Annotated in this window: 44 protein-coding genes and 1 pseudogene (1 of these 45 running past the window's edge); 21 read left to right on the top strand and 24 right to left on the bottom strand. The window is 61.1% G+C overall.

All coding sequences use genetic code 11. The features are described 5' to 3' along the window. Window positions 1–98, top strand: partial view of a FecR family protein gene (locus LQ215_RS08045; protein ID WP_230148657.1) — the final stretch only. Its footprint begins 901 nt before the window's first position; only the last 98 of its 999 coding nucleotides appear in the window; the start codon falls outside the window, past its left edge; it ends in the stop codon at window positions 96–98. Between the two features lie 75 nt (window positions 99–173). On the opposite strand, the pseudogene pvdQ reads toward LQ215_RS08045, so the two are convergent. Continuing rightward, window positions 174–2,522: pseudogene (gene pvdQ, locus LQ215_RS08040) on the bottom strand (bifunctional acylase PvdQ). 297 nt (window positions 2,523–2,819) lie between these two features. Here pvdQ and LQ215_RS08035 point away from each other — a divergent pair. Then, on the top strand, window positions 2,820–3,200 hold the full coding sequence (locus LQ215_RS08035; RefSeq protein WP_230148655.1) for a fe2+ zn2+ uptake regulation protein: 381 nt from the start codon (window positions 2,820–2,822) through the stop codon (window positions 3,198–3,200). A 9-nt stretch (window positions 3,201–3,209) separates the two neighbouring features. Here the strand turns inward: LQ215_RS08035 and LQ215_RS08030 are convergent, their stop codons facing one another. Further along, window positions 3,210–3,398: a hypothetical protein gene (locus LQ215_RS08030; protein ID WP_230148653.1), complete on the bottom strand. Its 189-nt coding sequence runs from the start codon at window positions 3,396–3,398 to the stop codon at window positions 3,210–3,212. Window positions 3,399–3,730: 332 nt separating this feature from the next. On the opposite strand from LQ215_RS08030, the gene LQ215_RS08025 reads away from it, so the two are divergent. The 6 genes from LQ215_RS08025 to LQ215_RS08000 all read left to right on the top strand — a co-directional run bounded on the left by LQ215_RS08025 (window position 3,731) and on the right by LQ215_RS08000 (window position 12,892). After that, on the top strand, window positions 3,731–4,966 hold the full coding sequence (locus LQ215_RS08025; RefSeq protein ID WP_230148652.1) for an MFS transporter: 1,236 nt from the start codon (window positions 3,731–3,733) through the stop codon (window positions 4,964–4,966). Between the two features lie 33 nt (window positions 4,967–4,999). Next, a complete protein-coding gene (locus LQ215_RS08020) occupies window positions 5,000–6,127 on the top strand; it encodes an acyl-protein synthase (protein WP_230148650.1) in 1,128 nt (375 codons plus the stop codon). Between the two features lies 1 nt (window position 6,128). Beyond that, entirely contained in the window at window positions 6,129–8,564 is a 2,436-nt protein-coding gene (locus tag LQ215_RS08015) for an acyl-CoA reductase (protein WP_230148648.1), read from the top strand. Between the two features lie 17 nt (window positions 8,565–8,581). Then, window positions 8,582–9,856, top strand: coding sequence for a phenylacetate--CoA ligase family protein (locus LQ215_RS08010; protein ID WP_230148646.1), 1,275 nt, complete (start codon window positions 8,582–8,584; stop codon window positions 9,854–9,856). After that, window positions 9,853–10,797, top strand: a complete 945-nt coding sequence (locus LQ215_RS08005; RefSeq protein ID WP_230148644.1) for a GNAT family N-acetyltransferase — start codon at window positions 9,853–9,855, stop codon at window positions 10,795–10,797. The genes LQ215_RS08010 and LQ215_RS08005 overlap by 4 nt, the downstream gene beginning before the upstream one ends. A gap of 100 nt (window positions 10,798–10,897) precedes the next feature. Then, a complete protein-coding gene (locus LQ215_RS08000; RefSeq protein WP_230148642.1) occupies window positions 10,898–12,892 on the top strand; it encodes a methyl-accepting chemotaxis protein in 1,995 nt (664 codons plus the stop codon). Between the two features lie 1,042 nt (window positions 12,893–13,934). Here LQ215_RS08000 and LQ215_RS07995 read toward each other — a convergent pair. Together LQ215_RS07995 and purL are read right to left on the bottom strand one after the other, a co-directional pair. Beyond that, the gene (locus LQ215_RS07995; RefSeq protein WP_230148641.1) at window positions 13,935–14,246 is read right to left on the bottom strand and encodes a Nif3-like dinuclear metal center hexameric protein; all 312 of its coding nucleotides are present in this window, start codon (window positions 14,244–14,246) and stop codon (window positions 13,935–13,937) included. 4 nt (window positions 14,247–14,250) lie between these two features. After that, window positions 14,251–18,147, bottom strand: coding sequence for a phosphoribosylformylglycinamidine synthase (gene purL / locus LQ215_RS07990; protein ID WP_230148639.1), 3,897 nt, complete (start codon window positions 18,145–18,147; stop codon window positions 14,251–14,253). A gap of 287 nt (window positions 18,148–18,434) precedes the next feature. Between purL and mltF the strand changes: the two genes are divergently transcribed. Continuing rightward, entirely contained in the window at window positions 18,435–19,895 is a 1,461-nt protein-coding gene (gene mltF, locus LQ215_RS07985; RefSeq protein WP_230148637.1) for a membrane-bound lytic murein transglycosylase MltF, read from the top strand. Window positions 19,896–20,061: 166 nt separating this feature from the next. Here mltF and pdxJ read toward each other — a convergent pair whose 3' ends face one another. From pdxJ to lptF, 10 genes are all read right to left on the bottom strand, one after another. Beyond that, complete coding sequence (gene pdxJ / locus LQ215_RS07980) at window positions 20,062–20,805, bottom strand: pyridoxine 5'-phosphate synthase (protein ID WP_230148635.1); 744 nt, start codon at window positions 20,803–20,805, stop codon at window positions 20,062–20,064. Window positions 20,806–20,956: 151 nt separating this feature from the next. After that, window positions 20,957–21,415: a hypothetical protein gene (locus LQ215_RS07975; protein ID WP_230148633.1), complete on the bottom strand. Its 459-nt coding sequence runs from the start codon at window positions 21,413–21,415 to the stop codon at window positions 20,957–20,959. Beyond that, complete coding sequence (locus LQ215_RS07970) at window positions 21,412–27,492, bottom strand: hypothetical protein (protein ID WP_230148631.1); 6,081 nt, start codon at window positions 27,490–27,492, stop codon at window positions 21,412–21,414. Before LQ215_RS07970 ends, LQ215_RS07975 begins: the two co-directional genes overlap by 4 nt. A gap of 178 nt (window positions 27,493–27,670) precedes the next feature. Beyond that, complete coding sequence (gene recO / locus LQ215_RS07965; RefSeq protein ID WP_230148629.1) at window positions 27,671–28,375, bottom strand: DNA repair protein RecO; 705 nt, start codon at window positions 28,373–28,375, stop codon at window positions 27,671–27,673. A gap of 171 nt (window positions 28,376–28,546) precedes the next feature. Further along, window positions 28,547–29,449: a GTPase Era gene (gene era / locus LQ215_RS07960; protein ID WP_003205264.1), complete on the bottom strand. Its 903-nt coding sequence runs from the start codon at window positions 29,447–29,449 to the stop codon at window positions 28,547–28,549. After that, window positions 29,442–30,131 carry a ribonuclease III gene (gene rnc / locus LQ215_RS07955; RefSeq protein WP_057448995.1) on the bottom strand — a complete coding sequence of 230 codons (690 nt, stop codon included), beginning with the start codon at window positions 30,129–30,131 and terminating at the stop codon, window positions 29,442–29,444. Before rnc ends, era begins: the two co-directional genes overlap by 8 nt. Before the next feature lie 183 nt (window positions 30,132–30,314). Next, complete coding sequence (gene lepB / locus LQ215_RS07950) at window positions 30,315–31,169, bottom strand: signal peptidase I (protein ID WP_230148627.1); 855 nt, start codon at window positions 31,167–31,169, stop codon at window positions 30,315–30,317. A 5-nt stretch (window positions 31,170–31,174) separates the two neighbouring features. After that, window positions 31,175–32,974, bottom strand: a complete 1,800-nt coding sequence (lepA, locus tag LQ215_RS07945; protein ID WP_003205274.1) for a translation elongation factor 4 — start codon at window positions 32,972–32,974, stop codon at window positions 31,175–31,177. Window positions 32,975–33,212: 238 nt separating this feature from the next. Next, window positions 33,213–34,274 carry an LPS export ABC transporter permease LptG gene (gene lptG / locus LQ215_RS07940; RefSeq protein WP_230148625.1) on the bottom strand — a complete coding sequence of 354 codons (1,062 nt, stop codon included), beginning with the start codon at window positions 34,272–34,274 and terminating at the stop codon, window positions 33,213–33,215. Continuing rightward, window positions 34,267–35,388, bottom strand: a complete 1,122-nt coding sequence (gene lptF / locus LQ215_RS07935) for an LPS export ABC transporter permease LptF (protein ID WP_230148623.1) — start codon at window positions 35,386–35,388, stop codon at window positions 34,267–34,269. Before lptF ends, lptG begins: the two co-directional genes overlap by 8 nt. A gap of 315 nt (window positions 35,389–35,703) precedes the next feature. On the opposite strand from lptF, the gene LQ215_RS07930 reads away from it, so the two are divergent. The 5 genes from LQ215_RS07930 to rlmF all read left to right on the top strand — a co-directional run bounded on the left by LQ215_RS07930 (window position 35,704) and on the right by rlmF (window position 42,410). Next, window positions 35,704–37,194, top strand: a complete 1,491-nt coding sequence (locus tag LQ215_RS07930; protein ID WP_230148621.1) for a leucyl aminopeptidase — start codon at window positions 35,704–35,706, stop codon at window positions 37,192–37,194. A gap of 60 nt (window positions 37,195–37,254) precedes the next feature. Continuing rightward, window positions 37,255–37,683 carry a DNA polymerase III subunit chi gene (locus LQ215_RS07925; RefSeq protein ID WP_003205282.1) on the top strand — a complete coding sequence of 143 codons (429 nt, stop codon included), beginning with the start codon at window positions 37,255–37,257 and terminating at the stop codon, window positions 37,681–37,683. An 8-nt stretch (window positions 37,684–37,691) separates the two neighbouring features. Next, window positions 37,692–38,057, top strand: coding sequence for a DNA polymerase III subunit chi (locus tag LQ215_RS07920; RefSeq protein WP_230148619.1), 366 nt, complete (start codon window positions 37,692–37,694; stop codon window positions 38,055–38,057). 223 nt (window positions 38,058–38,280) lie between these two features. Further along, complete coding sequence (locus LQ215_RS07915) at window positions 38,281–41,127, top strand: valine--tRNA ligase (protein WP_230148617.1); 2,847 nt, start codon at window positions 38,281–38,283, stop codon at window positions 41,125–41,127. A 257-nt stretch (window positions 41,128–41,384) separates the two neighbouring features. Beyond that, window positions 41,385–42,410 (top strand): 23S rRNA (adenine(1618)-N(6))-methyltransferase RlmF, encoded by a 1,026-nt coding sequence (rlmF, locus tag LQ215_RS07910; protein ID WP_230148615.1) that lies wholly within the window; start codon window positions 41,385–41,387, stop codon window positions 42,408–42,410. Between the two features lie 88 nt (window positions 42,411–42,498). Here the strand turns inward: rlmF and LQ215_RS07905 are convergent, their stop codons facing one another. Continuing rightward, window positions 42,499–42,780, bottom strand: coding sequence for an HU family DNA-binding protein (locus LQ215_RS07905; protein WP_058544106.1), 282 nt, complete (start codon window positions 42,778–42,780; stop codon window positions 42,499–42,501). 396 nt (window positions 42,781–43,176) lie between these two features. Between LQ215_RS07905 and yejK the strand changes: the two genes are divergently transcribed. Both yejK and LQ215_RS07895 read left to right on the top strand, forming a co-directional pair. Further along, window positions 43,177–44,181, top strand: a complete 1,005-nt coding sequence (gene yejK / locus LQ215_RS07900) for a nucleoid-associated protein YejK (protein WP_030139623.1) — start codon at window positions 43,177–43,179, stop codon at window positions 44,179–44,181. Further along, entirely contained in the window at window positions 44,181–44,537 is a 357-nt protein-coding gene (locus LQ215_RS07895; protein WP_230148613.1) for a glutaredoxin family protein, read from the top strand. Before yejK ends, LQ215_RS07895 begins: the two co-directional genes overlap by 1 nt. Before the next feature lie 159 nt (window positions 44,538–44,696). Here LQ215_RS07895 and LQ215_RS07890 read toward each other — a convergent pair whose 3' ends face one another. From LQ215_RS07890 to LQ215_RS07870, 5 genes are all read right to left on the bottom strand, one after another. Beyond that, window positions 44,697–45,632, bottom strand: a complete 936-nt coding sequence (locus LQ215_RS07890; protein WP_230148610.1) for a glutathione S-transferase family protein — start codon at window positions 45,630–45,632, stop codon at window positions 44,697–44,699. Between the two features lie 79 nt (window positions 45,633–45,711). Then, the gene (locus LQ215_RS07885) at window positions 45,712–46,035 is read right to left on the bottom strand and encodes a GIY-YIG nuclease family protein (RefSeq protein ID WP_436839561.1); all 324 of its coding nucleotides are present in this window, start codon (window positions 46,033–46,035) and stop codon (window positions 45,712–45,714) included. A gap of 39 nt (window positions 46,036–46,074) precedes the next feature. After that, window positions 46,075–46,545, bottom strand: a complete 471-nt coding sequence (locus LQ215_RS07880) for a nuclear transport factor 2 family protein (protein WP_230148608.1) — start codon at window positions 46,543–46,545, stop codon at window positions 46,075–46,077. An 87-nt stretch (window positions 46,546–46,632) separates the two neighbouring features. Then, the gene (locus LQ215_RS07875; RefSeq protein ID WP_436839560.1) at window positions 46,633–47,961 is read right to left on the bottom strand and encodes a CynX/NimT family MFS transporter; all 1,329 of its coding nucleotides are present in this window, start codon (window positions 47,959–47,961) and stop codon (window positions 46,633–46,635) included. Then, window positions 47,951–48,610, bottom strand: coding sequence for a FadR/GntR family transcriptional regulator (locus LQ215_RS07870; protein WP_230148604.1), 660 nt, complete (start codon window positions 48,608–48,610; stop codon window positions 47,951–47,953). Before LQ215_RS07870 ends, LQ215_RS07875 begins: the two co-directional genes overlap by 11 nt. 166 nt (window positions 48,611–48,776) lie before the next feature. On the opposite strand from LQ215_RS07870, the gene LQ215_RS07865 reads away from it, so the two are divergent. Beyond that, window positions 48,777–49,088 carry a type II toxin-antitoxin system MqsR family toxin gene (locus LQ215_RS07865; RefSeq protein WP_003205297.1) on the top strand — a complete coding sequence of 104 codons (312 nt, stop codon included), beginning with the start codon at window positions 48,777–48,779 and terminating at the stop codon, window positions 49,086–49,088. Beyond that, the gene (locus LQ215_RS07860; RefSeq protein WP_230148602.1) at window positions 49,085–49,573 is read left to right on the top strand and encodes a type II toxin-antitoxin system MqsA family antitoxin; all 489 of its coding nucleotides are present in this window, start codon (window positions 49,085–49,087) and stop codon (window positions 49,571–49,573) included. Before LQ215_RS07865 ends, LQ215_RS07860 begins: the two co-directional genes overlap by 4 nt. A gap of 67 nt (window positions 49,574–49,640) precedes the next feature. Here the strand turns inward: LQ215_RS07860 and LQ215_RS07855 are convergent, their stop codons facing one another. The 4 genes from LQ215_RS07855 to LQ215_RS07840 all read right to left on the bottom strand — a co-directional run bounded on the left by LQ215_RS07855 (window position 49,641) and on the right by LQ215_RS07840 (window position 53,802). After that, entirely contained in the window at window positions 49,641–50,405 is a 765-nt protein-coding gene (locus LQ215_RS07855) for an amino acid ABC transporter ATP-binding protein (RefSeq protein WP_003205299.1), read from the bottom strand. A 10-nt stretch (window positions 50,406–50,415) separates the two neighbouring features. Next, window positions 50,416–51,513 carry an amino acid ABC transporter permease gene (locus LQ215_RS07850; protein WP_230148600.1) on the bottom strand — a complete coding sequence of 366 codons (1,098 nt, stop codon included), beginning with the start codon at window positions 51,511–51,513 and terminating at the stop codon, window positions 50,416–50,418. Window positions 51,514–51,523: 10 nt separating this feature from the next. Beyond that, window positions 51,524–52,705, bottom strand: coding sequence for an amino acid ABC transporter permease (locus LQ215_RS07845; protein ID WP_230148599.1), 1,182 nt, complete (start codon window positions 52,703–52,705; stop codon window positions 51,524–51,526). Window positions 52,706–52,770: 65 nt separating this feature from the next. Further along, window positions 52,771–53,802: an amino acid ABC transporter substrate-binding protein gene (locus LQ215_RS07840; protein ID WP_003205302.1), complete on the bottom strand. Its 1,032-nt coding sequence runs from the start codon at window positions 53,800–53,802 to the stop codon at window positions 52,771–52,773. Window positions 53,803–54,275: 473 nt separating this feature from the next. Between LQ215_RS07840 and LQ215_RS07835 the strand changes: the two genes are divergently transcribed. The 3 genes from LQ215_RS07835 (at window position 54,276) to LQ215_RS07825 (ending at window position 57,606) form a co-directional block, all read left to right on the top strand. Continuing rightward, a complete protein-coding gene (locus tag LQ215_RS07835) occupies window positions 54,276–54,932 on the top strand; it encodes an alpha/beta hydrolase (protein ID WP_230148597.1) in 657 nt (218 codons plus the stop codon). 98 nt (window positions 54,933–55,030) lie between these two features. Further along, window positions 55,031–56,494 carry an ATP-dependent RNA helicase RhlB gene (gene rhlB, locus LQ215_RS07830; RefSeq protein ID WP_230148595.1) on the top strand — a complete coding sequence of 488 codons (1,464 nt, stop codon included), beginning with the start codon at window positions 55,031–55,033 and terminating at the stop codon, window positions 56,492–56,494. 164 nt (window positions 56,495–56,658) lie between these two features. After that, a complete protein-coding gene (locus tag LQ215_RS07825) occupies window positions 56,659–57,606 on the top strand; it encodes an ornithine cyclodeaminase family protein (RefSeq protein WP_230148593.1) in 948 nt (315 codons plus the stop codon). The last annotated feature ends 65 nt before the right edge of the window (window positions 57,607–57,671 follow it).

Here is a 57,671-nt window from a genome sequence, read left to right as displayed (position 1 = left end):
TGGTGCTTTCGCTGCCCAAAGTCCTGCCGGTCTACCTGACACAGAACAAGGACGGCAACCCGGTCCTCAATTCCATCGGGCAGCGGCCGGTCCAATAACTGAAGGCTTCCCCTGTGGGAGCGAGCTTGCTCGCGATAGCGGTGGGCCAGCCTGCCTCCTTCTGAATGTGATGGTTATTGCGTCGCCACCCTGCCCGTTTCATCACGCTCGCGGATAATCAACGCCTGATAGTGCGGATCGGCCTTGATCTGCTGTTCAGTGAATGGCAGCACACTCCACTGCTTTTGCGAAAAGGCCTGGGTCTGGTCCGTCGAATAAGGCGATGCCGGGTCGCTGGAGAGGGAGAATGCCAACAATCCCTGGGCCTGCGGACCGTTGCCGTCAAACGTCACCACTTGCAGATAACTGGTCCCACTGACCACCTCCCGCTTGCCGTTCGCCCCCGGCACGCTCTGGATCGCGTTGTAGATGCACAGCTCCCCGGGACCGCCGTGAATCGGTGTCCGGCGGCTGCCGCTGCTGGCCACCTGGACGTCTTGCCATTGGCTGTCTTTCGACAACCCGGCGACCTTCACCGCCTCCACCGAAGCCAGCATGGCATCGCGCACGGCCTTGAGCACGGCCGGACGCTCGATCGCCAGGCCGCGCGGGGTGTGTTGCGGATCTTTGGGGTCGAAGGCGACGCGCCATGAATCAGGCACCGCCTGCAACCGGTCCATGATGTGCTGGAAATGCACGAACCCCAGGCCGCTATTCAGGCCGGCCTTGCGATCCCAGGCCTTGAGGCTGGCACAAGCCTGGCCCAATGCCGACGCATCGGCGCCCAGGTCACCGGCGCACACGCCGAGCAGGTCCGGCATCACCTGGTCAGCCAGGTAAACCTGGTCGTCCATGACCATGCGCTGCAAATCCTCGACCTTCACCGGCCCGTTCTTGGCCAACTGGCCCATTCGCTCCAGCGCAAAACGCGCCCGCAGTCCCAGGGGCTGGCCTTGCTGGCTGATCACCGGGGAGTAACCGGACAGCGGCTGTGCAGGGTTGACCATCCAGGCCGAATCGTTGGAGTTCTGCACGTAATCGCGGCGCAACAACTGCGGAAGCCTGTCGGCGGCATAGATGCCTTTTTGCATGGCTTTGGAATCGATGCCCCAGGCACACTCGCTGCGCGAGCCATCCAGCACGATCAGTCGTAACCCAACCCTGGGGTCGCTGCATCGGGCCAGTTTGTCGGCGTCGACGTTCGGCACCACCGACACGTTCATGTAGAGGCTTTGCCCATGGTCATCCACCGCCAGGGTATTGACCCAGGGAATACCCTGGATCTTATGGACGGCGTCCTGCAGATCCTTGAGCGTGACCGCCCTGTTCATGGCGTACCACTGGGCCAACACGCGATCGTTTTCCAGGTTCGCGTCCCGCAGGCTGTAGGCGAACCGGTTATCCCAGTCCAACCGGCCAGGCCATTGCACGATCGGGCCGAACCGCGAGCCATAGACCACTCGGGAAATCGTCTACACCTGGCCGTCAGGTTGCTTGACGTCCACCGCGACCGTCTGCTGGCTCATCGGCACAGACGTGCCGTCGAGCAGATAGCGGGTCGGGTCCTTCGGGTCGAGTTGCAGGCGGTACAGGGTGAAATGTTTTGAGCTGTCGACGGTGTGGGTCCAGGCCAGGTGCTGGCTGAAACCGATGTTGATCATCGGCAGGCCGGGCAGCGCCGCGCCCATGACGTCCAGCTTGCCGGGGATGGTCAGGTGCATCTGGTAGAAACGCATGCCGCCCAGCCACGGAAAATGCGGGTTCGCCAGCAACATCCCGCGGCCGTTGAACGAGCGCTCGCTGCCGATGGCCAGCGCATTGCTGCCGCGCTCCAGGGCAAAACGCTGCTGCCGGGTTGCGGCAGCCGCGAAACCGGCGGCCGGCGCACCCGCGAACGCGCTCGCCTTGGGCGGTTGCGCGCCGGCCAGGGCCTCGGCGAACTGGCCGACGCCGCCTTCCACCAACAGCCGGCGGGTCAACTTGACCAGGTCCAGCGCGGTGATCGGCCGCACCCACTCGCTGGCACATTGTTCGGGCAGGCCTTGGGCCTTGCGTTCGAACAGCGCACGGTTGTAACCCGCCACGTAGCCTTCGACCAGTTGCTGCACTTGGGGCGTCTGGGCCTGCCAGAAACCGGAAACCGCTTGCGGGGTGTTGAGCCAGTTGAAGAACAGATCGCTGACGCGGTTCTCCCGCCGTTCGACCGTGACCTGCGCCGGCCCGAAATAGCGCGAGCGCTGGGCGTTGACCGTGACGATCTCATTGGCCAGCAGGCACAGGTTGTCCTGGGCGTAGGCGTAGCCGATGCCATAACCCAGCCCGCGTTCATCCTGCGCGCGGATATGCGGTATGCCAAAACGGGTGCGACGGATCTCGGCACTGGCCTGCTGCCCCTCGTCTTGCGCATCGACCACGGGGCTGAGCCCGAGGGCTATCCCCAGAAAAGCGCCTGCGAGGCCCATCCTCGATAACTGCCCGGACATTCTCACGTTCACTCCTGATGAAAACTGCAGAAACCAGGACGGCTACCGGGTGCCACAGAAGACAAACAACCGGCCCGCCTGGGAAATTACATGCCGCCTGCTGGACCGGAATGTGCCTACCTTGAAAACGAACCGGATGAAAAAAAATTAATGACTGGCAGCCTTTTGAACGCGGGGGTTTGACGCAGCAAGGGCAATTTTTTCACATCATGGCCCTCATGATTGTGCGTCCTCGTTCGTCCTATTACAGGAGAGTATCCGTGACCTTTTCTGATCAGGCTGGTAAGGAGTTTTTGCATGCGTAACGCGCAACTGCCCATGGAGGGCAAGCCAAGGGCGACCGGCGTCTCGCTGAGCGCCCCCCACCGTGTATTCGACAGGCCGACAGAGCGCGGCGGCAATGAGCACATCAGGCGCTTGCTCAAGAGTTTCGGGCTCAGGACCAGCCTGATTCGCCTCAAAGTCATCGACGCGCTGCTCAAGGCCGCCCATGAAAACCGCAGCCTGGGCGTGCGCGGGGTGCACAGTCAGTTGTTGGGGCTGGACATTCCCTTGTCCTTTCTCAGCGTGCGCGAGGTGTTGAAGCGCCTGTGCAGCGAGGGGGTCGTGACCCTCAACCCGGATAAGAGCTACTGCCTGCACCCCCGTGCGATGGCCGTGCTCCAGGCCGAGGATTGAAGCCGGCGCTCAAGACTTGACCTTGCGCCGCATCACGCCATTGATCACCACTACGATGACCGCCACGGCGACGGCGATGTATTGAAACAGCTGCTCGCTGATCATGCCCTTGCCCTGCATCCACGACAGCCCCAGCATGATTGCCAGGACGACGAGGACGATCAGAATCGAGTATTTCAAACGTTGCGAATGAGTCATTTGCCAGCTTCCTGAAGTGATTCGTTCTGCATCCCGCGCGCTGCCTAGACATTGTTTCGCCGACGTCATTGCGCGATGCAAGCAAGGCCATATGTTACAGCCGTGGCATATTTCTGCGCGACTGTGCCTGTAGAGGATTGGTCATCTACGTCAACGGGCGTCAGATTATTTACCAACGAGCGATGGAATATTCTCTGAAGGATATTTCCCACGCGCACAGGTCCGCTTTCCACTACTCACTAAGGAAAAGGCGTCTTACGACCGTGGACGTCACCCACGTACTCTCGAAAAAGAAGTGATTTCTTCTTTTCGAAAGCCAACGTTGGGAACTCATGCAAAATCAGCCGCCCCTTTTTTCATCCATTCGCTTGGCAGGCTTCTGCCTGGCAATCGCCGCCTTTGAACTCCTTACCTACATGGCCAGCGACCTGGTCATGCCCGCCATGCTCATGGTGACGCGGGACCTGGACGCGTCCGCCGATCAAATTCCCTATGCATTCAACTTGTACCTGTTGGGCGGCATCCTGTTGCCATGGCTGATCGGTCCGCTGTCGGATCGCCATGGACGGCGCCCGTTCATGCTGGCTGGGTGTGCCGGATTCGTGCTGGCTTGCGCAGCGATCACCCAAGTCACCAGCATGCAAGGTTTCAATGGGCTGCGCTTGATCCAGGGGATGGGGTTGGGCTTCGTGATAGCCGTCAGCTATCCGGCCATTCAAGAGGTCTTTTGCGAGTCCACGGCGGTGAAAGTCATGGCGTTGTTGGGCAATCTCGCCCTTCTCTCGCCGCTATTGGGGCCCTTGGCGGGCGGGCTGTTGCTGCAATGGCTGTCCTGGCGCGAGCTGTTCATGTTGCTGGCCGGCCTCGGGATGTTGGGCTGGCTGGCCTTGTGGTGGTTCATGCCGGGAAATAGCGCCGCGGCTCGACTCGCCGATAACACTCCTCCCGCTCAACCACTGGACATGCGTTCGCTGGTCCGGCGCTACGGCGCGCTGCTGGGCCATGTGGGGTTCATGTCGGCCAGCGTCGCGCTGGGGTTGATGAGCCTGCCCCTGATCGCCTGGATCGGCCTGTCTCCACTGTTGTTGATCCAGGGCCAGGGCCTTTCTCCACTGCTCTACGGCATCTGGCAGATTCCGGTTTTCTCGGCGGTCATCCTCGGCAATCTGCTGCTCAACGCCCTGGTGGAACGTGTCGGCGTGCGTCGAGTGGTTGGCTACAGCCTGTTGCCGTTCTGTACGGGCCTGATCGCCTTGGTGGTCGCCAGTCAATTCGCCCTCTCTCTTCCCGTACTGGTCAGCGCCCTGTCGCTGTACGCGGTCGGGCTCGGCATGGGCAATGCCGCGTTGTACCGACTGGCCCTATTCGCCAGCGACGACAGCAAAGGATTGGTCTCGGCCATGGTCGGGATGATTTCCATTGCGGTGATGAGCGCGGTGGGCTCACTGCTGGCGCTGCTGGGTGCCGGGGCGAGCCTGGAATCCTTCGCGTTGATGGTCGGCATCGCCGGGCTGAGCTGCCTCGTTGCATTGCGCCTGTTTTCATCACAACCCGCCGCTCACGTCTGAATTTACCTTCCCTCCTTCCCTGAGGATTACCTGATGAGTCACTTTCCCCATGCCGATGCGCTATGCGCGTTGCCCCAGCCGTATGGCTGCGATTCGGTGCCGCCGGGGCTGTTCGATAAAGCCATGGCCGAAATCAGCCTGTTCCACTGTCAGCACACACCCGGCTATGAACATTGGCTCAACGCCAACGGGCTCTGTGTCAATGACCTGGAGCATTTGACTGACTGGTCGCGCCTGCCGCCCATTTACGCCAGCTATTTCAAGCAGCGATTAGTGCTTAGCTCCACCGCCGAAGACGCACTGGAGCTCACGTCCTCCGGCACCAGCGGCCAGAAAAGCCGCATGCGTTATGACGAGCGCAGCATCACCGCGGCCCAAGGCATGGTGGCGAGAATCTTCGAGCATTACGGCTGGTCTACGCCTGATACGCCGTGTAACTACCTGCTCTTGAGCCATGAACCCGAAGCAGCCAATCGGCTCGGCACGGCGTATACCGATCAGTTCCTGTGTCGCTTCGCACCGGCCAATCGCGTCGCCTATGCCTTGCGACGCACCGGTAAAGGCCATGAGTTCGATGTCTTCGGCGTGATCAGCGCCCTGCAATCCTTTGCCGAAGAGGGCCTGCCGGTGCGGATCTTCGGTTTCCCTGCCCTGTTGTGGCATGTCCTCGAACGCATGCGTGAAACCGCTGTACCGGACTTGGTGCTTGCCCCCGAATCGCTGGTCTTCCTGGGTGGGGGGTGGAAGAAACAGGCAGCCCAGGAAATCCCCCGCCATCAGGTCTATCAACGCATCACCCGGCAATTGGGCATCGACGCCGATCGGTGCCGCGACGGCTACGGCGCGGTCGAGCACGCTGTGCCTTACATCGAGTGCGATCATCATCGATTCCACGTACCGGTCTATTCGAAAATTTTCGTACGTCACCCCTCGGACTTCAGTGTCCAGCCGCTGGGCGAACCCGGTTTGCTGTCGTTCGTCGCCCCCTACATCTCGTCCAGTCCGGCACACGCCGTGGTGATGAGCGACCTGGCAACCCTGCATCCGGCCAACTGCGAATGCGGCCTGTCCACTCAATGGTTCGAACTGCACGGCCGGGCCGGCACCAGTGCCAGCCGAAGCTGCGCCATGGCCGCCGCTGAACTGATCAAGGAAAACTGATATGTACCTCATCAATGGTCAACTGAACGCCGAACTGGCGCTCGATGCAGCACTTGAACATCTGCAAGCACAGCTGCCCGCCCTCCTGGACCAGCCGCCCCGCAGCGAAGAGGTGTTCGATTGCGCAGAAGCGTTCGTGCAGAGGCTGCGCACGTCCGACCCGGTCCCGATGCTCGACGAGGAACAGCGCCAGGCCCTGATCGCCTTCTGTGACCGCACGCACCTGAGCCTCAAGCTGGAGCGCGAACTGGGCCTGACCCCGCGCTCGTTACGGCGGATCGATTACTGTGACGGGCCCTTCGAAAGCTGGCAGCCCCTGGGCCTGGTGGTGCATGTGACGCCGGGCAATTCACCCTTGCTGGGATTTTGCGCGGCAGTGGAAGGCCTGTTGGCGGGCAATGTGAACTGGCTACGACCCAGTACCCGTGACGGTGACTTCACGGCGCGGCTGCTCGCGGCATTCCTGGCGTGCGACCCGAGTGGCCGCCTGCGTGATTACCTGGCGGTATTGCCCGTGCCCGCCCAGGAAACCGGCCGCCTCTTCGCACTGGCACAAGGCGTCAGCGCTTGGGGCGGCGAGACGGCCCTGACAGCATTGCGCGAGCAGCTTCCCAGCGGCTGCCGCTGGATCGATTGGGGCCATCGGATCAGCTTCGCCTATATTTGCTCTCTCGCTGCCAGCGCGCAGGCGCTCGATAGCCTGGTGGATGAGATCTGCCGCCTCGATCAGCAAGCGTGCTCCAGCCCACAATGGCTGCTGGTCGACAGCGACGAGCCTGCCCGGATGCAAGCATTGGGCGACGCCCTGGCTGCCGCTTTCGAACGCCGGGCCGAGCACTGGCCCGCGCTGGAAACCACCGCCGCCGAAGCGTGTGAAATCACCACCCGAACGGCGCTGGCCCGCCTGGATTACAGCTTCGCGGGAAAAACCGGCCAGGTCTGGTCGGGTAACGGCTGGCGCATCCTCTGGGAGCATCACCACGCGCTGCAACCCTCGCCGCTGTTTCGAACGTTGCTCTTGCGACCAGTGCCTGAAGGAATGCTCGCTGAAACCTTACTGCCATGGCGCAATGTGCTGCAGAGCTGCGCCCTCATCTGCGAACCGGAACGAGCACCCGCTCTGGCACGCCGCCTGATAACCGCCGGCGTCACTCGCGTGACCTCCACCGCGCAGATCCAGCAAGGCTATGATGGTGAGCCCCACGATGGTGTTTATGCGTTGCAGCGATTGAGTCGCCGCGTATCGGTCGGCCTCGAAGCGCAAGTCGCCCATCATCGCGTCACACTGGATGCGTCCCCGGCCGCGTTATCGCTGTGCCCCTCGACACCGATCCTGGACAAGACCGCCTTCATGGCGCTGCCTCCAGCCCCTCAAGCACAGTTGTTCTTCCGCTCCGGCGGCAGCAGCGGCGCACCGGTGCTATCGCCCTACAGTCACCGGGATTTCTACCGCCACATGCGCGCTGCCGCCGACGGACTGCGCGCGGCGGGCCTGGACCCTGCGCAGGACCGGGTCATCAATCTTTTCTACGGCGGCAGCCTGTACGGCGGATTCCTCAGTTTCACGAAAATCCTCGAACAGATGAATGTCGTGCATTTCCCCATGAGCGCACCACCAGACGACAACTTCGACGAAATCGCCAAGCTGATTGTCGACCACCGGATCAACACGGTGGTCGGCATGCCGAGTACCTTGCATCGCCTGTTCTCCAGCCAGCAGCCGACGCTGCAGGGCTACGGTGGCGTGCGCAAAGTCATGTTGGGCGGCGAACACCTGGGGCAAGAAAGCCGACAGCTATTGCAGCAATGTGGCGTCACCTACATTTGCTCGGCTATCTACGGCACCGTCGACGCAGGGCCCCTCGGTCACGCCTGCATCGCCGGCGGCAACGGTGTGTTCCATCTCATGGACGATATCCAATCCTTGGAAATCGTCCGCCTGGAAGATGACGCGCCGGTCGGCCTCGGGGAAACCGGACGCCTGCTGTTCACTTCCCGCGAGCGCCAGGCGCGCGCCCTCCAGCGCTATGAAGTCGGCGACCTCGGACGTTGGCTATCGGGTTCATGCACGTGTGGCCTGGAGTCGCCGAGATTCGAACTGCGCGAGCGCCATGGCCGCCTGGTACGCATCGCCACGGAGTTCATCAACACCAAGGACCTGGTCGAGCGGGCGCAAGCGGCAATGCAGATCGTGCTCGACCATCAGAACGGCGGTTGTGAACGCTTGCTGATTCGCGTCGATAGCGAGACCGAAACGGTTCGTCGCCAGGTGCTGGATATCGCGCCGCTGCGCACGTCCGTCGCCGCTGGGTTGCTGGTCCTGGAAGTCCAGCGTTGTCCGGTAGAACGCTTCGAGCGCAATAAACACAGCGGCAAAGTCCCGCTGGTGATTGACCGCCGATTAGCTGGCGAGTTGATCTCGCCCGTTGTTTCTTGAACCTTGAGAGAATCCTGATGAGCGCTTCATTATCTTACGAACAATGGCTCAATCACATCCGCACGCATTCAGCGTTCTATAAGACGCAGCTAAGCCATTTGCCCGCCCAGGGATGCAAGTTCGAACGATTACCGGTTGTCGATGTAAATGAATACTGGAAAGACAGCCATGACCTGGATAATTGGCAGGTACTGACCGACAACGTCAGGGATGCACTGGTTTTCAAAACCGGCGGCACGACCAGCCAGGGCAAATTGTCTGTGTACACCCACGCCGAATGGCAACTGATGCTTGACTGCTTCGGCCGCAGCCTGTCAGCCCAACTGGTCGCGGGGGATCGTATCGCCAATCTGTTTTTTTCCGGAGACCTGTACGCAAGCTTCCTGTTTATTCACGGTGCTCTTTGCAGCGTGGATGTACCCATCACCGAGTTCCCCTTCACCGGCTCGGTGGAGCTCGACGTGTTGGCCGAGGCCATCGCCGCCCACCGCATCAACGTGCTGGTGGGCGTGCCTGCGCACCTGTTGGCCTTTGCCAGCCATGTCAATGGGCAGGAACGAGCGCTGCCACAGATCACCACCGTCCTGTTTGGCGGCGAGAACCTGTTCGAAAGCCAGATGCCGACCTTGAAGCGTGCGTTCCCCCACGCGCGCTTTGCATCGATCGGATACGCCAGCGTGGATGCCGGCCTGGTCGGCGCCAGCACACCCGATTGCGGCTTGGGCGAGCATCGTGTTTTTGACGAACAGACACGGGTCGAGATCATCGACGACCTGAGCGGTGAGGTCATCGATGCCTGCGGTCAGACCGGAAACCTGGTGGTGACCAACCTCACCCGGACCCTGATGCCGATCCTGAGATACCCAGTGGGAGATCGGGCCAGCTGGTGCGAACCTGCCGGCACGCCACAGCGCAAGTTCGTCCTGCAAGGGCGCAGCGCGCAGAGCCGTCGCGTTCGGGTTGGCGTGCTGTCGCTATTTCCGGAAGAAATCAACCACGTCGTCCGGCGCATGGGCGGCGATCTTCAATGGCAGCTGATTATCGAGCACGTCCAGGACAATGATCGCGTGTTGCTCAAGTGGCTACCCGATGCACCGGCGAACGCTGGTCAAACGCGCTCGCAAGCGTTGAAAGACGCCTTGATCGAGCAATATCCAGGCCTCGATCAAATCCGCGTGGACGTCCAGACCTGCAACGCACAGGATCTGGAACGCCATCCCCGTTCCGGCAAGCACCTGTCGATCATCGATCGTCGGGTCTACGGTATGCCGCCAGCAAGGAGCCTCCCATGAGCCACGTGGTCATCAGGCCGTTCAGCCCCACGGACAGCGCCGGCACCTGCGAGCTGTTCCGCCGAGTGTATGGCGATCATTACGTCTCGCCAGATGTCTACATGCCGCAGATGATCTGCCAGCACCATCTTCAGGGCCGCTGGCATTCGTTAGTCGCCGTGATCGGCGAGCGCGTGGTCGGTCATGCCGCACTGTGTCGCCTGCAGCCCACGACCCAGGACGCCGAGCTCGCGCTGATGGCGGTGGACCCCGATTTGCAGGGCGGGCAGATTGCCACGCGGCTGGGGCGGCAACTCCTGGACCGTTGCCAGGCGCTCGGGCTCGCCAGGTTATCGATCAAACAGGTCACCAGTCATCGTTACAGCCAGCGGCTGGCACAACGGCTCGGTTTTCATGACACCGGCTTGCTGCCCGATTTCGTGCCCTCTCCGTTCGCCACCGACCAGGCCGAAACCATCGTGATTGGCTGTCAGGTCAGCGGCGACAACGATCGACCGTTGCCGCATCTCCAATGGCCTGCGCAATACCAATGGCTGATGGGTCCCTTGGCATCGCAATTCGGCACCACCCTGGACGAGACTCCAACGGGGATACAGCCGTTGCGAGTCAGCCATTTGCCGGGACGAATCGACATCGTCGCCGAGCGCATGGATGCCTGTCTCGTCGGGCAGTTGCGACACCTGCCAGCCCATTGGCCGCTTTCGGTGCGACTCGGCCTCGGCCGGCACTTTTGCACTGACTACCGCCTGCTGATGGCCGCCGGCTTCTTCTTCACCGGAATAATCCCCAACGACGGCACGCACGGCTGGCAGGCGCTGTTTCACCGTATCGCACAGGTGCGCAGGCTCACGCTGCAGTCAGCGCCGATGCAACGGCTTCACGATGAATTGCAGGCGCACGCTCAAGCCTGGAAAAACACTCAGGCGAGCTCGGCCGCCTGACATCACGACCTGCACTCAAGCTCTTGGCAAGGACGCCGATACAATTTGGTACGCCCATCCCAACTTGTTTCTGCAAGACGCCTTCGTGCAAGGACTCCACATGCCTTCATTGCGCACCATCCAGGCCCGCTACACGCTCTTTTTGATTGTGTTCATGCTGGTATTGTCCATCCTGACCGTGCTGGGCATCAGCTACCTGGTCGCGCCCAAACTGCGCCACACCGAAGAGCAAGTGGCGTTGAACCGCATTGCCGAGGTCGCCGAACAGATCCAGGGCGAACTGAACAAGGTTCAAGCCCAGCAGCGCAGCATCACCCAGACCATCCCGCTGCTCGACAGCGATGCCATCGACAAGGTACTGCCCGGCCTGGTAGACCAGTACGGCGAACTGAAAGTCTTCGGCGGCGGAATCTGGCCGTTGCCCAATCAGCGGGCCGAGGGGCGCAACAAATTCAGCACGTTCTGGCACCGCGACGCGTCCGGCAAGCTGGCGGTCAATACCTTCTGGAACAGTGACGCCGCGCCCAACTATTACGAACAACCCTGGCACAAAGGCGGCATGGCCACCCCACCTGGCAAATGCGCCTGGGCCGCGGCCTATAAAGATGACGCCAGCGCCGAACCGCGCACCAACTGCGCCATGGCGATCCAGAAGAATGGCGTGCCTTATGGCGTCTCCACCATTGACGTGACCCTGGGCTTCTTCAACGACCTGATTGCACGCAAGGAAGCCGAACTGAGCGCCGAGATGCTGATCGTCGAAGGTGATGGCAAGATCATCAGCAACAGCTCGCGGATCAGCGGGCCGATCGTGCTGAAAAACATCAGCGAACTGGAGTCCACCTCGCCATTCGCCGCCCAGGTCAAGGCGGGCCTGGCCAAGCGCGACCAGCCCCTGCAACGGGTCGAGTTCGACAACAAGGGCGAGGCCAGCACGTTTTTCATGCGCCCTATCGAAGGCTCGCCATGGTTCCTGGCGACCGCATTGCCAACCCGCCTGATCACCGCCCAGCGCGACGATGTATTGAACACGCTGAGCCTGCTGCAGATCCCGATGGTGATCCTGCTGGTGTTGATGCAGCTTTACGCGATCCGTCAGTTGACCCATCGCATGAAGGTCCTCAAAGGCAACATCGACGCCTTGTCCACGGGCGATGCCGACCTGACCCGACGCATCACCATCCGGGCCGAGGACGAACTGGGGGCGATCGGTCATTCGGTCAACCGCTTCATCGCTTACCTGCAAAGCATGATCGGCGAAGTCACCCAGGCCACGGGCGCCATGGCGTCGAGCCTGGGCGATCTGCAGCGCACCTCGGCCCACACCAGCGAAATCCTGATGCGCCACGCCTCGGAAACCGACCAGACCGTGACCGCCATCACCCAGATGAGCTCCACGGCAGAAAGCGTCGCGCAAAACGCGGCCGAGACCGCGGCGTTCACCCAACGCGCCAACGAGCATGCCGACCGCTCCCGCGTGGTGGTCGGTGAAGCGTCCAACAGTGTGGTGGCGCTGATCGATGAAGTGGCCAGTGCCACCCGCAAGGTCGAGAGCATGCAACAGGATGCTCAGCGCATCACCGAGATCCTCGGCGTCATCGGCGCCATCGCCGGGCAGACCAACCTGCTGGCCCTCAACGCCGCCATTGAAGCCGCCCGGGCCGGTGAGCAAGGCCGTGGTTTTGCCGTGGTCGCCGACGAAGTACGCGCCCTCGCTGCCCGCACCCAGGCCAGCACGTCGGAAATCAACGAAATGCTGACCCGTCTGACCCAAGGCGTGAGCTCGTCGGTCGCGGCCATGGAAAACACCCAGGCCAGTTGCCAGTCAGCCGCCGATGCCACCTCTCGAGTCAACTCGGGCCTGGACGAAATGGCCGGCTCCGTCAGCCAGATCAACAGCCTGAGCACCCAGATCGCCACCGCCGCCGAGCAACAGAGTGCAGTGACCGAGGAAATCAATCGCAGCATGGTGCAAATCCGGCACATGGTGGAGGAACTGGTGGAAGGCGGTCTGGCCAGCGAGGCCAATACTCGGCAGCTGCTGGAAGCCAACACGCGGGTAAATGCGATCATGGGGCGGTTCAAGGTGCGCTGAGGCGTCCCCTGTTTTCCTGTGGGAGCTTGCTCGCGATGGCGGGTTGGTTGACCGGGTACATATCCATTGCTGCGGTAACGGCGGCTTAGGGTTCCGCCCTGACGGCGGGTCACTTTTGAAAATCCGGAAGCCGGCCCAGGCGAAAGTAACCAAAACGCTTCTGCCCCACCACTCGGCACCTCGCTTAGGCTCGGTGTGCCCTCACTCCGGCATTGCTCCGTGGGCCGCCGCGAAGGGCCATCCATGGCCCAGCGCGGCTAACCCGGCATCCATGCCGGGTTGCCCACTGCGCAATGCCTGCGTTCGGCCAGCGTGGTTAACGGGGCGCCGAGATCAACATCCACCGCGAGGCGGCCTGGTAGCCGACCTGGCTCTTGGTGGGACCGCGTTTCTCCTGTGGGAGCGAGCCTGCTCGCGATGAGGCCAACTGGCCCAACATCCATGTGACTGAACCACTGCCATCGCGAGCAAGCTCGCTCCCACATTTAATCTCCAGTGAACACAAAATTCATGTCCAACACAGAACCACTGTGGGAGCGGGCTTGCTCGCGAAAGCGGTGGGTCAGCTTGCATCAGTATTGGATGTGCCGCCGTCTTCGCGAGCAAGCTTTGCTCCCACAGATCTGACAGGTGTACGACCGGGAGAGCCAGGTCGGCTCTAAGGCCGCCTCGCGGTGGACGTTGATCTCGGACGCCCCGTTAACCACGCTGGCCGAACGCAGGCATTGCGCAGTGGGCAACCCGGCATGGATGCCGGGTTAGCCGCGCTGGGCCATGGATGGCCCTTCGCGGCGGCCCACGGAGCAATGCCGGAGTGAGGGCATGCCGAGCCTAAGCGAGGCACCAAGTGGTGGGGCAAAGCGCTTTTGGTTACTTTTGGCTGGTCCGGCTCCCGGCTCTTCCAAAAGTAACCCGCTGTAAGAGCGGAACCGTCAGCAGCCGTGACCGCAGCAACGGATATACACACAAAACCCACACCCAATAAAAAACCCGCTGATCCACTCAGCGGGTTTTTCATTTAAGCGATTCAAGCGCAGGAAGATCAAAAATCCTCCAACCGCCACACCTCATAAGCCGGCGTCTCATACGGATGGCTGCGTTTCAAAGCCACCACCACCGCACGAATCAACTCATCAGCAACAACAAGCTCCACCTTCCATTCCTCGACCTGCTCAACCTGCCCCGCTTCGCCAATGAACGGCTGGCTGCCGTCCAAAGGGCGAAACTGACCCAGGCCCAACACCTGCCAGGCGCAATGGTCATAGTCGCCGATTCGCCCGCCACCGGCAGCGAATACGGCGCTTTTGACCACGTCCAAATGGCTGGCCGGAACGAAGAAGCAGAGCTTGTACACCGCCTTAGTTCACCCAGACCCGCGCGTTGCGGAACATGCGCATCCAAGGCGCGTCTTCGTTCCAGTCGTCCGAACGCCACGAGTTCTGCACCGCGCGGAATACACGCTCCGGGTGCGGCATCATGATCGTGACGCGGCCGTCGCGGCTGGTCAGGCCGGTGATCCCGCGCGGCGAGCCGTTCGGGTTGGCCGGGTAGGTTTCGGTGACCTTGCCGTGGTTATCGACGAAACGCAGCGACACGCAACCGGACAAGTCGGCTTCGAGCAGCGCTTCTTCGCTTTCGAACTCCGCGTGGCCTTCGCCGTGGGCGATGGCGATCGGCATGCGCGAACCGGCCATGCCCTGCAGGAAGATCGAGTTCGACTCCTGCACCTGGACCATCGCCACGCGGGCTTCGAACTGCTCGGAACGGTTACGCACGAAGTGCGGCCAGAACTCGCTGCCTGGGATCAGCTCGTGCAGGTTGGACATCATCTGGCAACCGTTGCACACGCCGAGGGTGAAGCTGTCGGTACGTTCGAAGAAACCCTGGAACGCATCGCGGGCACGGCTGTTGAACAGCGCCGACTTGGCCCAGCCTTCACCGGCACCCAACACGTCACCGTAGGAAAAACCGCCGCAAGCGACCATGCCCTTGAAGTCGTTCAGGTCGACACGGCCAGCCAGGATGTCGCTCATGTGCACGTCGATCGCGTTGAAACCGGCGCGGTCGAATGCCGCCGCCATTTCCACTTGGCCGTTGACGCCCTGCTCCCGCAGCACCGCCACTTGTGGGCGAATGCCTTTCTTGATGTAAGGCGCGGCCACGTCGTGGTTGACGTCGTAGCTGAGCTTGGCACTCAGGCCCGGGTTGTCTTCTTCCAGCAGCGCGTCGAACTCCTGCTCGGCGCAGTCGGCATTGTCGCGCAGGCGCTGGATCTGGTAGCTGGTTTCCGCCCACTGGCGCTGCAACAGGCTGCGCTGGCCTTCGAAGACGGTGTCGCCATTGAAGGTGATGTTGATGTGGGCGTTGTTGATCGGCTGGCCGATCACCGAGACGCAGTCGGCCAGGCCGGCCGCGCTGAACTGGGCGAGGATGTCCGGGGTGGCGTCCTGGCGAACCTGGATCACCGCGCCCAACTCTTCGTTGAACAGGATGGCCGGGATTTCGGCCTTGGACTCGGCAACGCTGTCGAGGGTCAGGCTCAGGCCGCAGTGGCCGGCGAAGGCCATTTCCACCACGGTGGTCAGCAAACCGCCGTCGGAACGGTCGTGGTAGGCCAGCAGGTGGCCGTCGGCGTTGAGGCCCTGGATGACGGCGAAGAACGCTTTCAGGTCTTCGGCATCGTCGACGTCCGGTGCCTGCGAGCCAAGCTTGCCGTGCACCTGGGCCAGGATCGAGGCGCCCATGCGGTTCTGGCCACGGCCCAGGTCGATCAGGATCAGGTCGGTGGTGCCCTTGTCCATGCGCAGTTGCGGGGTCAGGGTCTGGCGGATGTCGGTGACCGGGGCGAAGCCCGTCACGATCAGCGACAGCGGCGAGGTCACGCTCTTGTCCACGCCTTCGTCGTTCCAGCGCGTGGCCATGGACATGGAGTCCTTGCCCACCGGAATGGTAATGCCCAGCTCAGGGCACAGCTCCATGCCGACCGCCTTGACGGTGTCGTACAGGCGGGCGTCTTCGCCTGGGTGACCGGCGGCGGACATCCAGTTGGCCGACAGCTTGATGTCGGAAATCTTGCCAATGCGCGAAGCCGCGATGTTGGTCAGGGTCTCGCCGATCGCCATGCGGCCCGACGCCGGGGCGTCCAGCAGCGCCAGCGGCGTGCGCTCGCCCATCGCCATGGCTTCGCCGGTGTAGACGTCGAAGCTGGTGGCGGTCACGGCCACGTCGGCCACCGGCACCTGCCACGGCCCGACCATCTGGTCACGGGCCACGAGGCCGGTGATGGTGCGGTCGCCGATGGTGATCAAAAAGCTCTTGCTCGCCACGGCCGGGTGATGCAGCACGCGCTCGATGGATTCGGCGAGGTCGAGGGTCGACGGGTCGAAATCGTCGCCCAGCTCCGCTTCGCGAACGGCCGAACGGTGCATGCGCGGGGCCTTGCCCAGCAGCACTTCCAGCGGCATGTCCACCGGGCTGTTGCCGAAATGGCTGTCGGTGACGGTCAGTTGCGGCTCGGCCGTGGCTTCACCCACGACCGCGAACGGGCAGCGCTCGCGCTCGCAAATGGCCTTGAAGCGCTCGAAGTCCGCCGGGCCGACCGCCAGGACGTAACGTTCCTGGGATTCGTTGCTCCAGATTTCGTGCGGGGCCATGCCCGGCTCGTCGTTCGGAATGTTGCGCAGTTCGAAGCGGCCACCGCGGCCACCGTCGTTGACCAGTTCCGGGAAGGCGTTGGACAGGCCGCCCGCGCCGACGTCGTGGATGAAGCTGATGGGGTTGTGGTCACCCAACTGCCAGCAACGGTCGATGACTTCCTGGCAACGGCGTTCCATTTCCGGGTTTTCCCGCTGGACCGAAGCGAAGTCCAGGTCCGCCGAGCTGGTGCCGGTGGCCATGGAGGAAGCTGCGCCGCCGCCCAGGCCGATGAGCATGGCCGGGCCACCGAGGACGATCAGCTTGGAGCCGACCAGGATCTCGCCTTTCTGCACGTGTTCGGCGCGGATGTTACCCATGCCGCCCGCCAACATGATCGGCTTGTGGTAACCACGGACTTCCTCACCGCGCGGGGTGGTGATGGACTGTTCGAAGGTACGGAAGTAGCCGGTCAGGGCCGGACGGCCGAATTCGTTGTTGAACGCCGCGCCCCCCAGGGGGCCCTCGATCATGATGTCCAAGGCGTTGACGATGCGTTCAGGCTTGCCGTAAGGCTTTTCCCACGGCTGTTCAAAGCCCGGGATCTGCAGGTTCGACACGGTGAAGCCGGTCAGGCCGGCCTTGGGCTTGGCACCGCGCCCGGTGGCGCCTTCGTCGCGGATCTCGCCACCGGAACCGGTGGATGCGCCCGGGAACGGGGCAATCGCGGTCGGGTGGTTGTGGGTCTCGACCTTCATGAGGATGTGCACCGGCTCCTGGACCGCACCGTACTGGCGGGTCTCAGGGTTCGGGTAGAAGCGACCGGCCACGTTGCCGACGATCACCGCCGCGTTGTCCTTGTAGGCCGACAGCACACCTTCGTTGTGCATCTGGTAGGTGTTCTTGATCATGCCGAACAGGCTTTTTTCCTGGTCCTGGCCGTCAATGTCCCAACTGGCGTTGAAGATCTTGTGGCGGCAGTGCTCGGAGTTGGCCTGGGCGAACATCATCAATTCGATGTCGTGGGGGTTGCGCTTCAAGCCCTGGAAGGCGTTGACCAGGTAGTCGATCTCGTCTTCGGCCAGGGCCAGGCCCAGTTCGGTGTTGGCTTGTTCCAGCGCGGCACGGCCGCCGCCCAGTACGTCGATGGCGGTCAGTGGCTTGGGTTCGGCGTGGCTGAACAGGCCGGCGGCCTGCTCCAGGTTGCCCAGCACGACCTGGGTCATGCGGTCATGCAGGCCGTCGGCGATCAGTTGGGCCTCGGCCTCGCTGAACTCACCGGCGACATAAAAGGCAATACCGCGCTCCAGGCGCTGGATTTTCGCCAGGCCGCAGTTGCGGGCGATGTCGCTGGCCTTGCTCGACCATGGCGAAATGGTGCCGAAACGCGGCAGCACCAGGAACAGGCGACCGGCCGGCTCCTGGACAGGAACACTGGGACCGTACTTCAGAAGGCGCGCGAGCACCTGCTGTTCGTCGCCGGTCAAACCGCCGGTGACTTCGGCGAAGTGAGCGAATTCAGCATACAAGCCACTGACAGCCGGGACCTTCTGGCTCAGTTGCTCAAGGAGTTTGCTGTGGCGAAAGGCAGAAAGGGCAGGAGCGCCGCGCAGGATCAACATCTTCGGGACAGCCTCGGGAAGGGGTGTGCTTTGAGGCCGTGCATTCTAGCCTAAACCGCCGGCAACGGCACCCGAAACGGCACGCGCAGTGCTGGCCGAATGTCGGTCTTTGCGCCCACGGCGCTATTGGACACCCGTGCCAAGGCTCCCGAAGAGATATTTTTCAGCGACGCAAAGCCCTGCGCCCCCCGGCCCGCCTGCGTTGTGGACATGTTTTGCAATGGCTAGCAGACTGGCCTTTTGCTGTCGAGATATGGCGGTAGGGGCCGTTTGCGTATACTGCGCAGATGTTTTCCCCAACGGCTTTGCGTCCGCGATATGCCAGATGGCTGATCGCAACCGGACTCTTCCTGGTGCTCAGTGGTTGTGTTGAGAAACCCAACACACTGGAGCGCGTAAAGGAGGATGGCGTGCTGCGGGTGGTTACCCGAAACAGCCCCGCCACCTACTTCCAGGATCGCAATGGTGAAACCGGCTTCGAATACGAGCTGGTGAAGCGCTTCGCCGACGATTTGGGGGTCGAGCTGAAGATCGAGACCGCCGACAACCTCGACGACCTGTTCAACCAGATCGGCAAGCCCAACGGTCCGGTACTGGCGGCGGCGGGCCTGGTCAGCAGCGAACAACGCAAGAAGCAGGTGCGGTTTTCCCGCTCCTACTTGGAAGTCACCCCGCAAATCATCTACCGCAACGGCCAATCACGCCCCACTGACGCGGCGGCCCTGGCCGGCAAGAAGATCATGGTGCTCAAGGGCAGCACCCACGCCGAACAACTGGCGCAGTTGAAGCAGCAATATCCTGGCATCGAATACGAAGAGTCCGACGCGGTTGAAGTGGTCGACCTGCTGCGCATGGTGGATGAGGGCCAGATCGACCTGACGCTGGTGGACTCCAACGAAGTGGCGATGAACCAGGTGTACTTCCCCAACGTGCGCGTGGCGTTCGACCTGGGAGATGCCCGCAGCCAGAGTTGGGCGGTCGCCCCCGGTGAGGACAACAGCCTGCTCAACGAGATCAACAGCTACCTGGACAAGGTGCAGAAAAACGGCACCTTGCAGCGCCTCAAAGACCGTTATTACGGGCACGTTGACGTTCTTGGCTACATGGGCGCCACCACGTTCGCCCAACACTTGCAGCAGCGACTGCCCAAATACGAACAACATTTCAAGGCCTACGCCAAGAAAGAGAAAGTCGACTGGCGCCTGCTGGCCGCGATCGGCTATCAGGAATCGCTGTGGCAACCGGCGGTCACGTCCAAGACCGGCGTGCGCGGCCTGATGATGCTGACCCAGAACACCGCCCAGGCCATGGGTGTGTCCAACCGCCTGGATCCGAAGCAGAGCATCATGGGCGGCGCCAAGTACCTGGCCTACATGAAGGACCAACTGGACGAAAGCATCGAGGAGCCCGACCGCACCTGGTTCGCCCTCGCCGCCTATAACGTGGGCAGTGGTCACCTGGACGATGCCCGCAAACTCGCGGCCAAGGAAGGGCTGAACCCGAACAAGTGGCTGGATGTGAAGAAGATCCTGCCGCGCCTGTCCCAGAAACAGTGGTACAGCAAGACCCGCTATGGCTACGCCCGGGGCGGCGAGCCGGTGCATTTCGTGGCGAACATTCGTCGCTACTACGACATCCTGACCTGGGTGACGCAGCCGCAGCTTGAAGGCAACCAAGTGGCCGAGGGCAACCTGCACGTGCCGGGTGTCGACAAGAGCAAGCCTAGCCAGGAATCCCCGCAGCTATAAGCTGTACACAACTTCTGATGCTGTGATGAACCTGTGGCGAGGGAGCTTGCTCCCGCTCGGTTGCGTAGCGACCGCAAAATCTTGGGGCCGCTTCGCACCCCAGCGGGAGCAAGCTCCCTCGCCACAATGGATCAGGCAAGCCTTGAGTAAGCTTTATGGGATGGGGTCAGGGTTTGGCGGCAGCCAGGATCAGCGCTTTCATTTCCGCGACCGCCGACTTGAACCCGACGAACAACGCGTGGGCCACCAGCGCATGGCCGATGTTCAGCTCGTTGATGCCCTTGATCGCCGCGACGGCCTCGACGTTGTGGTAGTGCAAGCCATGGCCGGCGTTGACGATCAGGCCCTGGGCCAGGCCGAAGGCGACGCCATCGGCGACCCGTTGCAGCTCATCGGCCACATCCGTGGGGGTCTCGGCATCGGCGTAACGGCCGGTGTGCAGTTCGATGGCCGGCGCACCGACACGCTTGGACGCCTCGATCTGCCGTTCGTCGGCATCAATGAACAGCGACACCTCGGCGCCAATCTTCGACAGGCGCTCCACTGCCAAGCTGATCCGCGCCTCCTGCCCCGCCACGTCGAGGCCGCCTTCGGTGGTCAGCTCCTGACGCGTCTCCGGCACCAGGCAGATGTGCGCCGGGCGGATGAGCTCGGCGAACGCCATCATTTCTTCGGTCACGCCCATTTCGAAGTTCATGCGGGTTTGCAGCACATCCTTGAGCAGCAGCACGTCACGCTCCTGGATGTGACGACGGTCTTCACGCAGGTGCACAGTGATGCCATCGGCGCCCGCCTCTTCCGCGTCCAGCGCGGCCTTGACCGGATCCGGGTAACGCGTACCGCGGGCCTGGCGCAGGGTGGCGACATGGTCGATGTTCACGCCAAGAAAAATACGGGTACTGGTGGTCACGGGAAGGCTCCTGATGCGTTGAAAATTCGCCCCACAGCATACACGCTCGTACCGGATCATCATCAGCTATGAACGTAACGCCATGCCCTCCTTTCAAGCCCCCTCAAGCATTCTGCATGATGAACGCCTCAACGCCCCGGACAGGTCCGCTTCACTCAGGTCCCGGCGTGTATCCGTTTGAGCAGGTACCGCAGAGTTGGCGGAAGGCATCCAGATCGTCAGTCACCGCCTGTGCTTCGTACAGGGTGTCACAGAAGCTCGCCAAGTCTTGTGCATCGAACGAATACAGTAACGAGGACAGGGCTCTGGCCTGTTCGAACCCGCACAGGTCCCGATCCGAAACATCGCCCTGATCCGCAATGGACAGGTACTGTTCGTCCAGTGCATCCGCCTTGGCGCCAAGCATGGCCCGGTCTTCGGGTGTGGCGCTATAGGTGGGCTGCAGCATGCGTTGCATTGCAGCTTCACCCAGCACGTTCACGATATGGGTCTTATGGCAGGCCCATTGCGCAATCGCGCATGCGACCGTTTTTCTGCGCGTAGCCGCCAGGCTTTCAGCCCAGTCGACCAGTTCTGGCGCTACCGTAGCGAGTCGAGTGTTCATTTTCATACCCCCTTCAGCGGCGTCGCGGGAACGACGCCAACTGCTTCGATCAATTTGGCGCAGTCTGCGCAAATTGGCCTGCCCGCGCCAATGGCGGTTACCGTATGGCGATTCTGGGCGGCCCATTCAACGATGTCGGCTTCCGCGTGACCATTGCCACGGATGAAGCGTTCTCCCTGCTCCACCTTGACCCCCTTGGGTAGGTAACCTCTAGGATTGCTGGAGGCGATGACGGTTATCTGCCGCCCCTCGGGGTTGCTCAGCACCGCCGCGGCCATGGTGGTCTTGTCTCTTGTGTAAGGCGCCAATTGCGCTTGCAACTCGATGACTCGATTGGCCACCTGTGCCTTGGCCTGATCCAGCGACAGCGGTACTTGCGGGGCCAGCTTGGGGCGCTTGGCGGGCGTCCCTTCGGCCTGCAGCACCGGCGGTTGGTCGTCTGGCGAAGCATTGTTCGGATTGGCCACGTGTTCCCCAGCCTGAGCCAGCGACGGCGGATCTTCCGGGTCGGGCTTGGGACGTTTGGCGGGCGTCCCCTCGGCCTGCAAGACCGGCGGTTGGTCGCCTGGCGAAGTATTGTTCAAGGCCGGCAACTGTGCCGACGAGCCGCCGGACTGTATCCGGTTTGCAGCGTTGACCTTGAACTCACCGATCTCCGTCAGCCTGCCGTTGGCATAGCTGAATTGTTTGAAGGTTTTCAGATCGATCCTGCGCTGTAATGAAAACATGTGCCAAGGCGTGATCTTGCGCTCAGCCCTGGACAGGTCTCGCCATTCGATCAACTCTTCGGCGGTTATCTCGTGGAACGCTACGCCATTGGCCTTGTCGACTCGAAATTGCCCTAACGGCTTAAGCGTGCCCGTTTCCTCTGTTTCATTGGCGAACACGCTGGGGTTGAGCTGCCGACTCATGGCGAACTTTTGCCGGTTGGTGTGCTCGCGTGCCTCTATCGACATCCCCTGCCACTCCAACAAGTCCTGGGCAGTGAGCGGTTTGAACGCCTCATGGGCGGGCCTTATTCTGACTTGACCCGCCGCCGTCAGATCACCGTTCGCTTTTACTAGAATACGAAAACCGGGCAGGTCGATCTTGCGGTCCAGCGCGAACCTATCCCTGGCGGTTTTATCGGAAATACCCTGCCACTCGATTATTTCTTCCACGGTCGGCGCGTGGTATTGGACACCCGCGGCCTGGTTGATCTTGTACTCTCCGAGTGGCCTGAGTACACCCTCCCTGGTGATGTGACGGGCAAAGTCCGACGGGCTGATGTTGCGTCCCTCGGCGAATTTTTCCCGGCTGGTTTTCTGGCGATCAGGCAGCAGCATCGTTTGCCAGGCCTCGATATCTTGGGCGGTGATCTTACGCAGGTTTTGTCCTTCCTTTGGTTGAATTGCATACTCTCCCGCGTCACTCAGGGCACCGGTTTTTTTCACGCCGCGGTTTACCTGACGACAAAACGTTTTTGGGTTGATGCCGCGTTTACGGGCGAACTCATACCAGGGGAGAGAGCCAGGCTTTATTTTTTTCCATGCGTTCAGATCTTCAGGGGTGGGTGCACGGAATGTTCTGCCTTCATGCAGGTCGAGCGCATATTGCCCTTCCCACGTCAGTTCACCGTTTTTCTTGGCGTAACGAGCCAGGGTGCGCAACTGGATACCTTTATCCAACGCGAAGTCAACTTGGGAGGTGTCATTTCCAGCGAGTTTCATATTCCTCCACTCTATCAATTGCTGTGGAGTGGGCGGGGCGAAGGTCTTACCTTCGGATACGGCCTGCAATACCTTTCCTTCAGCCGCAAGTTCACCACTTGCTGAAACATACTCCCAAAGACTTCGCTCCCTCAGTCCACGGGAGACTGCAAACTCGGCTTGAGACTTCAACGTACCTTGGGTGCTATCGGCCTTAACTATTTCCTGCCATTCTCTGATGATCTCCAAGGTTATCTTGCGTCCAATACTGCGGGGGCTCCCCCCTTTGGCAGTGATTCGTTGCCAGACCCCAGCCCTGTTTTCCACTGTGAGCACATTTTTTCTGTTGGCGGGGTCGATAATTTCCACGTAGTTGCTTTTGAAGTTGAAGTTGCTTTTGATCTCGTAGATATTTTCGAAGCGCGTATCATCCGTGTAACGAATCAGCCATCGATCACCGTTTTGGCTGTCCCTGACATGGTAGACAGCCTTGCCGTCATTGAAGGTGTGGCGTCTGGCCTGGCTGATGAGTGCCTCGCCATTTTTCACGGCATATTCACTGATGTTGCCCTGTTGTGAAGGCCGGATACGATTTGCAATGACGTCCCTGGCCCCGCCCATCGTGTTAATGCCCTTCGCCGTCTTGTTTCCCACCTCCAAGCCGGGCAGTGATTGCCAGAGCTTATGGACGCGTTTACCGACCCATCGTGTATTGGGCAAGGGTATTGGCGAAATATTCAGCAGTGTTTCACCGGCTGCCTGGGTCAATTGCAAACCACCGGCGATCAAGCCTTGGCGAAACCGCAGAGACATCGCTTCAGTCACCACCCCGTGCAACCCGCCAATCACTGATTTGAGCGTCAGACCTTGACCAATGGTTCTTAAGGTCCCGGCACGCGCTGCGCTGAATGCTGCCTTGCCCAACAGGGACAGTGCCTTCGTGGCGTGACCGGCACCCGGGGCTAATGTCGCCCCCACGTCGAAAAGTGCGGCGCGATGATCCTCTTCACCACGCTCGGCAACAGGCTTGGTGAAATAATCGTAGAGTGGAATCAGCGACCACAGGCTGAACGTTGCGCCGTTCTGCCAAGGTGCCTGACCTTTTTCCTCAACCTCATGGGCGGCTTCCCAGACCATGGGGTCGATCCACCAGGGTTTGGCCAACTGGCACGCCAGGTTCCAACCGGAACTGCCCGGATCGAGTGGATGAATGCTGGTTCTGTCAACCTGGGGCGTGTCGTTTTGCCAGTCGCCAGGCTTCAGTCCTATACCTTCAACAGGCACATCCTGGGCCGATTGGCTGATGGACCTGATGATCTTGCCTCCCAGGCGCACCACCAGGCTGTATTTGAGCGCCGTGTTCATCGGGCCGCCTTCTTCCTTCTTTTCCATATCCTGGACAGCCTCTTTCTGCAGGATGAAGCCACCGGACATGTTTTTCCTGGCAACCAGGTAGAGGGTGGACTGATTCTGCGTGGGGGAAATTTCCACGACTGCAAAAATGCCTTCTCGATACACTTGTGCATTGCGTGAAGAGAGCTGATGCACTCGCCAGCGTCCACTGTCGAGCCGCTCGAGTGTTTCCAGTGCCAACTGCTGTAGGGCCTGCGCGATCTGTATCTTTACAAGAGACAGGCGGTCGTTGGCGTACTGGGCCATCCTCTCCAGGTATCGGTTGACGACCGCTGCGCGGTCCGCTTCGAAAACCGCCGACGCCTTCATCAGGAATCGCTGCACTGCCGATACGGTCCAGATCGGGTTGCTTCTCCTCACCACGGAGTTGGGCGCGGAAGAGAAGTTTAAATGGGTATCGGCGTGTTCCGTGACCTGGACTTGTTCATCCGGATCGGCATCCAGGTCGAGCAATTTCTGCTTGGCCATGGACATCAGGTCAGGTGCTCTTTCAGTGCCGAGGAGCTCGAGCAAGGACTGATAGTTCTGTTCGACAAGGTTCAAGGTGGCCAGCAATTGCACAGCACTCTTTGCTTTCCAGACTTCTCCCCAGGCATGGCAAGACTCCGCAATCAGCAGCCCACTCAGGGCGCTGAGCCCGTTTTCATCGGCGGTCCGGGTATCGCCGGTGTCTGGAGAAAGGGTGGGGACACCACCAAATTTCTCCAGCGCGCCTGCCAGGGTGATGACTTCGTCCAAGGTCTTGCCCAAGGTGCAGCGCGGCGCCACCGCTTCACAGAAACGCGCAACATAGCGCCAAGTGATGGAGGACACGTCTCTGGCATAGTCGTTCTTGATCGTCTCGGTGTCCTTGAGAAACCACTCGGGGCGTTCGCCTTGCAACAGCAGGCGGGCCAGAAATTTCACGTGCTGCGGATCATCGACGCTCCGCTGAGCCATCAGCTTCTGGCAGATCTCCTGGATGGCGCTTTCCCTTAATTGATGCCAGCCCTGGCCGACAGAGACATTCGGCGAGGCCAGCTCTTCACCGAATTGCCATAGACCTGCCACATCAGGCTCAACCACAGATAGCAACGTTTGTATCAGCAGATAAGCTTGTTGCTCTGACGAAACCGCCGCGTCCGCCACGCCGTCGCTCATCTTTGCGGCCAATGTCGAGAAGTGCGGTAAGGCGCGTAGAAATTGATAGTCTTCAATTGCATCCCATTGCGTTGGGATGTGCGTCGATAAGTCATAGCCCCCAAGGTACGCCAGGATGGCTGAGGCAACAGGCCGCTTGGGCGCGGCAGCCTTCAATGTCTCCTTGATCACCGTCAGGTTGGCGGTTCGCTGGGCACTGTCCGCCAGCAGTACAGGGCTTTCCAGGGGCGGGAAGGTATTGCGGGGGACGATGCCGGGGCGCCAGTTTTGCGGGTTGTCGTAGGATTGCGTCAGCATGACGCGGGTAAACAGGCCTTGCAGGAAGTCCATCCTTTGTTCCGCCAAGCCGGGTGCAACGAAGGCGGCGATTGACGCCTGGCCGTTATCAGTCGCCCAGTCGTCCTTGACACCCGTGGCGAGCACGAGCCTGGCCAGTACCGCCCAACCGGCTTCACCCGAGTTGATGGGCGTGCCCGCGATATCCGTCAGCAATTGCAAGAATGCCGGCCTGCGGCACAGCATTGAAAGCGTGGCGCGGGCCTCGTCGACCGTTCGCGTTTGGGGCAGGACGTCGCGTATATCCGCAGGGATCATCAGATTCAAGACGTGATGGGCGCCATTGATGCTGTAATCGTATTTTTTACTGGCCGCGGCCAATAGGGCGTCATTTGACAAGACGCTGTCGAGCTCACTGGTATTGGCTCTGCTTTCATTCGATGGGATGGCTGTCCGCAGGCTGCTGATGTTCGGTAATGAAAGACCAGGCAGTTGCAGCAGCAGGGTGTGCGCCTGCTGGCACCGTGTGACCAGAGCGGTGCTGATGTGTTGCCAGTAGGTACAGGGGCCGGCGTGTTTCTCATTGTGCAGAAAATCGTCTGGCAGCTGGTTTTCTTGACGGAAGGCGTTGCAGGCCTCCCGCAGGTGGATCGCGGCATCACGATAGATGACCAGGGCGATGCCGGCCTTGCCATCCTCGACAGCCTCTGCAAGAAGACTGTGCTCCGACGCCAATCCAAGGGCCTGGGCAAGCGTGGGTTCGTGGGTGGATGGGTTTTGAATGTGCGCAAAACGCTGGAAACGCCTGTCGCAGGTGGCAAGAATGACTTCTGCAATCGTTATGTCAGCGCCGACGACAGTCTTTCGCCGCGCCAGTTTGCTCATCATGCTTTTGATTTCATTGTCCGTACTGTCATTGACCCGTGCCAAGTCGTACCCCGTGCGCGGCAACTTCTGGAAACCGGCACGAAACGAGGGATCGAGCAGAATGCGCTGTGTCAGCTGACTGTAGGGGTATTCCCAGCGACTGATGGAATACTGCTTATTGTTGTCATTCAGGAAGAGCTCAAGCGGAATCAGTGTCCGTACCGTCGTGTCATGGGTCAGCTTTTTATTGGCGACGATACTGGCTGTCGGCCGGATTTTTCTGCGATGAGGTCGGTAGGGTTGGGACAGTTTTGCGACGTAGTCGATTGCTTCCTGCTGGTTGCGGGCCTTACGCAAACATTCATTGACGATGATGCGCGTACGAACATAAGGCTCCAGAGCGTACGCCAGTGCTTCGACTCCGTCCGTGACGATGTTCAGGTTTGCCTCGGTGAACAGTGCCAGGATGTCTTGCGGGACAGCTCCAGCACCGGTCAGGCGTTTGGACAGGCCGTCACGGATCTTGTCCACGAGTTCGGTTGTGGAAAGCGCGGTAGCGTTTTTCCCCGATAGGTCTGCGTCGGAAAACAAGTCTGCGTAGGAGGCGCCGATGCGTTGATGCCCAGCCATGTCGGGCGGTGAAGTCGATTCCACGAGCGGGGGTGACAGAGCAGGCGGGGTGACGGATTCGCGGGGCATAAACTGGGGTCCGATGCGTTATTCAAAGCGGACACAGTAGACGGCGAGATCTCTCCGGATGCGGTAAATATGTATACCGCGTTGACACATGCGCAGGACATCGGACCCATCGCCTGCCCCCGGCGACCCCAAGTACTCCAGTGGGTGTCAACCCAAGCCGCCGCCGAACGGGAGCCAATCAACGTTTCTCTGGAGAAGGTGTCCGAAACAGCTCGCGACTGACCAATGGCCGCCCGCCCAGATGCACGGCCAGGGCCTGGCGCATCAGCCGCTTGGCTGCCGACAAGGCGCCTGGCGCACTCCAGTCGGCCTCGGCCATGGCCAGCAGCTCGGCGCCGTTGAACAGCCCTGGTTGCAACAGGTAGACCCGCTCCAGGCCGGCATCCACCTGCAAGCGGTACAGGCCGTCGGCGGCGATGGACTCGCCATGCAGGTCAGTGTTCAGGGCGAAGCCATAGCCCAGGTCATCCAGCAGCCGCCACTCGAAGGAGCGCAGCAGCGGTTCCAGCGGCCGGCCTTCGGCCAGGGCCAGCAGTGTGGCGGCGTAGTGATCGAAGACAGCCGGATGAGGATCTTCGGCAGGCAGCAGGCGAATCAGCAGTTCATTGAGGTACAAGCCGCTGAACAGCGCCTCACCGCTGAGCCACGCCGCCACGCCATTGCTTTCCATGCGCCCGACATTTTTCAACTCGCCCCGGCCACGGAACTCGACTTCCAACGGCACGAATGGCCGCGCCAGCGTCCCGGCCTTGCCCCGCGCCCCACGCAACACCGCCCGCAGCCGGCCTTGCGGCGTGAGGAAGTCCACCAGGGCGCTGCTTTCGCGGTAGGCGCGGCTGTGGAGGACGTAGGCGGATTGGCCGGTGGGTTGGGTTGGGGGCATGGGAATCAGAGTTCTCAATGGACAAACAGAGTTTTTAAACAGCCCCAAACCAATGTGGGAGCGAGCTTGCTCGCGATAGCGGTCTGTCAGTCAACATCTATGTTGAGCATCAGGCCCTCATCGCGAGCAAGCTCGCTCCCACAATGGTTCTCGATATATCCAGTCAGCTGATCAGAGGTCGCCGTAACCCAACGAACGCAACGCCCGTTCGTCATCGGACCAGCCACCCTTCACCTTGACCCACAGGTTGAGCATGATCTTGGAGTCGAACAGCAGCTCCATGTCCTTGCGCGCCTCGGTGCCGATGCGCTTGATGCGCTCGCCCTTGTCGCCAATGATGATTTTCTTCTGGCCGTCACGTTCGACGAGGATCAATGCATGAATGTGCAGGGTCTTCCCCTGTTGCTTGAACTCTTCGATCTCGACGGTGATCTGGTAGGGCAGCTCGGCGCCCATCTGGCGCATGATTTTCTCACGCACCAGCTCGGCGGCGAGGAAACGGCTGCTGCGGTCGGTGATCTGGTCTTCCGGGAAGAAATGATCGTTTTCCGGCAGGTGCTCGGCAATCACCCGCTCCAGCGCGTCGAGATTATGGCCGTGCTGGGCAGAGATCGGGATGATCTGGGCGTTCGGCAACTGTTCCTGCAACCAGGTCAGGTGCGGCATCAGTTCAGCCTTGTCTTCGATGCGATCGGTCTTGTTCAGCGCCACGATCAAGGGGCCTGTCACGTACTGGACGCGCTCGAGGACCATCTGGTCTTCTTCGGTCCACTTGGTGCGGTCGACCACGAAGATCACCACGTCGACGTCTTTCAACGCCGCCGAGGCAGTCTTGTTCATGTAGCGGTTCAGGGCCTTTTCGCCGCCTTTGTGCATGCCCGGGGTATCGACGTAGATCGCCTGCACGGCGCCTTCGGTCTTGATGCCCAGCATGTTGTGGCGGGTGGTCTGGGGCTTGCGCGAGGTGATCGCCAGCTTCTGGCCCAGGATGTGGTTCAGCAGCGTGGACTTGCCCACGTTCGGCCGACCGACAATGGCGACGTAGCCGCAGCGGGTGACGGTTGTATCAGTCATTGCCATTCTCCACACCCAGGGCAATCAGTGCTGCGGCGGCCGCTACCTGTTCGGCAATACGACGACTCACACCCTGACCCCGGCTTTTTTCATTCAATAGGACCACTTCGCATTCGACGAAGAAGGTACGGCAATGCGGCTCACCCTGGATATCCACGACTTCGTAGCGCGGTAGCTCGCAACTGCGCGACTGCAGGAATTCCTGCAAACGGGTCTTCGGGTCCTTGTTGGTGTCCACCAGCGTCAGGCTGTCGATCTCGGACGTCAGCCAGGCCAGCACGCGTTCGCGCGCCATTTCCATGCCTGAGTCCAGGTAGATCGCGCCAATCAACGCTTCCAAGGCATCGGCCAGGATCGACTCGCGACGGAAACCGCCACTTTTCAGCTCACCGGAACCCAGGCGCAGGTAGTCGCCCAGGTCGAAACCGCGGGCCAGTACGGCCAGGGTCTCACCTTTTACCAAGCGTGCGCGTAAACGCGACAACTGGCCTTCGCGGGCCAGCGGGAAACGCTCGAACAGCGCCTCACCGGCCACGAAGTTGAGGATGGCATCACCGAGGAATTCCAGGCGTTCGTTGTTGCGCCCGGCAAAACTGCGGTGAGTGAGGGCCAGGAGCATCAGGTCCTGGTCCTTGAAGGTGTAGCCGAGCTGACGCTCGAGACGGCTTAGAGAAACGCTCACGGTTTACCCACGCTGAGTTCGTGGCTGGATTCCACCGCCACGGCGGCAAGGCGCCGTTGGCTTGGGACAATTAACGCTGTGTTCAAAAATACGTCCTGACTATCGTTGGCTTCATGCCTTCGGGCAACCTTGCGCAGGCTCCAGAAAAGCATTCGGCGCTGTGTTCAACAGCGCCGTGTGTGATTACTTGATCAGGCCAACCCGCGAGAAATTCGGCAGGTGACTGAGTTTGGGTTCCGGCCAGCTCATCCAGACCGCAAAGGCCTTGCCGACGATGTTCCGGTCCGGGACCATGCCCAGCAGGTCCTTGGGAATGTTCGGATCATCCCAGTACCGGCTGTCGTTGGAGTTGTCGCGGTTGTCGCCCATCATGAAGTAGTGCCCCGCCGGCACGGTCCACGAATGGTCCGGTGTAGCGCGGTAGCGGCTCATTTCCTTGCGGATCAGGTGCTCGGCCTCGCCGAGTTTTTCCCGGTAGAGCTCGGCACTGCCCAGCGTACCCGGCTCGGAGCCGAGCAACTGTTCGGCCACCGATTCGCCATTGACGAACAGGCGCTTGTCGGCGGTGTAGCGAACCGTGTCGCCCGGCAGGCCGACCACACGCTTGATGTAGTTGACGTTCGGGTCGCTCGGGAAGCGGAACACCATGACATCGCCGCGTTGCGGGTCACCCACCTCGATGACTTTCTTGTCGACCACCGGCAGGCGGATCCCGTAGGAGAACTTGTTCACCAGGATGAAATCGCCCACATCCAGGGTCGGCTTCATCGAGCCGGACGGGATCTGGAACGGCTCCACCAGGAACGAGCGCAGCACCAGCACGATGAACAGCACCGGGAAGAACGACTTGCCGTACTCGACCAGCAGCGGTTCCTTGTTGAGCTTTTCGACCACCACACCATCAGGCTGGCTGACGCTGCCCTGATAAGAGGCGATGGCCGCCCGGCGCCGAGGCGCCAGGAACAACAGATCAATCAACGCCAACAGGCCGCAGACAAATACGGCGATAACCAGCAACAGCGGGAAATTTAGCGACATAGGACCTAACTATCCAACCTGAGCACCGCAAGGAAGGCTTCTTGTGGAATTTCCACGTTACCGACCTGCTTCATGCGTTTTTTACCGGCCTTCTGCTTTTCCAACAGCTTGCGCTTACGGCTGACGTCGCCACCGTAGCATTTGGCCAATACGTTCTTTCTGAGCGCCTTGACGGTTGTACGCGCCACAATCTGCCCGCCAATGGCGGCCTGGATTGCCACATCGAACATCTGCCGCGGAATCAGTTCCTTCATCTTCTCGGTCAATGCACGACCTTTGTAGTGCGCGTTGTCACGGTGCACGATCAATGCCAGGGCATCGACTTTCTCACCGTTGATCAGCACATCCAGCTTCACCAGATTAGCCGATTGGTAACGATCGAAATGATAGTCCAGCGAAGCATAGCCGCGACTGGTGGATTTAAGGCGGTCGAAGAAGTCCAGCACCACTTCGTTCATCGGCAGGTCGTAGGTCACCTGGACCTGCGTGCCGAGGAACAACATGTCGTGTTGTACGCCACGCTTCTCGATGCACAACGTAATGACGTTGCCCAGGTGCTCCTGAGGCACAAGGATGTTGGCCCGCACGATCGGCTCGCGCATGTCTTCGATGGCCGACAGGTCCGGCAGCTTGGACGGGTTATCGACGTAGATGGTTTCGCCGTTCTTGAGCAGCAGCTCGAAAATAACCGTCGGTGCCGTGGTGATCAGGTCCAGGTCGTACTCGCGCTCCAGGCGCTCCTGGATGATTTCCATGTGCAACATGCCCAGGAACCCGCAACGGAAGCCAAAGCCCAGGGCGTCGGAGCTTTCCGGGGTGTATTGCAGGGAAGAGTCGTTCAGGGTCAGCTTTTGCAGGGCTTCGCGGAAATCCTCGAAATCGTCGGAGCTGACCGGGAACAGGCCGGCATAGACCTGCGGCTGGATGCGCTTGAAACCTGGCAGCACATCGACGTCGGGGGTGGAGCTCAAGGTCAGGGTGTCGCCGACCGGCGCCCCGTGGATATCCTTGATGCCGGCGATGATGAAGCCCACTTCACCGGCCTTCAGGTCTACGGTGGCGGTGTGTTTCGGGTTGAATACACCGACGCTGTCCACCAGGTGGATCTTGCCGGTGGACTTGACCAGGATCTTGTCGCCCTTCTTCACGCGGCCATGGCGCACGCGAACCAGGGACACCACGCCCAGGTAGTTGTCGAACCAGGAGTCGATGATCAACGCTTGCAGCGGATCTTCGATGTTGCCGGTCGGCGCGGGAATGGTGTGCACCAGGCGCTCGAGCACTTCATCCACGCCCAGGCCGGTCTTGGCACTGCAGGTGACCGCGTCGGTGGCGTCAATGCCGATGATTTTCTCGATTTCTTCCTTCACGCGGTCCGGATCGGCCTGGGGCAGGTCGATCTTGTTCAACACCGGCATGACTTCCAGGCCCTGCTCGATGGCCGTGTAGCAGTTGGCAACCGACTGGGCTTCGACGCCCTGGCCAGCATCAACCACCAGCAGCGCACCTTCACAGGCCGCCAGCGACCGGCTGACTTCATAGGTGAAGTCGACGTGGCCCGGGGTATCGATGAAGTTCAGCTGATAGGTGATGCCGTCGCGGGCCTTGTAGTAGAGGGTAACGCTGTGGGCCTTGATGGTGATCCCGCGTTCACGCTCAAGGTCCATGGAGTCCAGAACCTGGGCTTCCATCTCACGCTCGGCCAGGCCGCCGCACATCTGGATGAAGCGATCGGCCAGCGTCGACTTGCCATGGTCAATGTGGGCGATGATGGAGAAATTGCGGATATGACTCAAATCACTCACGGATCAACACTCAAAAAGGCTGCAGGCATAGCCCGCCGAAAAATAGCCGGGAATTGTACCTGATACAGCGCACAAGCGTCACGTTCGCCTGTCGATGACAACATGTGGCGAGGGTCTGTAGGAGCTGTCGAGCGAAGCGAGGCTGCGATCTTTCCACTGACAATCGAATCGAAAGCGAGAAGATCAAGATCAAAAGATCGCAGGCTTCGCCAGCTCCTACAGGGACGCGTGGCGTCGCTCAACCGGCCCGACGCAACAGCCAGAGCCCGGCCAGCGCGCAGACACCGGCCGGCACCAGCACCGCAAACAGCGGCGAGAAGCCGAACACCAGGCTCGACGGCCCCAGCAGATCCTGGGCAATGCGGAAAGTGAAGCCCACCAGCACGCCGGTAAACACCCGCTGACCAAGGGTCACCGAACGCAGCGGACCGAAGATGAAGGAAATGGCCATCAACACCAAGGCGGCGGTGACCAACGGCTGCAACACCTTGACCCAAAAAGCCAGCCAGTAGCGGCCGTTATTCAAGCCCTGGTCCGCCAGATAGTGGATATACCCCCACAAGCCGGTAATCGACAGGGATTCAGGTGCCATCACCACGGTGCTGAGCAACTGCGGGCTGATCGACACGTCCCAACGTTCCTGCGGGGCGGCGACCACCTCGGTGCGCTTGTCATGGAACAAGGTGGTAGTGACATCGCTCAGCTGCCAGTGGTCCTCGGCGAAATTGGCGCGCTTGGCAAAGCTCGACGACAGCATGTGACGCTGGTCGTCGAAGCGATACCGGGTCACGCCGTACAGAATGCCGTTGGGCTGGACCGAGTTGATGTGGATGAACTCGTCGCCCTGGCGGTGCCAGAGGCCGTGCTTGGCGCTTTGCGCATCACCGCCGCCCTGGGCCAGGGAACGGTTGGCCTGGGCAGTATTTTCGGTGGCTGGGGCGATGTATTCACCGATCAATACCCCCACCAGCATCAACACCAGCATGGGTTTCATCACTGCCCAGACGATCCGACCAATGGACACGCCGGCGGCGCGCATGATGGTCAGTTCGCTGTTGCTGGCCAGGCTGCCCAGGCCGATCAGGCAGCCGATCAATGCGGCCATCGGCAGCATGTCGTACAGACGCCGTGGCGCGGTCAGTAGCACGTAGCTGGCCACGTCCATCAAGGTATAGGTGTCGCTGACGTCGCTCATTTCATCGATGAAGGCAAACAGGGTCGCCAGGCCGAGAATGATCCCCAGCACCGCAAGGATCGCCATGAACACACTGCTGCCGATGTAGCGATCGAGCTTAACCACGGGCCACCTCCAGCGCGCTGCGACGACTGGCCAGCTTCAGGCGGAGCGGCTCCCAATAGAGCAGCCCCAGGCCGATGGCCAGGAAGATCGAGTGCACCCACCACAGGCCCAGGGCTGGCGGGATCTTGCCTTTCTCCAACGCACTGCGGGCGGAAATCAGGATGGTCAGGTAAGCCATATACAGAAGAATCGCCGGCAGCAGCTTGAGGAAACGCCCTTGGCGCGGATTGACCCGCGACAGCGGGACCGCCATGAGGGTCACGATGAACACCAGCAGCGGCAAGGACAGGCGCCATTGCAGCTCGGTACGGGCACGAATGTCGTTGTTGCCCAGCAGGCTCGCGGTGGGCATCGCGTCGCGGTCAGTGACTTCGTCGCTGACCTCGGGCTTGGGCAACAGCACGCCATAGGTGTCGTACTGGATGGCCCGGTAATCGGCCTGCCCCGGCTTGCCGTCATAGCGATAGCCGTTTTCCAGGATCAGGTAGCGGTTGCCGTCGGGGTTGATTTCCTGCCGGCCCTTCTCGGCCACCAGCACGGAAATGCCACGGTCCTTCTTGGTATCCGAAGACAGGTTCTTTTGTGTAATGAAGACGCCGCCCAGGTCGATCCGGTCGTCCGAGAGCTGTTCGGTATAGGTCACCCGCGTACCGTCGCGCAGGGCCTGGAAACGCCCCGGCACCAAGGTGTCGAACTCGGTCATGGCGTCCTGCTGGTTGATCAGCAACTGGAACTGGTTGGCGCCCTGGGGTGCCAGGCTCAGGCTCAGCCAGGCCACCACCAGCGCCACCAAAGTGGCCGGGAACAGCGTTATGCGAAACAGGCGCTGCTGGCTCATGCCGGTGGCCGACAGCACGGTCATTTCGCTGTCCAGGTACAAGCGCCCGTAAGCCAGCAGGATGCCGAGGAACAACCCCAGCGGCAGGATCAATTGCAAGAAGCCCGGCAGGCGGAACCCCATGATCAGGAACAGCGAGCCCGGGTCCAGGGCGCCGGAGGCCGCCTGGGCGAGGTATTTGATGAAGCGCCCGCTCATGATGATGACCAGCAGCACGGCGCTGACGGCGCTCAGGGTCAGCAGGACTTCACGGGATAAATAACGGAAGACGATCAAACCAGACACTCCAGGATTGTCAGGCTAAGGCGGCCAAACAAGAAACGTATCGAGCCAGCTCATGCAGCGAGCCGCCCAAAAAAGAGCCGCATTATCCTGTGATTGGAGGCGCCTGTCACTGCGCACGCTTTAAGCACACGCTTCACAAGGTCAAAAAGTTAACCGCTACCAGGGTTGTCAGGCTCGGCCGCCGGGGTTCAAACTGCGGCCTTTGTCGCCGGCACGTACCGGCGCTTCTCTTATATAGAAGACAGCTGCTCAGCGCGCCACTGTCTCGGCGCCTGGCCTCTTGACCATTGACTCAGGGATCCGGACATGGAACTGGTTGTAAAAAGCGTCAGCCCAGAAACGTTGAAAACCGCCACACTGGTAGTTGCCGTGGGCGAAGACCGTAAGCTCGGCGTGGTCGCCACCCAGCTCGATACCCTGAGCGGCGGGGCCATCAGCGCTGTGCTCAAGCGCGGCGACCTGGCCGGCAAGGTCGGCCAGAGCCTGTTGCTGCACAACCTGCCCAACCTCAAGGCCGAGCGCGTGCTGCTGGTGGGCGTGGGCAAGGACGCTGAACTGGGCGACCGTGCGTTGCGTAAAATCATTGCCGGCGTGCTGGGCACCCTCAAGGGCCTTGGCGGCGCTGATGCTGCCCTGGCGCTGGACGAGTTGGTGGTCAAGGGCCGCGACAGCTACGGCAAGAACCGCCTGCTGGCCGAGACCCTGGTGGACGGCGAATACCAGTTCGACCAATTCAAGAGCCAGAAAGCCGCACCCCGCACCCTGAAAAAAATCACCCTGCTGACCATCAAGGCCGCCCAGGCTGAAGTCCAGCGTGCCGTGACCCACGCCACCGCGATTGCCAACGGCATGGCGTTCACCCGCAACCTGGGCAACCTGCCGCCGAACATCTGCCACCCGACGTTCCTCGGCGAACAAGCCAAGGCACTGGGCAAGGAATTCAAGGGCCTGAAGGTCGAAGTCTTCGACGAGAAGAAGATCAAGGACCTGGGCATGGGTTCGTTCTATGCCGTCGGCCAGGGCAGCGCCCAGCCGCCACGCCTGATCGTGATGCAATACAACGGCGGCAAGAAATCCGAGAAGCCGTACGCACTGGTCGGCAAGGGCATCACCTTCGACACCGGCGGCATCAGCCTCAAGCCGGGTGCCGGCATGGATGAGATGAAGTACGACATGGGCGGCGCCGCGAGTGTGTTCGGCACCCTGCGCGCCGTGCTCGAACTGCAACTGCCGATCAACCTGGTGTGCATCCTGGCCTGTGCCGAGAACATGCCCAGCGGCACGGCCTCGCGCCCGGGTGACATCGTCACCACCATGAGCGGCCAGACCGTGGAAATCCTCAACACCGACGCCGAAGGCCGCCTGGTGCTGTGTGACGCCCTCACCTACTCCGAGCGCTTCAAGCCGCAAGCAGTGATCGACATCGCGACCCTGACCGGCGCCTGCGTCGTCGCCCTCGGTGCCCATACCTCGGGCCTGCTGGGCAACAACGACGAACTGATCGGCCAGCTGCTCAGCGCCGGCCAGCAAGCCGACGACCGTGCCTGGCAGTTGCCATTGTTCGACGAGTACCAGGAACAACTGGACAGCCCGTTCGCCGACATCGCCAACATCGGCGGCCCGAAAGCCGGGACCATCACCGCGGCCTGCTTCCTGTCGCGCTTCACCAAGAACCTGAACTGGGCACACCTGGACATCGCCGGCACGGCCTGGACCAGCGGCGGCAAGGACAAGGGCGCCACCGGTCGTCCGGTGCCCCTGCTGACCCAGTACCTGCTGGACCGCGCCAAGGCCTGACACCAATGACCGTCGCTGGCGTCACCTTCGGGTGGCGTCAGCGGCGGCTCAGGAACCGTAATGACCAAAGTCGATTTCTATATCCTGCCCAGCGCCGATCCGTCGGCGCGGCTGGATTTCGCCTGCAAGCTCGTTGAAAAGGCCTGGCGCATGGGGCACCGCATCTACCTGCATTGCAGCGATGCCGCCCAGCGCGAAGACCTGGACGCACGCCTGTGGGCCTTCAAGGGCGAGAGCTTCGTGCCCCACGGCCCGGCCGAGAGCGAACCCGAGGGGTTGATCGTGCTGGGGCTGGGGGATGACTGCGGTCAGCACCAGGACCTGCTGGTCAACCTCGACCTGAAAGTACCGGCCTTTGCCCAGCGCTTCGCCCGTGTGGCGGAAGTGGTGGTCGAAGACCCGGCCATCCGACAAGCCGCGCGGGAGAGTTTCCGTTTCTACCGCGAACAGGGCTATCCTCTGCAAGACCACCGTTTACAGCGACTCTGAGCCCTACGATGGACACTCCAAAACCGCCACAAAAGCCCGCGCACCTGCTGGATGACCTCGAGTCGATCCGCCAACTGCTCGGCGACGACAACCTACAACCGCCGCTGCTGACCGACACGGTCGTGCACGAGCCGGCGCATGACGAACAGATCCCCCTGCTGTTCGACCCGATCAACGGCCAGCCTGAACCCAAGCCCGCCGCCAAGACCGAAGCCAAAGGGCCCGACGCCCTGCTGCACCTGGACCGCGAACTGCGCGCTGCGGCGCAGTTGATCATGCAAGACGTCATCGACGACTTCGCCCCGCACATCGAGACCGAGATCAAGCGCCGGCTGGATGCGCGGATGGAGCGGTTGCTCAGCCAGTACGAATAGCGTCCCCTCCCTAATTGTGAACACCCTGTGGGAGCGAGCCTGCTCGCGATAGCGGTCTGTCAATCAACATGGATGTTGAATGTGATGGCCTCATCGCGAGCAGGCTCGCTCCCACAGGGTTCAACTGAACCTGCATTCAGCTTGCTGCATGTGGCTTGCACCAGCCCCGCCCGCTATACTTCCCGGCTTTTCCTGAATAAATGCCAATAGGGTCCCGCCGCGCATGGATAAGACCTACCAGCCGCACGCCATTGAAACTTCCTGGTACAACACCTGGGAGTCCGAGAATTATTTCGCTCCGCAAGGCGCGGGCGATTCCTACACCATCATGATTCCGCCGCCGAACGTCACCGGCAGCCTGCACATGGGCCACGGTTTCAACAACGCGATCATGGACGCGCTGATCCGTTTCCGGCGCATGCAAGGTCGCAATACCTTGTGGCAGCCGGGCACCGACCACGCCGGTATCGCCACGCAGATGCTGGTGGAGCGCCGCCTCGAAGCCCAGGGCCAGAGTCGCCATGACCTGGGCCGCGAGAAATTCCTCGAGAAAGTCTGGGAATGGAAAGACGAGTCCGGTGGCAACATCAGCCGCCAGATCCGTCGCCTCGGCTCGTCCGTGGACTGGAGCCGCGAGCGCTTCACCATGGACGACGGTCTTTCGGAAGCGGTGAAGGAAGCCTTCGTGCGCCTGCATGAAGACGGGCTGATCTATCGCGGCAAGCGCCTGGTCAACTGGGACACCAAGTTGCACACGGCCATTTCCGACCTCGAAGTGGAGAACCACGACGAGAAAGGTTTCCTGTGGAACCTGAAGTACCCGCTGGCCGACGGCGCCAAGACCGCCGAAGGCAAGGATTACCTGATCGTCGCCACCACGCGTCCGGAAACCATGCTGGGCGACGCCGCCGTGGCGGTGAACCCGAACGATGAACGCTACCAGGCCCTGATCGGCAAGTTCGTCGAACTGCCCCTGGTGGGCCGTCGCATCCCGATCATCGCCGACGACTACTGCGACCCTGAATTCGGCACCGGCTGCGTGAAAATCACCCCGGCCCACGACTTCAACGACTACGAAGTCGGCAAGCGCCACAACCTGCCGCTGCTGAACATCTTCGACAAGAACGCCAACGTCTTGCCGGCCGCCCAGGCATTCAATCTCGATGGCACGCTGAACGAAAGCGTCGACGGCCAGATCCCGGCCGAATACGCCGGCCTGGACCGCTTCGAAGCACGCAAGCAGATCGTCGCGGCGTTCGATGCCGCCGGCCTGCTGGTCAGCGTCGACGATCACGCCCTGAAAGTCCCGAAAGGCGACCGCTCCGGCACCATCATCGAGCCGTGGTTGACCGACCAGTGGTACGTGTCCACCAAGCCGCTGGCCGAGCCTGCGATTGCCGCTGTCGAAGACGGCCGCATCCAGTTCGTGCCCAAGCAATACGAAAACATGTACTTCTCGTGGATGCGCGACATCCAGGATTGGTGCATCAGCCGCCAGCTGTGGTGGGGCCACCGCATCCCGGCCTGGTACGACGAGTCGGGCAAGGTCTATGTCGGCCGTGATGAAGCCGAAGTCCGCGCCAAGCACAACCTCGGCCCGGACGTTGCCCTGGCGCAGGACAACGACGTCCTCGACACGTGGTTCAGTTCCGGCCTGTGGACCTTCTCCACCCTGGGTTGGCCGCAGCAGACCGAGTTCCTGAAGAAATTCCACTCCACCGACGTCCTGGTCACCGGTTTCGACATCATTTTCTTCTGGGTCGCCCGGATGATCATGCTGACCATGCACCTGGTGAAGAATGAAGACGGCACGCCGCAAGTGCCGTTCAAGACCGTCTACGTCCACGGCCTGGTGCGCGACGGCCAGGGCCAGAAGATGTCCAAGTCCAAGGGCAACGTCCTCGACCCGCTGGACATCATCGACGGCATCGACCTGGAAACCCTGGTGCAGAAACGCACCTCCGGCCTGATGCAGCCGAAACTGGCGAAGAAGATCGAGAAGGCCACCCGCGAAGAGTTCGCCGAGGGCATCGCCAGCTACGGCACCGATGCCCTGCGCTTCACCTTCTGCTCGCTGGCGTCCACCGGTCGCGACATCAAGTTCGACATGGGCCGCGTCGAAGGCTATCGCAACTTCTGCAACAAGATCTGGAACGCCGCGCGCTACGTGCTGGACAAAGGCGAAGACTGCGGCCAGAACGGCGAAGCCTTTGAGCTGACCCTGGCCGATCGCTGGATCATTTCGCAGTTGCAACGCACCGAGGCCGAGGTAACTCGCCAGCTCGATCAGTTCCGCTTCGACCTGGCCGCACAAGCCTTGTACGAGTTCATCTGGAACCAGTACTGCGACTGGTACCTGGAGCTGTCCAAGCCTGTGCTGTGGGACGAAAACGCCCCGGTCGAACGCCAGCGCGGCACCCGTCGCACCCTGGTGCGCGTGCTGGAAGTGGCCCTACGCCTGGCGCATCCGTTCATGCCGTTCATCACCGAGGAAATCTGGCAGCGCATCGCACCGCTGGCGGGCATCCAAGGCAAGACGATCATGCTGCAACCGTGGCCGGTGGCCAACGAAAGCCGCATCGATCCGGCGGCCGAAGACGACATCGAGTGGCTCAAGACCTTCATGCTCGGCCTGCGTAACATCCGCGCCGAAATGAACATCGGCCCGGGCAAGCCACTGGCCCTGTTCCTGAAGAACGCCAGCGCCGAAGACCTGCGCCGCCTCAACGAAAACGAGGCGCTGCTCAAGAAACTGGCGAAGCTTGAATCGGTGACGGTCCTGGCAGCCGGCGACGAAGCGCCACTGTCGGCCACCGCCCTGGTCGGCGAGATGGAAGTGCTGGTGCCGATGGCGGGCCTGATCGACAAGGCCGCCGAACTGGCGCGCCTGGACAAGGAAATCCTGCGCCTCAAAGGCGAAGTGCAGCGGGTCGGCGGCAAGCTGTCCAACGCCGGCTTCGTCGACAAGGCGCCGGCCGAAGTCATCGAGAAGGAACGGGCCAAACTGGCCGAGGCGGAACAAGCCTTGGGCAAGCTGGCCGAGCAGCACGCGCGGATTGCCAGCCTGTAACGGCGGTTTGCAATGAAAAGGGAGGTCCGATTGGACCTCCTTTTTTATGCCTGTCACTTTCCTTTTCAGGTATCGCAAAACCCATGTGGGAGCGAGCTTGCTCGCGATAGCGGCGGGTAAGCCAACCCATATGCCAACTGACACACTGCTATCGCGAGCAAGCTCGCTCCCACATTTAAACCGCGCAGTCATCAAGACCGGGCCGGATGTGGGACAATGCCCGCCACTTTTTGAACCCTCCCCGAATCGACTCGCCCATGACCGCCCCCCGCACACCCAAACCTGCCCGCCAAAAGCCCAAGTCCGCCCCGGAGGCTAAAACCGGGGCGCCGCGTGAGAAGGCCAGCCTGCATCCGCGCAACCGTCACCAGGGCCGCTACGATTTCCCGGCGTTGATCAAGAGCACGCCGGAACTGGCGAAGTTCGTGATCATCAACCCCTACGGCAAGGAAAGCATCGACTTTGCCAGCCCCGAGGCCGTGCGGGTGTTCAACCGCGCGCTGCTCAAATCCTTCTATGGCATCGCTCATTGGGACATTCCGACCGATTACCTGTGCCCACCGGTGCCAGGTCGGGCGGACTATGTGCATTTCCTCGCCGATTTGCTCGCCAGCCACAACGACGGTGAAATCCCCCGCGGGGCGGCGGTCAAGGTGCTGGACATCGGCACAGGCGCCAACTGCGTTTATCCATTGATCGGCTACAGCGACTACCGCTGGCACTTCCTCGGTTCGGAGATCGATCCGACGGCCATCGCCTCGGCCAAGGCCATCGTCCAGTCCAATGGCTTGAACAAGGCCATCCAGTTGCGCCAGCAAGCCAACCGCACGCAAATTCTCCTGGGCCTGCTGGAAGATGCTGAACGGTTCGACCTGACGATGTGCAACCCGCCGTTCCATGCCTCTCTGGAGGAGGCCACCAAGGGCAGCCAGCGCAAGTGGCGGGCACTGGGCAAGGCCGATCCGAAGCGCAAGCTGCCGGTATTGAATTTCGGCGGTCAAGCTGCAGAGTTGTGGTGCGAGGGCGGGGAAGCCCGGTTCGTGACGCAACTGATCGGCGAAAGTGCGCAGCTGTCTGGGCAAGTGCTGTGGTTCAGCACCCTGGTGTCGAAGGCGTCGAACCTGCCGGCGATTCAAGCCGCGCTGAAAAAGGCCGGGGCGCTGCACAGCCAGGTGGTGGAGATGTCCCAGGGCCAGAAGCAGAGTCGTTTCGTGGCCTGGACCTTCCAGACCGAGGCGCAGCAACAGGCCTGGCGCCAAGCTCGCTGGGTTCGCAAGGATTAGAAAGACACAGCGCCTACGGGTGATTCTCAAGGCAATAAAAAACCGTGCCCGGATCGCTCCGAGGCACGGTTTTTTTTTTACAGCGGTCTTACTTGTTGACCGCGTCGGTCAGGCCTTTGGCCACAACCAGCTTGATCACTTTCTTGGCAGCGATTTCGATGGCAGCGCCAGTCGAAGGGTTGCGGCCGGTACGGGCAGGACGCTCGGTGACTTTCAGCTTGCCAACGCCTGGCAGAGTGATTTCGCCGCCATTTTCCAGCTGATCGGCAACGACTTGGCCCAGTTGGTCCAGCAGAGCACGCACGGTAGCTTTTGGTGCGTCTACAGATTCAGCCAAATCAGCGATCAGTTGGTCTTTAGTAAGAGCCATGTAGTGTTCCTTCCCTATCAAATTCATATGGATTGCAGAGTGCAGTGTCAGCCATCGAGCCCGATCTCTCTTGATCAGGCACCCTCGGCAATCACCGCGACGGATCGGGGTAATAGATGCCGAAAACCGGGTTTGGTTCGACCTGACAGATGCTGAATGCACGCTTAACGCAGTGACATCGCGTAAGACCGGGCAAAACTAGCACAACGCCTCTGAAATATCCGCTTCTAGCTACCCATTTGGTCAGCTTTCTTGCGCTAAACCGTTAAAAAAATGCATATAGGCTGTCGGACGGGTCTGAAAGGGCCTTTGCCGGGTTCCAAAACCAGTGTTTGCGGTACACTGGGCCCTTTTTCGGGGAGCGCGCCCTCCTCTCTTTCATCAGCCGAGAAATCCATGCCGATCCGTCATTGCATCGTCCACCTGATCGACAAAAAACCCGACGGCACCCCTGCTGTGCTCCATGCCCGCGACTCCGAACTGGCAGAGTCCACGGCCATCGAGAACATGCTCGCCGACCTCAACGAGAGCTATAACGCCAAGCAAGGCAAGGCCTGGGGTTTTTTCCATGCCGAGTCCGGGGCGCATCCGTTCAGCGGCTGGCTGAAGGAGTACCTGGACGGCGGCAAGGATTTCACCGCTTTCAGTCGCGTGGCGGTGGAACACCTGCAAAAGCTGATGGAAGAGTCCAACCTGTCGGTGGGCGGCCACGTGCTGTTCGCCCATTACCAACAAGGCATGACCGACTACCTGGCCATCGCCCTGCTGCACCACAGCGAAGGCGTGGCGGTGACCGATGAGCTGGACGTGACCCCGTCCCGCCACCTTGATCTGGGCCAGCTGCACCTGGCGGCGCGGATCAACGTGTCGGAATGGCAGAACAATAAGCAATCGAAGCAGTACATCTCGTTCATCAAGGGCAAGAACGGCAAGAAGGTCTCGGAATACTTCCGTGACTTCATCGGCTGCCAGGAAGGCGTCGACGGTCCCGGCGAGACCCGCACCCTGCTCAAGGCCTTCAGTGACTTCGTCGAAAGCGAAGACCTGCCGGAAGACGACGCCCGGGAGAAAACCAAGACCCTGGTCGATTACGCCAGCAGCCAGGCCAAGCTCGGCGAGCCGATGGGGCTGGAAGAACTGTCCGAACTGATCGACGAAGAGCGTCCGAAAGCCTTCTATGACCACATCCGCAACAAGGACTACGGGTTGTCGCCGGAAATCCCGGCGGACAAACGCACCCTCAACCAGTTCCGCCGCTTCACCGGCCGCGCCGAAGGCTTGTCCATCAGCTTCGAAGCGCACTTGCTGGGCTCCAAGATCGAGTATGACGAGGAAGCTGGCACGCTGATCATCAAGGGGTTGCCTACTTCGTTGACTGATCAGCTCAAGCGTCGTAATTGATGTTTGGTGGGGTGCTGAAGAAATTCCTGCTGATTCTGCTGGTGGTGGTGGCCTATCAGAACTGGGGCAAGATCGAGCGGGTGTTCAACCCGTCACAGATGGTTTCGGAGCAGGTTCGCAGCAACGCCCGCGTCGTCCTGTATGCCACCGACTGGTGCGGCTACTGCAAGGCCACCCGGCGGTTCCTGGATGAGAAAGGCGTGCCGTTTCGCGAGTTCGATATCGAGAAGGACACCGAAGCGCGCAAGACCTATGAGGCGCTGGGTGGCCGGGGGATTCCGATCCTGGATGTGAACGGCACGTTGATTCGTGGGTATGAGCCGGAGAATATTCTCAGGGCATTGTCCGCGATATAGGTTGCCTGCCAAGGATGGTGCTGGATCTGACGGCCTAATCGCGAGCAGGCTCTCTCCCACATTGATTGCGGCGGACATGAATCCGATGATCACCGCAGATCCAGTGTGGGAGCGAGCCTGCTCGCGATAGCGGTCGACCAGTCACCTCCTTGGGGAAGGTCAGACCGCCTCGATCCGGAAGCCAAACCGCGGAAAGTGCACATGCACCACGCCGCCCCGTTCGTCTTCGCGACGCAGAATCAGTTCCTCGCTGCCAGCAAACAACAACTCCCCGACCACCGGATCGACGCCATAGTCAGTCGCGGCGATGCTCACCTGTTGCCCCACGGTAAATCCGTTCGGCTCGTCGAATACCTCATCCGGCAACGCTGCCGGCGTTGCGTTGCGGGCAACCTCCAAGGCCTCTTCGGCACTCATCTGGCTCGAGGCACCATGGCCGAAACCCAACACCCGCGCCAGCCAGGCCGAGACAGCCGGATACGCGTCTACCAGCGGCGAGGTGACCGGTGTGCCCTTGAGGAACCACAGCGGATGGGCCATGGCGAAGTCGGCAATTGACGGATCACCCAACAGGAAATCGCCCTCCTCGCGCTGCAACTGTTGCTCCAGACGCGCCATGATCGTCGGCCATTGGTGCTTGGCCTGCTCGGCGGCCAGGCGCGTGGTCGTGCCGCCACTGAATAGCCCGGCGCGGTCGCTGACGAACGCCTTGATCGCTTCGGGCGATAGCTTGGCGAACCGCACCGCCACCGACTCCGGCTGGAACACCAGGCTCACGGCATGCTGGAACACCACCGAATCGGCCCACGCCGCGAAAGACGCGGCGATCATCTCGCGGCCTTCGGGGAACAGCGCCGGCGAGGCTTTCTCCTGCTCCAGGCGGCGGGCCATCAGCGACGTATCGCAATAGATATCCGCGCCGATCTGCAATACCGGGGTCTTGCGATAGCCTCCCGTCAGCGCCGTCAGGTCAGGCTTGGGCATCATCGGCGGGATGTTCACCGAACGCCAGGACAGCCCCTTGAAGCCCAGCAGCAGCCGGGCTTTTTCCGCGAAAGGAGACGTTGGGTAATGATGAAGGATCAGCTCTGACATGAGATTGCCCATTGCAGGAATGAAGTCCTACAGCTTAACGCGCCTGGCCGGGCCAGCCTACCGGCCTGATAAAGGCCTATCAGCCCGGCTGATGTAGCGACAGCGCACTGGCCACCAGGCATTCCTTGGCGCTTTTCTTGAGCTTTTTGATCAATCGCTCCTGGCGCAGGGCCTCGCCCTTGTCGCGACAGGCCTCGGTGTACACCAGGGCCACGGCCGGGCTGGACAGGAAGAAGCGCGCGCCCTTGCCGCTTTGATGCTTGGCGAAACGCCGCACCGGGTCATCACTGATACCGCAATACAGCGAGCCATTGGCGGCCCGCACCAAGTAGACGAACCAGTGTTTGTCCGCTTCGGCGGGGCCTTGTGCAGGCAGGTCGGGAGAGAGGTCGGCGATCGTCACAAGATATTCAACAGGTGCACAGAACAAGCCGCGATCTTATCAGCGACTGGCCTGGAACGCCCGCAGCCCCTTGAGCGCCTGGGCCCTGACGGCGTTGCGCACCAGCGGTGTCCAACCCAGCAGCAACCCTTTGGTGCCCAACGCCTGGCGGGACCAGCGCCACAGATCGAAGCTGTCGTGGTGCTCGCAGATCTTGCCATCGCGAAACACGAAGCGCGCCTGAATGTCGTTGATCACGACGTTGCCGGTCTGGCTGAACAGGTAGATCGCCACCCAATGTGCACCACCGGTACGCTCATCGCTGCGCACGTTATCGAAGGTCAGGGAAAAGTCCTTGGCCCGGGTCGTCAGCATGCGCCACATGTCGCCGGCATCGCGCCCGCGCAGCTCGCCGAACGCCGGGTCGCTGAACAGCACGTCGTCGGTGTAGCACGCGCTCATGGCGTCGGCGTCCAGGCGTTGGAAGGCCTGATAAAAACGGCTGATCAAGGCGTTGTGGGCATCACTCATGGACCGGCTCCGAAAAACGTTTCAGTAGGCCTGCACGATAATCTGCCGAAGCGGGGAAGACTATCGTCATTCGCCATGAAAATGATATCAACGAAGACCGGTGACCCTTTCGCTGCTGACCCCGACGTACAACGCCCGGCCTGCGCCGATGCCCGCGATGATCGCCCCCAGGCCAACCAGGCCGAAGATCCAGCCCAGGGCATTCCAGCCGCCGGTCAAGTCGTGGACCACGCCCACCGCGAATGGCCCCGCCGACGCCAGCGTATAGCCGAAGCCCTGGGCCATGCTGGACAGGTTGGCGGCCACGTGGGCGTCCCGCGAACGCAACACGATCAGCGTGAGCGCCAGGCTGAATGATCCGCCCTGCCCCAGGCCCAGGAGGATCGCCCAGCCCCACAAGCCATCGAGCGGCGCGTAGAGGCAACCGAACAAGCCACCCAGGACCATGAGCATGACGATCACGATGGCCAGGCGCTGGTCCTTGCCGCGTGTTGCCAACCAGGGCGCCGCGAGGGAACTGATCAACTGCACGATGACCGAACCGGACAGCACGAGCCCGGCCTGGGTCGGCGTCAGGCCACGTCCGATGAGGATCGACGGCAACCAGCCAAAGACGATGTAGGCCAGGGACGATTGCAGCCCCATGTACAAGGTCACTTGCCAGGCCAGGGGATCACGCAGCAAGCCGCGGACCCGGTACGCCACCTGATGGGCGCCGTGTTTCTCGCCCACTTGCGGTAACCAGAACACCGCGGCCAGCAGCGCCGGGACCACCCAGAACCCCAGGCCCAAGGCCCAGCTGTGGCCAAGCTGCTCGCTCAGCGGCACGGTCGCCCCGGCCGCCATCGCCGCGCCCAGGCACAAGGCCATGGTGTAGACACCGGTCATGGTGCCGGCCTGCTTGGCGAAGTCGCGCTTGACGATGCCCGGCAACAGCACGCCGATCACACCGATACTTGCGCCAGCCAGGATGCTGCCGACAAACAGCCCGATCTGACCGAAGGCGCTGCGCAAGACAATCCCGCCCGCCAGCGTCAACAAGATCCCCAGCACCACGCGCTCGGCACCGAAGCGCCGCGCCAGCACCGGTGCCAGCGGCGCGAACAGGCCCAGGCAAAGCACAGGCAATGTGGTCAGCAAACCGGCTTGGGCAGCCGACAGGCCGAGGCTTCTTGACACTTCGCTGAGCAACGGCGCCATGCTCGACAACGCCGGACGCAGGTTCAGCGCCACCAGGATCAACCCGAGCAGCAACAGCCAGGGGCGACGCACCCACGGATGGCGCTGCTGGGCCTGCTCATCGTCGGCCTCGGCGTCGATCAACAGTTCTTCAAGCTCGGCGGCGCGTTTGGGCGCCGTCGAAGTGGCAGGGTCAAGCAGATCGCGGGACATGGAAAACTCGGGTTCAAGGTTCATTGATCAACTGCCGGCACAGGGCCTTGGCCTGCTCCGGGTCTTGGCGTTCGACGGCTTCGAGGATTTCGACGTGCAGGTCGAACACATGTTGATGGCGCGGGGTGATGTTGAGGCTCTGGCGCAACTGTGCGCCGATGACGCTGGAAAAGTAGCGATAGAGTTCACTGAGCGCCGGGTTGTGCGCGGCGTCCACCAGCAGGCGGTGGAACACCAGGTCGCAGGCGATGTAGTGCTCCAGGTCGCCGTGATAGTGCTCGCCGCTGTCTTGCAGCGCCCGGCGCAAGGCAAGCAGATCCTCATCGGTGCGCCGCAGCGCCGCCAGGCCGATGGCCTCCACCTCCAGGATATGCCGGGTTTCCCGGGCCTGTTCCAGCGAACAGCGGGACAACACCTTGAGCGTATCCAGCGGATCAACCACCGCCCGCACATAGCTGCCGTCACCCTGGCGGATCTCGATCAACCCGGAAAACGCCAGCACGCGCATGGCTTCACGCACGGTGTTGCGGCTGATACCCAGCTCCGCCACCAGCTCCGGCTCGGTGGGCAAGCGCTGGCCGACGGCCCACACACCATCGCTTATACGTCGGCGCAATTGCTCCAAGGCCTGATCGACCAGGGAGCGCTTTATTAACGGAGAAATATCTGACATGGAGTCCGCCCTTTCATCCAATCATAGGATGAATTTTCTGACATGTTAGTCAGCTTCATCCCCGCGAACAAGCGCCTAGGGTTTAAGGGCAGCAAAAGAGCGAGATTTTCGATTGGTCAAAATTACCCTTTGAGGGTAATTTTAGAGATAAGGCAAATGACTTCTTATGGAAAAGAGCACGCCCCATTACGAGCTGGCAGAGGTCAAGGCCGAGGTTCGCAGGTTGGGAAGCAAGGCGTTCACGATGAGCGCGCGGGAAGGCGGACGGAGGATGACGTTAAGTCTTGCCCAGATGCTGCGAATCGTTCACCTGCTGGAGTACAGGATGCTGCACAAATCGATGACCACCTATGCCGATCACCGAATCTGGCAAGACGTCTATCACACAACATTTCAGGATCGGGAGATCTACATCAAAGTGACTTACCGCCCCGGCGGTGGGCATCCGGTGATCTCCTTCAAAGAGAAAAACCAATGAAAACACAGCAATGTGTCAGCTGCGGCACAGATGAGGCGATGCATCACTTCAAGAATCGCAGCTTCTCAGTCGACTACAAGCGGGTAGCCCGACCGGTGCACGACATCGCCGGATGGGAATGCCAGGTCTGTGGTGAAATAGAATTCGATCACGATACCGACAGCGCCGAGCGCTATTCCAAGGCCAGCGACCAGTTGCTCGAAGACTGCCTTCAAGCCATGGGCGCAGAGATCAAGCGCATCCGTCGCAAACTGCATCTCACTCAGAAAGAAGCCGTGAAGTTATTGTCCGGCGGTGGGCACAACGCCTTTTCCCGCTATGAGCGAGGCGAGATCCCCCCACCTCAACCGCTGTTCATGCTGATGCGCCTGCTGGATCGTCATCCACACCTGATGGCCGAGATCCAGGTCCTGGACGAAGGCACCGACCTGCGCCAGTTGTTGCTTGACCGCCACCCCGAGCGCGAAACCGTGCTCAGCTCCTGAGGCGAAGAAAACGCAGGCAAAAATAAACCCGGACAAGTCCGGGCTTATTTCACTGCCTAAGGCCGGATCAATGCAGGATCTGGCTCAGGAACAACTTGGTGCGGTCGTTCTGCGGGTTGTCGAAGAAGTCGTTCGGCGCGGCCTGTTCGACGATTTCACCCTTGTCCATGAAGATCACGCGGTTGGCCACGGTGCGGGCGAAGCCCATTTCGTGGGTCACGCAGAGCATGGTCATGCCGTCTTCGGCCAGGCCGATCATGGTGTCCAGTACTTCTTTCACCATTTCCGGGTCGAGGGCCGAGGTCGGCTCGTCGAACAGCATGATTTTCGGCTTCATGCACAGGGCACGAGCGATGGCCACGCGCTGTTGCTGACCGCCGGAGAGCTGCCCCGGGTACTTGTTCGCCTGCTCTGGAATGCGCACGCGCTCCAGGTAATGCATGGCGATTTCCTCGGCCTTGCGCTTGGGCATCTTGCGTACCCACATCGGCGCCAGGGTGCAGTTCTGCAGGATGGTCAGGTGCGGGAACAGGTTGAAGTGCTGGAACACCATGCCGACTTCTCGGCGGATCGCTTCGATCTGCTTGAGGTCGTTGGTCAGTTCCACGCCGTCGACCACAATGCGACCCTGCTGGTGCTCTTCCAGGCGGTTGAGGCAGCGGATGGTGGTGGACTTACCGGAACCGGAAGGGCCACACAGCACGATACGCTCGCCCTGCTTGACGTTCAGGTTGATGTCTTTCAACACATGGAACTGGCCGTACCATTTGTTCACGCCCTGCATCTGAATAATGCCTTCAGGGCTCACAGGCTGTTTGATCGCTTCACTCATGAGTCAACTCCTAACGCTTGTGGCCAGTGTCCAGCTTGCGTTCCAAATGCATGGAATAGCGGGACATACCAAAACAGAAAATCCAGAACACCAGGGCGGCGAACACATAGCCTTCGGTGGCCATGCCCAGCCATTTCGGGTCGGCGGCAGCTTGTTTCACGCTGTTGAGCAGGTCGAACAGGCCGATGATGATCACCAGGCTCGTGTCCTTGAACAACGCAATGAAGGTATTGACGATACCCGGGATCACCATCTTCAAGGCTTGCGGCAGAATCACCAGGCCCATGCTGCGCCAGTAACCCAGGCCCATCGCAGCGGCCGCTTCGTATTGCCCCTTGGGAATGGCTTGCAGGCCACCACGCACCACTTCGGCAATGTAGGCCGACTGGAACAGGATCACCCCGATCAGCGCCCGCAGCAGCTTGTCGAAGTTCATGCCTTCAGGCAGGAACAGCGGCAGCATTACCGAGGACATGAACAGCACAGTGATCAAAGGCACGCCGCGCCAGAACTCGATGAACGTCACGCAGACCACGCGAATCGCCGGCATGTTCGAACGTCGGCCCAGCGCCAGGACGATACCCAGCGGCAAGGCGCCGACAATACCGACGGTAGCGATCACCAGGGTCAGCATCAGACCGCCCCATTGGCTGGTCGCCACGGCGTCCAGGCCGAACACGCCGCCGTGCAGCAGGCACCAGGCGATGATCGGGTACAGCACCAGGAAGCTCAGGCCGTAGATCGCCTTGCGCGGGAAGCGCGAGATGAATAACGGCGCCACACCGATCACTGCCAGCCATACGGTCAGGTCGACGCGCCAGCGCAGATCCGTCGGGTAATAGCCGTACATGAACTGACCGAAACGCTGCTGGATGAACACCCAGCAGGCGCCTTCCTTGGTGCAGTCGGCGCGAGTGGTACCGACCCAGTTGGCATCGAGGATCGCCCATTGCAACAGCGGTGGAACGATCAGGTAGATCAGGTAGAACGCAAACAGGGTCAGCAGCGTGTTGATCCAGCTGGAGAACATGTTGGCGCGCATCCACGCCACCACGCCGATGCTGCTGCCCGGCGGGGGCATGTCTGGTTTGAAAGTATGAGTCGTCATGCGCGTTTCCTCACCGCTCGATCAGCGCAATGCGCTTGTTGTACCAGTTCATCAGCAACGAGATGCTGATACTGATCGCCAGGTACACACTCATGGTGATCGCAATCACCTCGATGGCCTGGCCCGTCTGGTTCAACACTGTGCCGGCAAACAGCGAAACCATTTCCGGATAGCCGATACCGGCCGCCAGGGACGAGTTTTTCGCCAGGTTCAGGTATTGGCTGGTCAACGGCGGAATGATCACACGCAGGGCCTGCGGGATGATCACTTTACGCAGGGTCGGACCGTTGCGCAGTCCCAGGGAACGGGCGGCTTCGGTCTGGCCGTGGCTGACCGACTTGATGCCCGAGCGTACGATCTCGGCGATGAACGCCGCGGTGTACACGGTCAAGGCCAGGGTCAAGGCCAGCAGTTCCGGGATCAGCACCCAGCCACCGACGAAGTTGAAGCCCTTGAGCTCTGGCATCTCCCAATGCACCGGCGCACCAAAAAGCAGCGCGCACAACCCCGGGATCACCAGGAACAACGCCAGGCCGACCCAGAATTTATGAAACGGCTCGCCAGTCGCTTCGAAACGCTTGTTGGCCCAACGCGTCATCAGCACGATGGCGACGATCGCCAGCGCAACACTGATTACGAACGGCCAGAACCCTTCGGCCACCAGCGCGGCAGGCATGTTCAGGCCCCGGCTGCTGACGAAGAAGGTGTCGCCGAAGTTATGGGCGGCCCGCGGTCCCGGCATGCTCAGGAATACCGCGAAGTACCAGAACAGGATTTGCAACAGTGGCGGGATATTACGAAAAACCTCCACATAAACGGTTGCCAGCTTGGAAATGATCCAGTTCTGCGACAGCCGTGCCACGCCGATGATGAACCCCAGAATGGTTGCCAGGATCACACCGATGAACGTGACCAGCAGGGTATTGAGCAACCCGATGACAAAGACCCGGGCATAGCTGTCCGCTTCGGTGTAGTCGATCAGGTGTTGGGCGATGCCGAAACCGGCACTGCGTTCCAGGAAGCCGAAACCGGAGGTGATGCCCCGATGCTGGAGGTTGGTCTGCGTGTTATCGAACAGAAACCAGCCCAGCGAAATAACCGCCACGACAGTGACGATCTGAAATACCCACGCACGCACTCGTGGATCGCTGAGGCTGAGCCTCTGCTTAGGTGCGCCGATTGAATTTTGCATGAAGTGCCCCGCAAAGAATGGAACAGAACATCACCCGGTGGTTGGCCCACCGGGTGATAGAACCATCAGCGCACTGGTGGTGCGTATTGAATGCCGCCGGCGTTCCACAGAGCGTTCAGGCCGCGGTCGATTTCCAGCGGAGTGCCCTTGCCGAGGTTGCGCTCGAACATTTCACCGTAGTTGCCGACCTGCTTGACGATCTGCACAACCCAGTCTTTCGGCAGTTTCAGGTCTTTGCCGTATTCACCGTCTGCGCCCAGCATACGAGCGACATCAGGGTTCTTGGTGGACTTGGCTTCGGCCTCGACGTTCTTCGAGGTCACGCCAGCTTCTTCAGCGTTGAGCAAGGCGTAGCCAGTCCAACGGACAATGGCCAGCCACTCGTCGTCGCCGTTACGCACGACTGGGCCCAGGGGCTCCTTGGAAATGGTTTCCGGCAGAACCACGTAGTCCTTCGGCGAAGCCAGCTTGCTGCGCTGGGCGAACAGCTGGGACTTGTCCGAGGTCAGCACGTCGCAACGACCGGATTCCAGCGACTTGGCGCTTTCATCGGAGGTGTCGAAAGTGATCGGGGTGTACTTCAGGCCGTTGGCACGGAAGTAGTCGGAAACGTTCAGCTCGGTGGTGGTACCGGCCTGGATGCAGATAGTTGCACCGTCCAGTTCCTTGGCGCTCTTGACGCCCAGCTTGTTGTTGGCCAGGAAGCCGATGCCGTCGTAGTAGGTGATGAAGCCTGGGAATTTCAAGCCCATGCCCGCGTCACGGGAGCTGGTCATGGTGGAGTTGCGCGAGAGCATGTCGATTTCGCCCGATTGCAGCGCGGTGAAGCGCTCCTTGGCGTTCAACTGGCTGAACTTGACCTTGGTCGCGTCGCCAAATACTGCAGCGGCCACGGCGCGGCAGAAGTCAGCGTCGATACCGACGATCTTGCCGGTCGAATCAGGCACCGAGAAACCCGGCAGGCCATCACTCACACCACATTGCACAAAACCTTTCTTCTGCACGGCATCCAGAGTTGCACCCGCCTGAGCGAACCCGCTGACGCCAAGTACTGCTGCTGCGGTCATGACGGCCAGGGTGGATTTCAGTAACTTCATTCAAACCTCCAGTTTTGCTCTTGTTGTGTCGGAGCTCGAGTCCTGTCGCACCCTTTTGGGGCATTGCCGACCCTTGTTGGCTTTTTTTAGGGTCAACCGACGTCTGGACCTTCGCTATGAGTCTAATAATGAGGATGTCCGTAAACAGTGGTCATGCCCATCTCTCACCAATCGGCCGAACGGGCTGTAGCCCTTCACGTTCGCGAAGCCCGTAGCGGCTGCTGGCGAACATTCATCACCGGATTTCTGATATCCCATGCGTAGCGGTGAACTGATAGTGTTACCGCACAGCGTAAGAATCATCACTCAGGTACACCCGTAGCAAAGCCCGTACCAGACCGCTGCGCTTAGCCCTTGTAAAACTCGTCAAGACAAAAACTTTCAACTTTGCGACATCTAATTAACTAAGACACCGGGCACGCACTGAAATCACGCACTGACTGGGCGCGCCCGCACAGATTTGGAGCACAGCCATGACCGACCCCCTGATTCTCGAGCCCAGCAGCACTGCCGACGCGTGCGTTATCTGGCTTCACGGCCTGGGCGCCGATCGCTTTGATTTCCTGCCAGTAGCCGAAATGTTGCAGCAAAGTTTGCTCACTACACGTTTCGTTCTACCCCAGGCACCGACCCAGCCAGTAACGATCAACGGCGGCTATGCCATGCCCAGTTGGTACGACATCCGGGCCTTGAGTCCGGCGCGGGCCATTGACGAACAGCAGCTCGAAGCCTCGTCACAACGGGTCATCGACCTGATCGAAACCCAGCGAGCCGTCGGAATAGACGCCTCGCGGATTTTCCTGGCGGGTTTCTCCCAGGGCGGCGCGGTGGTCTATCACACGGCATTCGTGAAATGGCAGGGCCCGCTGGGCGGTGTAGTCGCGCTGTCTACTTATGCACCGACTTTCAGCGATGAGCTGCAATTGTCGGCCAGCCAGCAACGCATTCCGGTCCTGGCGCTGCACGGGCAATACGACGAAGTGGTACTCAACCCCATGGGTCGGACCGCGAAAGAGTATTTGAAGCAGCATGGTGTCACCGTGACATGGCAAGAATACCCAATGGGCCACGAAGTGTTACCCGAGGAGATTCGCGACATCGGCACCTGGCTGGCCGAGCGCTTGCGCTAAGAGACTGATCGCCACGCCGGTCCTTTGACGATCACACTACGCCGCGCCCGTTTCTTGCATTACACTGGCCGGCGTACATTCCTTAACCAATCGATGAGATGACCGTGCTCAAAGCACTCAAGAAGATGTTCGGTAAAAGCGAGGCCGAGCAACTCGCGCCTGGCTCCACTGCGCCGACCCACGGCCCGAGCCGTACCGATGCGCAACAACCGCGCCGGGCGGCCCCCGTTGCACAGGCGAAACAAGAACCCGTCGCCCAGCCTGTTGCGGCATCCGAGCCCGAGACACCCCGCAACGAAGCCCCCCGGCCGCGCCGTGAACGCGCACCGAAACCGCCGGTCGTCGCCTGGAAACTCGAGGACTTCGCCGTAGAACCCCAGGAAGGCAAGACCCGCTTCCACGATTTCAAGCTCGCCCCGGAACTGATGCATGCCATCCAGGACCTGGGTTTTCCGTATTGCACGCCGATCCAGGCGCAAGTGCTCGGTTACACCCTCGCCGGCAAAGACGCCATCGGTCGCGCCCAGACCGGCACCGGCAAGACCGCCGCATTCCTGATTTCCATCATCACCCAGTTGCTCCAGACCCCGCCACCCAAGGAACGCTACATGGGCGAACCGCGGGCGCTGATCATCGCGCCGACCCGCGAGCTGGTGGTGCAGATCGCCAAGGACGCCGCCGACCTGACCAAGTACACCGGCCTGAACGTCATGACGTTCGTGGGCGGCATGGATTTCGACAAGCAGCTCAAGCACCTCGAAGCCCGCCATTGCGACATCCTGGTCGCCACGCCGGGCCGCCTGCTGGACTTCAACCAGCGCGGCGACGTGCACCTGGACATGGTCGAAGTGATGGTGCTGGACGAAGCCGACCGCATGCTCGACATGGGCTTCATCCCGCAAGTGCGCCAGATCATTCGCCAGACTCCACCGAAAAGCGAACGCCAGACCCTGCTGTTCTCCGCCACCTTCACTGAAGACGTGATGAACCTGGCGAAGCAGTGGACCACCGACCCCGCCATCGTCGAGATCGAAGCCGAGAACGTCGCCAGCGAAAACGTCGAGCAACACATCTACGCAGTCGCCGGTGCCGACAAGTACAAGCTGCTCTACAACCTGGTCAACGACAACGGTTGGGAACGGGTGATGGTGTTCGCCAACCGCAAGGACGAAGTACGGCGTATCGAAGAACGCCTGGTGCGCGATGGCGTCAACGCGGCCCAGCTCTCGGGCGACGTGCCGCAACACAAGCGCATCAAGACCCTCGAAGGTTTCCGCGAGGGCAAGATCCGCGTGCTGGTGGCCACCGACGTGGCCGGTCGCGGCATCCACATCGACGGCATCAGCCACGTGATCAACTTCACGTTGCCGGAAGTGCCGGATGATTACGTGCACCGCATTGGCCGTACCGGTCGTGCCGGGGCCGCGGGGGTTTCGATCAGCTTCGCCGGTGAAGATGACTCCTACCAGTTGCCGTCGATCGAGGCGTTGCTGGGGAAAAAGATCAATTGCGAAACTCCGCCGACGCATCTGTTGCGACCGGTCGAGCGTAAGCGCCCTTAGCATCGAGACGGACGCAAAGCGTCCATTGAGGCATCCCCACGCAGAGCGTGGGAATGATCAGCGCAGCCAAGACAGGCTGCGCTTTTTTTTGCCTGGGGATATTGCTCGATTAAACTAAAAGTCCATAATGGACAAATTAGTTTACGCAAGCATCCGGAGTCCCCATGTCCAGCACGCCCCATGTGATGACCCAAGCCCAGGCCCGAGAACTGCTCGGGCAAATCGACGTGCCGCAAATCTTGCGCAAGCTGTTCCGTGATCTCGCCGCCGGACAAGCGGTGCAGCCGCCCCAGCAACGGGTGGTGTTTCCCCAGGGCGCCGGGGATTTCATCAACTACCTGGGTGTGCTGGCTGAAGACCAGGTCTACGGGGTCAAGACCTCGCCCTACATCGTGCGCGAGCAAGGTCCGCTGGTAACCGCCTGGACCTTGTTGATGTCGATGCAGACCGGCCAGCCGCTGCTACTGTGCGATGCCGCCGAGTTGACCACCGCTCGCACCGCTGCCACCACGGCTGTTGCCGTCGATGCCCTCGCCCCGCACACCGCCCGGCGCCTGGCGGTCATCGGCAGCGGTGCGGTGGCGCGGGCACACGTGCAATACGTCAAGGGCCTGCGGGACTGGCAAGCGATCAGCCTCTACTCGCCGGGCCTGAAGACCAAGTCGGCACAAGCACTTGCCTCCATCACCGACCTGGACCCGCGCCTGCGCATCGCCGACAGCCTTGAAGCGGCACTGCACGATGCCGATGTGGTGATGCTCTGCACCTCCTCCGCCAAAGCAGTGCTCGATCCGCAGACCTTGGGCAAACCGGCGCTGATCACCTCCATCAGCACCAACGCCCCACGCGCCCACGAAGTCCCCCCTCAAAGCCTCAACGACATGGACGTGTTCTGCGACTATCGTCAGACCACCCCAGGCTCGGCCGGTGAAATGCTGATCGCCGGCGAACAGCATGGCTGGCAGGCGTCGAGGATCGTCGGCGATTTGCCTGAGTTGCTCAGCGAACGGGTGGCGCGTCCAAGCTATGAACGCCACGTGTTCTTCCGCTCCATCGGCCTGGGGCTGGAGGATGTTGCGCTGGCGAATGCGCTGTATCGACTTCACAACTGACACCCTATTCCCCCTTGTGGGAGCGAGCTTGCTCGCGATGGCGGTGGATCAGTCACCTTCAATAT

Source organism: Pseudomonas brassicacearum (genome assembly GCF_918698105.1).
Lineage (GTDB): Bacteria > Pseudomonadota > Gammaproteobacteria > Pseudomonadales > Pseudomonadaceae > Aquipseudomonas > Aquipseudomonas brassicacearum_F.
The sequence above is the reverse complement of the archived record's forward strand: the minus strand, read 5'-3'. Positions and strand labels throughout refer to the sequence as shown.

Coding starts and splice junctions, on each gene's coding strand:
- LQ215_RS08035 (WP_230148655.1), top strand. CDS start 2,820: ATGCGTAACGCGCAACTGCCCATGGAGGGCAAGCCAAGGGCGACCGGC.
- LQ215_RS08030 (WP_230148653.1), bottom strand. CDS start 3,398: ATGACTCATTCGCAACGTTTGAAATACTCGATTCTGATCGTCCTCGTC.
- LQ215_RS08025 (WP_230148652.1), top strand. CDS start 3,731: ATGCAAAATCAGCCGCCCCTTTTTTCATCCATTCGCTTGGCAGGCTTC.
- LQ215_RS08020 (WP_230148650.1), top strand. CDS start 5,000: ATGAGTCACTTTCCCCATGCCGATGCGCTATGCGCGTTGCCCCAGCCG.
- LQ215_RS08015 (WP_230148648.1), top strand. CDS start 6,129: ATGTACCTCATCAATGGTCAACTGAACGCCGAACTGGCGCTCGATGCA.
- LQ215_RS08010 (WP_230148646.1), top strand. CDS start 8,582: ATGAGCGCTTCATTATCTTACGAACAATGGCTCAATCACATCCGCACG.
- LQ215_RS08005 (WP_230148644.1), top strand. CDS start 9,853: ATGAGCCACGTGGTCATCAGGCCGTTCAGCCCCACGGACAGCGCCGGC.
- LQ215_RS08000 (WP_230148642.1), top strand. CDS start 10,898: ATGCCTTCATTGCGCACCATCCAGGCCCGCTACACGCTCTTTTTGATT.
- purL (WP_230148639.1), bottom strand. CDS start 18,147: ATGTTGATCCTGCGCGGCGCTCCTGCCCTTTCTGCCTTTCGCCACAGC.
- mltF (WP_230148637.1), top strand. CDS start 18,435: ATGTTTTCCCCAACGGCTTTGCGTCCGCGATATGCCAGATGGCTGATC.
- LQ215_RS07975 (WP_230148633.1), bottom strand. CDS start 21,415: ATGAAAATGAACACTCGACTCGCTACGGTAGCGCCAGAACTGGTCGAC.
- LQ215_RS07970 (WP_230148631.1), bottom strand. CDS start 27,492: ATGCCCCGCGAATCCGTCACCCCGCCTGCTCTGTCACCCCCGCTCGTG.
- recO (WP_230148629.1), bottom strand. CDS start 28,375: ATGCCCCCAACCCAACCCACCGGCCAATCCGCCTACGTCCTCCACAGC.
- era (WP_003205264.1), bottom strand. CDS start 29,449: ATGACTGATACAACCGTCACCCGCTGCGGCTACGTCGCCATTGTCGGT.
- lepB (WP_230148627.1), bottom strand. CDS start 31,169: ATGTCGCTAAATTTCCCGCTGTTGCTGGTTATCGCCGTATTTGTCTGC.
- LQ215_RS07930 (WP_230148621.1), top strand. CDS start 35,704: ATGGAACTGGTTGTAAAAAGCGTCAGCCCAGAAACGTTGAAAACCGCC.
- LQ215_RS07925 (WP_003205282.1), top strand. CDS start 37,255: ATGACCAAAGTCGATTTCTATATCCTGCCCAGCGCCGATCCGTCGGCG.
- LQ215_RS07920 (WP_230148619.1), top strand. CDS start 37,692: ATGGACACTCCAAAACCGCCACAAAAGCCCGCGCACCTGCTGGATGAC.
- LQ215_RS07915 (WP_230148617.1), top strand. CDS start 38,281: ATGGATAAGACCTACCAGCCGCACGCCATTGAAACTTCCTGGTACAAC.
- rlmF (WP_230148615.1), top strand. CDS start 41,385: ATGACCGCCCCCCGCACACCCAAACCTGCCCGCCAAAAGCCCAAGTCC.
- LQ215_RS07905 (WP_058544106.1), bottom strand. CDS start 42,780: ATGGCTCTTACTAAAGACCAACTGATCGCTGATTTGGCTGAATCTGTA.
- yejK (WP_030139623.1), top strand. CDS start 43,177: ATGCCGATCCGTCATTGCATCGTCCACCTGATCGACAAAAAACCCGAC.
- LQ215_RS07895 (WP_230148613.1), top strand. CDS start 44,181: ATGTTTGGTGGGGTGCTGAAGAAATTCCTGCTGATTCTGCTGGTGGTG.
- LQ215_RS07890 (WP_230148610.1), bottom strand. CDS start 45,632: ATGTCAGAGCTGATCCTTCATCATTACCCAACGTCTCCTTTCGCGGAA.
- LQ215_RS07880 (WP_230148608.1), bottom strand. CDS start 46,545: ATGAGTGATGCCCACAACGCCTTGATCAGCCGTTTTTATCAGGCCTTC.
- LQ215_RS07875 (WP_436839560.1), bottom strand. CDS start 47,961: ATGAACCTTGAACCCGAGTTTTCCATGTCCCGCGATCTGCTTGACCCT.
- LQ215_RS07870 (WP_230148604.1), bottom strand. CDS start 48,610: ATGTCAGATATTTCTCCGTTAATAAAGCGCTCCCTGGTCGATCAGGCC.
- LQ215_RS07865 (WP_003205297.1), top strand. CDS start 48,777: ATGGAAAAGAGCACGCCCCATTACGAGCTGGCAGAGGTCAAGGCCGAG.
- LQ215_RS07860 (WP_230148602.1), top strand. CDS start 49,085: ATGAAAACACAGCAATGTGTCAGCTGCGGCACAGATGAGGCGATGCAT.
- LQ215_RS07855 (WP_003205299.1), bottom strand. CDS start 50,405: ATGAGTGAAGCGATCAAACAGCCTGTGAGCCCTGAAGGCATTATTCAG.
- LQ215_RS07850 (WP_230148600.1), bottom strand. CDS start 51,513: ATGACGACTCATACTTTCAAACCAGACATGCCCCCGCCGGGCAGCAGC.
- LQ215_RS07845 (WP_230148599.1), bottom strand. CDS start 52,705: ATGCAAAATTCAATCGGCGCACCTAAGCAGAGGCTCAGCCTCAGCGAT.
- LQ215_RS07840 (WP_003205302.1), bottom strand. CDS start 53,802: ATGAAGTTACTGAAATCCACCCTGGCCGTCATGACCGCAGCAGCAGTA.
- LQ215_RS07835 (WP_230148597.1), top strand. CDS start 54,276: ATGACCGACCCCCTGATTCTCGAGCCCAGCAGCACTGCCGACGCGTGC.
- rhlB (WP_230148595.1), top strand. CDS start 55,031: ATGACCGTGCTCAAAGCACTCAAGAAGATGTTCGGTAAAAGCGAGGCC.
- LQ215_RS07825 (WP_230148593.1), top strand. CDS start 56,659: ATGTCCAGCACGCCCCATGTGATGACCCAAGCCCAGGCCCGAGAACTG.